46 protein-coding genes and 1 pseudogene (1 of these 47 running past the window's edge) are annotated in these 57671 nt (G+C 44.2%); 16 read left to right on the top strand and 31 right to left on the bottom strand.

Annotated features, from left to right (window positions below; genetic code table 11):
• Together BM607_RS00230 and BM607_RS00225 are read right to left on the bottom strand one after the other, a co-directional pair.
• On the bottom strand, positions 1 to 892 hold the 5' portion of the coding sequence (locus BM607_RS00230) for a tryptophan halogenase family protein (RefSeq protein ID WP_071939250.1). 632 nt of this gene lie to the left of the window's left edge; the window shows 892 of its 1524 coding nt (coding positions 1-892); the start codon lies at positions 890 to 892; its stop codon lies off the left edge, out of view.
• A gap of 138 nt (positions 893 to 1030) precedes the next feature.
• A complete protein-coding gene (locus tag BM607_RS00225) occupies positions 1031 to 3655 on the bottom strand; it encodes a TonB-dependent receptor (RefSeq protein ID WP_071939251.1) in 2625 nt (874 codons plus the stop codon).
• 429 nt (positions 3656 to 4084) lie between these two features.
• Between BM607_RS00225 and BM607_RS00220 the strand changes: the two genes are divergently transcribed.
• Positions 4085 to 5101 carry a LacI family DNA-binding transcriptional regulator gene (locus BM607_RS00220; protein ID WP_012588319.1) on the top strand — a complete coding sequence of 339 codons (1017 nt, stop codon included), beginning with the start codon at positions 4085 to 4087 and terminating at the stop codon, positions 5099 to 5101.
• Positions 5102 to 5148: 47 nt separating this feature from the next.
• On the opposite strand, the gene BM607_RS00215 is transcribed toward BM607_RS00220, so the two are convergent.
• Together BM607_RS00215 and glnB are read right to left on the bottom strand one after the other, a co-directional pair.
• Positions 5149 to 6438, bottom strand: coding sequence for an NAD(P)/FAD-dependent oxidoreductase (locus tag BM607_RS00215; RefSeq protein ID WP_071939252.1), 1290 nt, complete (start codon positions 6436 to 6438; stop codon positions 5149 to 5151).
• A gap of 186 nt (positions 6439 to 6624) precedes the next feature.
• Positions 6625 to 6963, bottom strand: a complete 339-nt coding sequence (glnB, locus tag BM607_RS00210; RefSeq protein ID WP_012088533.1) for a nitrogen regulatory protein P-II — start codon at positions 6961 to 6963, stop codon at positions 6625 to 6627.
• A gap of 241 nt (positions 6964 to 7204) precedes the next feature.
• Between glnB and BM607_RS00205 the strand changes: the two genes are divergently transcribed.
• Positions 7205 to 7717 (top strand): GspH/FimT family pseudopilin, encoded by a 513-nt coding sequence (locus tag BM607_RS00205; protein WP_012088532.1) that lies wholly within the window; start codon positions 7205 to 7207, stop codon positions 7715 to 7717.
• 148 nt (positions 7718 to 7865) lie between these two features.
• Positions 7866 to 8360 (top strand): GspH/FimT family pseudopilin, encoded by a 495-nt coding sequence (locus BM607_RS00200; RefSeq protein WP_011846088.1) that lies wholly within the window; start codon positions 7866 to 7868, stop codon positions 8358 to 8360.
• 91 nt (positions 8361 to 8451) lie between these two features.
• Here the strand turns inward: BM607_RS00200 and BM607_RS00195 are convergent, their stop codons facing one another.
• The 12 genes from BM607_RS00195 to murJ form a co-directional block, all read right to left on the bottom strand.
• The gene (locus BM607_RS00195) at positions 8452 to 8757 is read right to left on the bottom strand and encodes a TapY2 family type IVa secretion system protein (RefSeq protein WP_071939253.1); all 306 of its coding nucleotides are present in this window, start codon (positions 8755 to 8757) and stop codon (positions 8452 to 8454) included.
• Entirely contained in the window at positions 8754 to 9146 is a 393-nt protein-coding gene (locus BM607_RS00190; RefSeq protein ID WP_071939254.1) for a type IV pilin protein, read from the bottom strand. The genes BM607_RS00195 and BM607_RS00190 overlap by 4 nt, the downstream gene beginning before the upstream one ends.
• Before the next feature lie 11 nt (positions 9147 to 9157).
• The gene (locus BM607_RS00185) at positions 9158 to 12664 is read right to left on the bottom strand and encodes a PilC/PilY family type IV pilus protein (protein WP_071939255.1); all 3507 of its coding nucleotides are present in this window, start codon (positions 12662 to 12664) and stop codon (positions 9158 to 9160) included.
• A 2-nt stretch (positions 12665 to 12666) separates the two neighbouring features.
• Complete coding sequence (locus tag BM607_RS00180) at positions 12667 to 13128, bottom strand: pilus assembly PilX N-terminal domain-containing protein (protein ID WP_012588323.1); 462 nt, start codon at positions 13126 to 13128, stop codon at positions 12667 to 12669.
• A 12-nt stretch (positions 13129 to 13140) separates the two neighbouring features.
• Positions 13141 to 14109, bottom strand: a complete 969-nt coding sequence (locus tag BM607_RS00175) for a PilW family protein (RefSeq protein ID WP_071939256.1) — start codon at positions 14107 to 14109, stop codon at positions 13141 to 13143.
• A 14-nt stretch (positions 14110 to 14123) separates the two neighbouring features.
• A complete protein-coding gene (gene pilV / locus BM607_RS00170; RefSeq protein ID WP_071939257.1) occupies positions 14124 to 14711 on the bottom strand; it encodes a type IV pilus modification protein PilV in 588 nt (195 codons plus the stop codon).
• 185 nt (positions 14712 to 14896) lie between these two features.
• Positions 14897 to 15826 carry a 4-hydroxy-3-methylbut-2-enyl diphosphate reductase gene (gene ispH / locus BM607_RS00165; RefSeq protein WP_170927454.1) on the bottom strand — a complete coding sequence of 310 codons (930 nt, stop codon included), beginning with the start codon at positions 15824 to 15826 and terminating at the stop codon, positions 14897 to 14899.
• A 28-nt stretch (positions 15827 to 15854) separates the two neighbouring features.
• Positions 15855 to 16277 (bottom strand): FKBP-type peptidyl-prolyl cis-trans isomerase, encoded by a 423-nt coding sequence (gene fkpB / locus BM607_RS00160; RefSeq protein ID WP_006080638.1) that lies wholly within the window; start codon positions 16275 to 16277, stop codon positions 15855 to 15857.
• Positions 16274 to 16789, bottom strand: coding sequence for a signal peptidase II (gene lspA / locus BM607_RS00155; protein ID WP_071939258.1), 516 nt, complete (start codon positions 16787 to 16789; stop codon positions 16274 to 16276). Before lspA ends, fkpB begins: the two co-directional genes overlap by 4 nt.
• A 9-nt stretch (positions 16790 to 16798) precedes the next feature.
• The gene (ileS, locus tag BM607_RS00150; protein WP_071939259.1) at positions 16799 to 19621 is read right to left on the bottom strand and encodes an isoleucine--tRNA ligase; all 2823 of its coding nucleotides are present in this window, start codon (positions 19619 to 19621) and stop codon (positions 16799 to 16801) included.
• Positions 19622 to 19653: 32 nt separating this feature from the next.
• A complete protein-coding gene (gene ribF / locus BM607_RS00145; RefSeq protein WP_071939260.1) occupies positions 19654 to 20589 on the bottom strand; it encodes a bifunctional riboflavin kinase/FAD synthetase in 936 nt (311 codons plus the stop codon).
• A gap of 65 nt (positions 20590 to 20654) precedes the next feature.
• Positions 20655 to 22214, bottom strand: coding sequence for a murein biosynthesis integral membrane protein MurJ (gene murJ / locus BM607_RS00140; RefSeq protein WP_063883429.1), 1560 nt, complete (start codon positions 22212 to 22214; stop codon positions 20655 to 20657).
• A gap of 252 nt (positions 22215 to 22466) precedes the next feature.
• Between murJ and rpsT the strand changes: the two genes are divergently transcribed.
• Positions 22467 to 22733: a 30S ribosomal protein S20 gene (gene rpsT, locus BM607_RS00135; RefSeq protein WP_006080633.1), complete on the top strand. Its 267-nt coding sequence runs from the start codon at positions 22467 to 22469 to the stop codon at positions 22731 to 22733.
• A gap of 63 nt (positions 22734 to 22796) precedes the next feature.
• Here the strand turns inward: rpsT and BM607_RS00130 are convergent, their stop codons facing one another.
• Positions 22797 to 23093, bottom strand: coding sequence for a metalloregulator ArsR/SmtB family transcription factor (locus tag BM607_RS00130; protein ID WP_006084975.1), 297 nt, complete (start codon positions 23091 to 23093; stop codon positions 22797 to 22799).
• A 136-nt stretch (positions 23094 to 23229) separates the two neighbouring features.
• Here BM607_RS00130 and BM607_RS00125 point away from each other — a divergent pair, with 136 nt between their 5' ends.
• Positions 23230 to 24636 (top strand): M28 family metallopeptidase, encoded by a 1407-nt coding sequence (locus BM607_RS00125; RefSeq protein WP_071939261.1) that lies wholly within the window; start codon positions 23230 to 23232, stop codon positions 24634 to 24636.
• Between the two features lie 88 nt (positions 24637 to 24724).
• Here the strand turns inward: BM607_RS00125 and yaaA are convergent, their stop codons facing one another.
• A complete protein-coding gene (gene yaaA / locus BM607_RS00120; RefSeq protein ID WP_071939262.1) occupies positions 24725 to 25498 on the bottom strand; it encodes a peroxide stress protein YaaA in 774 nt (257 codons plus the stop codon).
• A 129-nt stretch (positions 25499 to 25627) separates the two neighbouring features.
• On the bottom strand, positions 25628 to 27070 hold the full coding sequence (locus BM607_RS00115) for an alanine/glycine:cation symporter family protein (protein WP_071939263.1): 1443 nt from the start codon (positions 27068 to 27070) through the stop codon (positions 25628 to 25630).
• Positions 27071 to 27503: 433 nt separating this feature from the next.
• Here BM607_RS00115 and BM607_RS00110 point away from each other — a divergent pair, with 433 nt between their 5' ends.
• The 5 genes from BM607_RS00110 to BM607_RS00090 all read left to right on the top strand — a co-directional run bounded on the left by BM607_RS00110 (position 27504) and on the right by BM607_RS00090 (position 34487).
• Positions 27504 to 29870: a phosphoketolase family protein gene (locus BM607_RS00110; RefSeq protein ID WP_071939264.1), complete on the top strand. Its 2367-nt coding sequence runs from the start codon at positions 27504 to 27506 to the stop codon at positions 29868 to 29870.
• A 241-nt stretch (positions 29871 to 30111) separates the two neighbouring features.
• The gene (locus BM607_RS00105) at positions 30112 to 31221 is read left to right on the top strand and encodes an OmpA family protein (RefSeq protein ID WP_071939265.1); all 1110 of its coding nucleotides are present in this window, start codon (positions 30112 to 30114) and stop codon (positions 31219 to 31221) included.
• A gap of 250 nt (positions 31222 to 31471) precedes the next feature.
• The gene (tal, locus tag BM607_RS00100) at positions 31472 to 32428 is read left to right on the top strand and encodes a transaldolase (RefSeq protein ID WP_071939266.1); all 957 of its coding nucleotides are present in this window, start codon (positions 31472 to 31474) and stop codon (positions 32426 to 32428) included.
• A gap of 19 nt (positions 32429 to 32447) precedes the next feature.
• Positions 32448 to 34085: a glucose-6-phosphate isomerase gene (gene pgi, locus BM607_RS00095; protein WP_071939267.1), complete on the top strand. Its 1638-nt coding sequence runs from the start codon at positions 32448 to 32450 to the stop codon at positions 34083 to 34085.
• 216 nt (positions 34086 to 34301) lie between these two features.
• Positions 34302 to 34487, top strand: a complete 186-nt coding sequence (locus BM607_RS00090; protein WP_006084967.1) for a DUF3545 family protein — start codon at positions 34302 to 34304, stop codon at positions 34485 to 34487.
• A 378-nt stretch (positions 34488 to 34865) separates the two neighbouring features.
• Here BM607_RS00090 and BM607_RS00085 read toward each other — a convergent pair whose 3' ends face one another.
• The 4 genes and pseudogenes from BM607_RS00085 to BM607_RS00070 all read right to left on the bottom strand — a co-directional run bounded on the left by BM607_RS00085 (position 34866) and on the right by BM607_RS00070 (position 38865).
• Positions 34866 to 35402: a hemerythrin domain-containing protein gene (locus tag BM607_RS00085; RefSeq protein ID WP_012088517.1), complete on the bottom strand. Its 537-nt coding sequence runs from the start codon at positions 35400 to 35402 to the stop codon at positions 34866 to 34868.
• Positions 35403 to 35637: 235 nt separating this feature from the next.
• Entirely contained in the window at positions 35638 to 36351 is a 714-nt protein-coding gene (locus BM607_RS00080; protein WP_071939268.1) for a hypothetical protein, read from the bottom strand.
• Complete coding sequence (locus BM607_RS00075) at positions 36344 to 36949, bottom strand: sigma-70 family RNA polymerase sigma factor (RefSeq protein WP_006080615.1); 606 nt, start codon at positions 36947 to 36949, stop codon at positions 36344 to 36346. Before BM607_RS00075 ends, BM607_RS00080 begins: the two co-directional genes overlap by 8 nt.
• A 45-nt stretch (positions 36950 to 36994) precedes the next feature.
• Positions 36995 to 38865 (bottom strand): annotated as a pseudogene (locus BM607_RS00070) (VWA domain-containing protein).
• 232 nt (positions 38866 to 39097) lie between these two features.
• On the opposite strand from BM607_RS00070, the gene dauA reads away from it, so the two are divergent.
• From dauA to BM607_RS00050, 4 genes are all read left to right on the top strand, one after another.
• Positions 39098 to 40861, top strand: coding sequence for a C4-dicarboxylic acid transporter DauA (gene dauA / locus BM607_RS00065; protein WP_087486461.1), 1764 nt, complete (start codon positions 39098 to 39100; stop codon positions 40859 to 40861).
• Between the two features lie 269 nt (positions 40862 to 41130).
• On the top strand, positions 41131 to 41622 hold the full coding sequence (gene purE / locus BM607_RS00060; RefSeq protein ID WP_006084961.1) for a 5-(carboxyamino)imidazole ribonucleotide mutase: 492 nt from the start codon (positions 41131 to 41133) through the stop codon (positions 41620 to 41622).
• Positions 41622 to 42725 (top strand): 5-(carboxyamino)imidazole ribonucleotide synthase, encoded by a 1104-nt coding sequence (purK, locus tag BM607_RS00055; RefSeq protein WP_071939269.1) that lies wholly within the window; start codon positions 41622 to 41624, stop codon positions 42723 to 42725. The genes purE and purK overlap by 1 nt, the downstream gene beginning before the upstream one ends.
• A gap of 163 nt (positions 42726 to 42888) precedes the next feature.
• Positions 42889 to 44142, top strand: coding sequence for a sensor domain-containing diguanylate cyclase (locus BM607_RS00050; RefSeq protein ID WP_071939270.1), 1254 nt, complete (start codon positions 42889 to 42891; stop codon positions 44140 to 44142).
• A 268-nt stretch (positions 44143 to 44410) separates the two neighbouring features.
• Here the strand turns inward: BM607_RS00050 and BM607_RS00045 are convergent, their stop codons facing one another.
• The 5 genes from BM607_RS00045 to BM607_RS00025 form a co-directional block, all read right to left on the bottom strand.
• Entirely contained in the window at positions 44411 to 45028 is a 618-nt protein-coding gene (locus BM607_RS00045) for a hypothetical protein (RefSeq protein WP_272942047.1), read from the bottom strand.
• 165 nt (positions 45029 to 45193) lie between these two features.
• Positions 45194 to 45658: a hypothetical protein gene (locus BM607_RS00040; RefSeq protein ID WP_006080606.1), complete on the bottom strand. Its 465-nt coding sequence runs from the start codon at positions 45656 to 45658 to the stop codon at positions 45194 to 45196.
• Positions 45655 to 47304: a glutamate--cysteine ligase gene (gene gshA / locus BM607_RS00035; RefSeq protein ID WP_071939271.1), complete on the bottom strand. Its 1650-nt coding sequence runs from the start codon at positions 47302 to 47304 to the stop codon at positions 45655 to 45657. The genes BM607_RS00040 and gshA overlap by 4 nt, the downstream gene beginning before the upstream one ends.
• Before the next feature lie 184 nt (positions 47305 to 47488).
• The gene (locus tag BM607_RS00030) at positions 47489 to 50341 is read right to left on the bottom strand and encodes a pitrilysin family protein (protein WP_071939272.1); all 2853 of its coding nucleotides are present in this window, start codon (positions 50339 to 50341) and stop codon (positions 47489 to 47491) included.
• 241 nt (positions 50342 to 50582) lie between these two features.
• Positions 50583 to 51008: a YqaA family protein gene (locus BM607_RS00025; RefSeq protein ID WP_071939273.1), complete on the bottom strand. Its 426-nt coding sequence runs from the start codon at positions 51006 to 51008 to the stop codon at positions 50583 to 50585.
• A 292-nt stretch (positions 51009 to 51300) separates the two neighbouring features.
• Between BM607_RS00025 and BM607_RS00020 the strand changes: the two genes are divergently transcribed.
• Both BM607_RS00020 and BM607_RS21870 read left to right on the top strand, forming a co-directional pair.
• Positions 51301 to 52560, top strand: a complete 1260-nt coding sequence (locus tag BM607_RS00020; RefSeq protein ID WP_071939274.1) for a dicarboxylate/amino acid:cation symporter — start codon at positions 51301 to 51303, stop codon at positions 52558 to 52560.
• Between the two features lie 243 nt (positions 52561 to 52803).
• The gene (locus BM607_RS21870; protein WP_006080601.1) at positions 52804 to 52971 is read left to right on the top strand and encodes a hypothetical protein; all 168 of its coding nucleotides are present in this window, start codon (positions 52804 to 52806) and stop codon (positions 52969 to 52971) included.
• A gap of 128 nt (positions 52972 to 53099) precedes the next feature.
• Here BM607_RS21870 and BM607_RS00015 read toward each other — a convergent pair whose 3' ends face one another.
• Genes BM607_RS00015 through BM607_RS00005 form a run of 3 tightly spaced genes read right to left on the bottom strand, consistent with a single transcriptional unit; the run spans position 53100 to position 56346 of the window.
• Positions 53100 to 54230, bottom strand: a complete 1131-nt coding sequence (locus BM607_RS00015) for a sodium ion-translocating decarboxylase subunit beta (protein ID WP_012088510.1) — start codon at positions 54228 to 54230, stop codon at positions 53100 to 53102.
• An 8-nt stretch (positions 54231 to 54238) separates the two neighbouring features.
• Positions 54239 to 56068, bottom strand: coding sequence for a sodium-extruding oxaloacetate decarboxylase subunit alpha (oadA, locus tag BM607_RS00010; protein ID WP_071939296.1), 1830 nt, complete (start codon positions 56066 to 56068; stop codon positions 54239 to 54241).
• Positions 56069 to 56079: 11 nt separating this feature from the next.
• Positions 56080 to 56346 (bottom strand): OadG family transporter subunit, encoded by a 267-nt coding sequence (locus tag BM607_RS00005; protein ID WP_071939275.1) that lies wholly within the window; start codon positions 56344 to 56346, stop codon positions 56080 to 56082.
• Positions 56347 to 57671 lie beyond the last annotated feature (1325 nt).

Raw genomic sequence — 57671 nt, 5'->3', positions numbered from 1 at the left:
ATTTATCTTCAGCTTCAGCATTACTCATATGATCATTTGAGTAGACGAATCCAGTTCCGCGCCTTTGTGTAAGGGCGATATCCCAAATCCATCCCGCCTTATGGGCAGTTGCAATAGTAAATGGAGGAATTTTTTCGAAATCCTGTGTGGGCACTTGAGTAACTAACGCTGTATTAACGAAGAGTTGTTGTGACTTATCGATAAATGGTACATCAAACCTTTTTGATAACAAAATAGATTCGAAACCACTGCAATCAATGTAAAAGTCAAAAATTAGCTCGCCTTTGTCAGTCAACAGTGAGCGAATTGAACCATCTATACCAAATGAAACATCATTCACAGTTGCGTGAACATGTTCAACGTTAAAGCGTTCAGTCGCATTCTTAGCTAATAGCATGGCAAACTTAGCGGCATTAAGGTGGTAAGCATAACCCGTAACTCCACTATACTCCGGAGTTGTTATGAATTTTGGAGCCTTATTCTCTTCACAAACGGCATGTTGTGACGAGACTAAATCTGCAAAGTGCTCCCTAGGATTAATTAACCAATATGGTGTTAAATCCTCACCAAATGGACTCGGCATATCAAAAAGGTGATGATAAAAATTATTGTTACCGTGTTTAGTTCTATCTAACCAATTTACAAATTTTATTGACTGTTTAAAAGTTACATCACAAGAATTTATAAATTCTGATTCACTTATTCCAAAACTAGATAATGTTTTACGAATCGAGGGGACAGTCCCCTCACCTACACCAATAATAGGGATATCAGGTGATTCGATGAGTGTAATAGATAACTCTGGATTATCCTTTAAAACTCGCCCTATGTGATTAGCGGCTAACCAACCAGATGTCCCACCACCAACAATCGCTATCGTTTTTATTGTCATACCATGATTCCAAAATTAAGCATGGATATATAATTTGATCTCTTACATCACGAAAATTAACACATTTAATTTAATATTTTATAGAAAATAATAAAAAGCCTAGCAAATGCTAGGCTCTTATCAATCACAACATCTACATTAGAAGCGTAATGCTACACCCAGTTTATAACGGGCTTCACCATCGAAGCTCCATACTGGATAGTTATCTTTAAATTCACTGATAACACCTTCAGCATCTACAGGTGATACACCTTTTTGTACGCTATCTTCTTCAAGCAAGTTAACCACTTCAAAAGTTAACGACAGATAATCTGTTAGATTATAGCTCGCACTTAAATCTAAGGTACCATACGCTTGATGTTCACGGTTACCATAGAACCCTGGTAATTCACGCATCATGTATTCAGAACGCCAGTTATAAGCTACGCGAGCAGAAAAATCATCCATTTCGTAGTAACCAACTAAGTTTACAGTATGTTTGGATGAGTCAGAGAATACTCCAACACGATCTGCATAATTTTCAGCTGGTGATGAAGCGTCTGCAAATGTGTAGTTAACAGAGTAACCTGAACCACTATCGAATGAATCTTGTAACTGAAGCTCGATACCGTCAATTGAACCACCGTTAGCGTTATAATTCTCACTCACTGTCCAACAATCGTAAATACCTGCACCACATGTACTACCGCCGGCAGCAATTAAGTTAGGATCTTCAATACCGATTTGTTGATTCAGTTTTTCTCTTGTAGAGATGAATGAACTCACATCTTTAATAAAATATGTTGCAGCAAATAAACCTTCACCACTGAAGTACCACTCCAAGCTTACATCTGCTTGTGAAGCTTTAAAAGGCTGTAAATTCACGCTACCTGTGACTTTCTTCTCATTGCCAGGAGTACCGTCATTGAAACCTGGTAACTTAGACGTAGCGAATAAATCAGCATAATTTGGACGTGAAATAACTTGAGCGGCAGAGGCTCTTAAAATTAAATCACTGGCAAGGTCAAATGCAATGTTCACGCTTGGTAACACATCGTTATAACTGGCTTTATCAGTACTTAAGCCATCTGCGTAAGTACCTGTTTTACTAAATGCATAATAATCAGACTCAACATCAGTAGAAACATATCTTAAGCCAAAGTTACCGCGCACACCTTCACCAGCAAATGTAGCCATAGTATAGAGTGCTAAGTTCTTTTCTTGCAGAGTGCCATATCCAGACTTATCAAGAGTAAAACCATCAATAGCTGCATAAGCATCATTAATCATGTTATCAAAAATTGGTTTTGGTAACGTGAAGCCAGCACCTGATGACATAGTGCCAGAATAATAAGCCGAAGCATCTTTTGCCACTATATTGGATGATTGGGCAGCTTCTGTCGTCTGTGTAACATCATGATCAGCATAGCTAATCCCTGACTTAAATGATGTGATAGCGCCTAGTTCAACAGGAATAGTAATGTCAAATGTCGCAAATGACTCTTCATCTGTATTAGGTTGTTTTTTGAGCGCCCAGCCCGCTGTTTCTAATTGCCCATTGAAATCTGAAGCATCAAATGAGTTATTAGCAATGTTGATTCCAATTACATCACCAGTAGCATCATAAGTACCCGCGAAATCTTCAGGCTTACCAATAGACTGACCATAGTTTGAAGTTATATCGGTACCGCCTTCAGCTTTAGTTTTACCGATACGCCCTTCTAATTTATAAGCATCTGCTTGATATGCAAAATCTAAATCAATAGTGTCAGATGACATGCTAGCTTTACGTGCCCAAGTTTGAGCCCAAGCAAAACCGCCTTTACCTGTGTGTTCAACTAATGTACAAACACCTGCAGCATTTTTCTTAAGGCAAGTATTTTCACCTTGTTGAGTAGGGAATAAGAAAATTGAAGTGTTAGCATTGTTTGCATCAAGTTGAAGGCTCATCAAATTCAAACCAAACTCAAGATTGTCAGTTGGTCTGTATTGGAATGCAGCATTTACAGCTGTTCGTTCACGATCTTGCTGGAATGTGGTCGGAACGATCTCTCCCCAACCAAGCAAAGACTCAATACCATTACGTTGATATTGAGTTTTATCCAAAGAACCTGCAACTAAGAAACCAAATTTTTCATCTTCCGTTTTCCAGCTATAAAGTCCTGAGGTTTGCGGGTCTATCTCTTCAGATACAGTGCCATAATCTCCCTTAGCACTTAAGAATACTGAATTAGCATCTAAGTCTAATGGTTTGCGGGTTTTAACAATTACAGTACCGCCAATACCACCTTCAGCAATATCTGCTTGAGATGATTTAAACACTTGAATACCACCAACCATTTCTGGTGGTAATAAGCTGTAATTGAAACTACGGTCAATTGCTTGTTGGTCGAACCAACCCGTTGAAGCCACAGAATGACCATTTAACAGAGTACTGGTTAATTGGCTAGAAGCACCACGGATCGATACTTGCTGACCTTGACCAAACTGACGGTTCACTGCGACACCAGGAATACGACCTAATGACTCCCCCACGTCTCCATCAGGAAACTTACCAATATCTTCAGCAGTAACAGCATCTACTACAGCATCAGAAAAACGTTTATCGTTAACTGATGCCTTCATTGATGCTCTCATACCGCGAACTTCAATTTTTTCAATATTTTCAGGCGCTGCGGTGGTTGCCGCGGCATCTGCAGCGACAGCGCTGATGGATACAGCACTGCCGAGTAGGATAGCAATATTTGTTGCTAGTACAGTTTTCTTAAAGATTGATGGTCGCATCTCGTTTCCCTTCCATAACTTTATTATCGTTTTTAGTATTCATAACCATTCCTTGCGGAATGACAACGCTGTCATGTCTAGTGCAAACATTACACAATAATTAACAGCCTTGCCACAACAAAATAACGATGGAAGCAAAAAAATGTCATAAAGCAGAATTTTGAATCAGTGATTTTATTAAAAATCATTATAAAACATGAGCTTTAATATTATGACGTAAATTTACAACTCCAAGCATAATTGTAACAACGATAAATTAACGCCAATTTGTAACAATTCAGGATTGCTAAGCACATCAAAAGCTCGCACTATAAGACGCATAAGTAAGAAAATACTGATAAAAATGTAAGCTTGTAAATTGCTGGTAAAGAATTTACGTTCATAGAACAGTTAACCCTTCGCGACCTTAGACAAAGAGTTTTTACATCAATGAAAGTCACTATCAACGACGTAGCTAAATATGCTGGAGTGTCTATCAAGACAGTATCACGTGTCACCAATAACGAACCTTCAGTGAAGCAGGCCACAGTTGACAAAGTGAACGAGGCGATAAAAGCACTTAACTACCAACCGAATTTAGCGGCGAGAAACCTCGCGGGTACTAAATCCTATGCTATTGGTTTTATTTACGATAATCCAAACGCTTACTACATTATTGATATGCAAAATGGGATCTTGGCAGCCTGTAAAGACAAGGGCTATGAACTTGTCATCCACCCTTGCAATGCCAAATCAGAGACCATTTGTGATGAGCTTACAGCACTAGTCAAATATTCTAGGCTAGCGGGACTAGTACTGACGCCTCCCTTGTCAGAAGATCCGAAAGTACTCAAAGCGCTTACTGAGATTGATGCTAACTATGTGCGCATTATTGCAGGTGAAAAGGACAACGATCAGAATGGATTGACTATTTTAGTCAACGATAAATTTGGTGCAGTTGAAATCACCCAGCATCTGATTGACTTAGGCCACAAGCATATTGCGTTTTTAAGTGGGGATTTACACCATGAATCCACCAAAGAACGGTTACTTGGTTTTAAACAAGCATTAACAATAAATGGTCTAAAACTGAATGAAAACTACATAATTGAAGGGAAGTACTCATTTGAGTCTGGTGTTGACGGTGCGAATAAGCTTATTAAACTAAAACATCGTCCGACTGCGATTGTGGCTTGTAATGATGAAATTGCCGCTGGAGCACTTTTTGCGGCTCGTTTAGCGGGTTTAGATATCCCTGCAGACTTATCGATTGTCGGTTTCGAAGATAGCCCATTCTCACGTCAAACCTGGCCTAAACTCACCACAGTACATCAGCCAAACGCAGAAATAGCGCAAGTCGCAACGGAATTATTAATCGCAAAACGTCGCGAGCAAGATGCGATATATTCTAAGACCTTTACACCTGAACCTATCATTCGTGACTCGTCGGCAATTCCTAAACAATAAAAAAGAGAGCATATTTGCTCTCTTTTTTGCCCTACATTACATAGAAATCAATGTAATTTGAGCTTTGGACGCTGCCACCTCAATAACTTTTGTGCCACTCGATACACTATTGCCGAAAACCAACCATAAAGGCTGGCTAAATGCCTCTGATACAAAGAGATATACATCAATCTTGCTATATGCCCTTCAACAAAGAAAGTGCCAGAGCGTAGGTTCCCCATCAAATTGCCTACCGCAGAGAAGCGGCTTAAAGACACTAATGAGCCGTAATCTTTATAAATAAAGGCCTTTTCAGGCTTACCTTGTAATCGATTAACGATATTATCAAACAAGGTATCAGCCATCTGTGCCGCAGCTTGCGCCCTTGGTGGAACAGGCTGACCAGAACTTTGGATCAATAGAGCGCAATCGCCAAGGGCGTAAATATCTTGATGGCCCTTAACTCGCATGCAGTCATCAACTTCAACTTGATTTCGCGGCGTAATGGGCAATTTTGTAAAGTTCTGAAACGCTTTTGGCCCTTTTACACCTGCCGCCCAGACTTTTAAGCCCGCTTTAATCACATCCCCATCTTGGGTAATAAAACCATCACGAGTCACTTCTTTAACTTGAACACCGATATGTAAACGTATACCTATCTTATCAAGAACTGCCTGCGCCCTAGCGCTCACACGCTCAGGTAATTGGGGGAGAATTTTGGGTGATGCTTCAATCAAATGCACATCAAGATGATGTTTAGCAATATTCAGATAGCCATACTCTTTAACGGATTCAATCACATGATGAAGTTCTGCCGCTAATTCAACACCGGTCGCACCAGCACCAACAATGCCAATACTGACTCTTTCTTGTGTTTCGTTTAATTGGAGTAATGCGTCGAGTAATTTATGATGGAATAGATTGGCATTTTCGAGGCTATCTAAGAAGATGCAGTGTTCATCAGCGCCTAATGTATTGAAACTATTAGAAACACCACCAAGAGCAAGGACTAAAAAATCATAATCGATTTGTCGCTGCTCTAAGAGTAACTCGCCTTCGTCATTATAGACGGCGGCTAACTGAATCGATTTAGCGTCAGGGTCGCACTGCTCTATATCACCGCGAATATAGCGGTAACCATTTTTAAGCCCATGATCGCGGTAGAGTAAACCTTCAATAGATTGATCGATCACGCCGACAGCAACTTCGTGTAATTTAGGCTTCCAAATATGAATAGGACTTCGGTCAATTAAGCAGACATCGACGACATCGCTACCGCCCCATTTACGACCCAACTTAGATGCAAGTGCTAAACCAGCTGCACCACCACCCACGATCACTATTCTTTTTGTAGCCAAAATGACAACCTCATAAAACTCATTTGCGAGGCTCAGTTATACCATGTTACAGATAAGAGATAACTACATTAGTTCAGTAAAACTGACGATTTTGCATTAAAGATATTTCAGAAACTCAGCCGTACTTCCATCAGCTTAGCCAACAAAAAAGGGCCACTAGGCCCTTTAGAATCGTTCTTAAGCAGCTTATACCGCTTCTTCGTTTTCTTCACCAGTTCGAATACGGATAACACGTTCAACATCAGTGACAAAAATTTTGCCATCACCAATTTTGCCTGTGCGAGCAGTTTCAACGATCACATCAATAGCTTGGTCGAGCAGATCATCCTGGATCACTAATTCTATTTTCACTTTTGGCAGAAAATCCACCATGTATTCAGCACCACGATAGAGCTCTGTATGCCCTTTCTGGCGACCAAAGCCCTTGACTTCAGAAACCGTCATACCTGTAATGCCAATCTCAGCAAGGGATTCTCTTACGTCGTCTAATTTAAATGGCTTAATAATGGCTTCAACTTTTTTCATTAAAAATTCCTCATCCCTTGCAATAACATAAACAAACAGAATAACACTAGCTTACACGGGGTTAGGTCAACATTGAAGTGAATGTAGTGCTTTACTCATAAAACACAGTTTCTACAAAATCGCTTTTAGCACATAAAAGTCTAAAAAAAGCACTATAACTATAGCGCCAGACTTTATACTTACATTCTAGCCAAAACTAACTCGCTCGCGGGATGCAAGCGCAAAATAACAGGGATTTGTTATGAACACTCATCAAAAAGGCTTTAGCCTAATAGAACTTATCACTACGCTATCGATTTCAACCATCTTGTTTACTGTGGGTACGCCATCCTTTACGGATCTCAGCGATCAAATAAGAGCGGATTCCAATATCAGGACTATCCAACAAACACTCATGCTGGCTCGAAATACGGCGATTAATTATGGATATAGAGTTACTGTTTGCCCACTCGTGGATGGAAAATGTACTCAAAATTGGCAAAAAGGATTAACTGTATTCATTGATTCTGATACGGTAGAAACCTTAGATGTTAACGATAAAGTCATTCGTATTATTGATGAATTTGATACAAAAGACTTTTTAAAATACAACAAAAGCTCGATAAAGTTTCAACCCGATGGATTGGCTTCAGGAAGTAATGGTACTTTCAAATACTGCCCAAGGACCGTAGATAGCAAAAACTCCCGTGCAATTGTTGTTAATCAGGCAGGTAGAATTCGATTTTCTACAGCTAAAAATATCAGTTGTAATTAGATCAATATGTGTATTTCCGTATTAAAAAAATTCAATTATATAAAACCTTGAACAACAACTTATTGGTTATACTAAAAATATAGAATAGGTACTGACCATTAGTACTCTCCTCGCATATACTTAGTTAAGTTTTAACGAGGATATTTATATGTTAGTAATCTCAAAAGGGTTCACATTAGTAGAACTGATGGTAACGATCGCTGTCGCGGCAATTTTGTTAGCAATAGGCGTTCCATCACTTACGTCACTATACGAAGGGACACGCAGCACTAATGAAATACGAAAAATTAGCGATGTGTTTGCCTTTGCAAGAAATCAAGCCGTCAACTATGGTGCCACGGTTACTGTTTGCCCATACGCAGCATCTCCATGCGGTACTGACTGGAATAAAGGATTCAGTGTTTATATTGATAATGGAGGAGCAAAAAATGTACTCAAAGTAATTGATAGTTTTAATGAGCATGATGTCATTTCACTATCGGGGCCAGCTGATAAAAAAGTGGACTTCACACCAGATGGCTTAGTATCAGTCGAAACATCAATAATTTATTGTTCAAACGGGAAAAGTGACGGTTCTAAAAGCCTTAAGATTAGTACTTCAGGTTTGATAAGAGAAGGCGCAGATGGGCAAAGCTGCACATAGACTAAGGGAGACTAAATCTACCGTTCACTACCCTAAAGTAATATTATCCTTAAATCGTTCGTTGTTAACATTTAAAAATACATGCCCATGTTTATCTAGGTGTTAACTTATCCAACACTTGCGCCTTAGTATTAGTAAATTCAGCGTTTAATGTGACACACTCTTCCGCACTATAGATGTAATATTTAGAGCCATCATTTGATTGATGAATCGTGCCAACAAGGCTCGCCATTCTTAAATTCATTTCACTACTCTTCCAACGATAAAAGGCGATCTCAGCACTTTTTTTCGAAGTAATATAGCATTTAAAGTCCTGTTCGCTGGCAGTAATGCTAGAGTCCGCCCAAACTAAGTTAGGCAATAAAACGACTGCGATAACGAGGTTAATTAATTTCATTTCCAACACTCCGCACTCGGACCTTTTGCCCCAGTATCTGATATTGTTAAAGGAGAGCAAGCAGCATCACGGCTAGCCTGAACGCCCTGAGCAACAGCCTTAATCGTAAAGCTTGACGTCCCGCTTGATGACACAGAGTAGTACTGATGCTCTGTTACATAGGGGTTAGCACCAACTAACTTACTTAAATCAGTTGCATACATACGATTATCTAAGTAATACTGCTCTTGTAAATTTGCAATACGCATTAATGCAGCCAATCCTTCCGACCTAGCACTCAATGCTATGTATTGAGTATAGGACGGGTAAGCAATAGCAGCTAAGATTCCGATAATAACAACCGTTATCATAACTTCAATTAGTGTAAAACCTTTACATTGAACCTTCATAAATTAATAACTCATTCATTTATATGATAATAAATTTTATTCACACCTAAACCAGAGGCTACATTTATCGTTCCACTATATTCACCATCTTTGTTTTTCTCACCCTTACCCACTCCAATAATATAAATGTAAGGATCCTTCCCCGTTTCAGGTGCAGGGATAACAATTTGAGGCGTATCGGGTACTCGCTCACCAAGCTCAAAATACAACTGGGAGAAGGTTCTTGTTCCCTTATGAAGATCAAATACATAGAGCTTCCCAGACCCAGAAACTACACAGACGTTTTCGGCAACAGAATCTGCAGGTGGTGAGTAAGATGTGAAATATACCTTCCCTTGCACAATTAAGGCGGCAGTTAAGCTCTTCTCTCCTAATCCAGAAAAATCATAAAACCAGCCTAGTTTTTTACCAAAGCTAATATTATCAGTCTCCGAAACTGGTGCGCTAGAAGACACATCATAGAGATCATTGATGGTAATCACGCTTGGAATATCACTGCCAGTAAAACTCTTAGTCACCACATTCCTATCCTGCAACGTGAAAAACATGTCATTCACTGCAGTACTAGAAGGATGAGGTCTGGCACCACTGCCTATCACGACGGCATCATAGGGAACATTTTGGTAGGTTTTGGTAGTTGTCGTTCCAGTACCACTAGTAACCTTGACCTCAGCGAGGTTAGTAAACATCGTTTGTGCAACCACGGGCTCGGCATAAAAGCGTCTATTGTCGTTATTGCTTCCTCCTAGCGCTGCAAATTTAAATGCGGTCCAACTACTCTGACTAGCACTGGGCAAATCCATACGCCAAACATTACCACCAACATCAGTTGCATAAATTCGATCTGTGTAACCATCATTATTACTATCAAGTACCGCGACTGAGTTTGGAATGCTATCCTGAATGCCAGAAAGTACTGTTGCACCCGAGGCCGAACCGCCAAAAGAATGAATCAAAGTCCCCTTCTCTGCATCGACAATATACACTGCACGACCAGCCGGCGAAGAAGAAGGAGTGGCATCAAAGCTTGTATCATAGCCACCACCAAAAATGAGTACAGGCTTTTCATAACCGACGATTTTTGTCACTATTGGTTCAGACCATGTTTGTCCGAGATCTGAAAAACCTTCGGTTGAAGGATTAATCGACCACATTAAAGTAGGACTGTCAGGATTTGTCACATTAAGGGCATAATAAGACGAACCTCCTCGACGCATGCCTACATAAACCCATGCTTTAATTACTTTGCCTGTAGCATCCGTCTCAGTGTAAGCGACTGGTGATGAGTCTATTCCATATACTGTATGCACACCTGAAGGATCATTACTCCTTAGTTCTGTTAAATTAGGCAATAATTCATAGGGAATAAATCCCCAAGTTTCTGATACAGACTCTCCCGCATCTTTAAACATATGCAAAACACCTTGATTAGTGCCTAACATAATACGAATATCAGTTGCTGTAGCTGAACCAAAATTAAGAGCTAGCGGCTTAGAGTGAAGTGGATCACCCATAACATCATTACGTTTATCAGTCGTACTACCATCTTTGTTATCGTCATCGACATCTATCCCTTTGAGCCAATCGAATGTATTTGTAAGCTCATCTACACTAGTTCTCATGTAACTAGCTAACGCTGTATCACCACCTGCTGCACTTTGTGCATTAGCAAGCGTTAATGGCGTTAAACTTGATCCCGCCCCTAAATCACTTACAATTTTTCTAACCGATTGTGTCCTTATTTGCGCTGCAACGCCTCCTACCTCAACTTTATTGCCGTCCTTTTGCGCATCACAGTTTGACCATATAGTACAGGCGCCGTCTTTAATATTCCCGTTATCGGCGATAGCGGCATTACCTTTGCTATCAACCAGTGTTCCATCTGCAGTCACTTTTAATTTCTTTAAATTACCACTCCAACGAGGCCCTTTGCCAGGTAAAAACATCGCGTAATAAGCTGCGTCAAATGTTTGAGTTCTATCAAAATTGTTGCTGGCGATACTGGGGGAGGTAAAACTTGAATCAATATTCAAAATATTCGATAAAGCATCATTCAGTGCATTCTGTAGTTCAAGACTGTTCTGAGCCGCAAAATATAAACCGCCACCTCTTTTTGCAGTTTCAGCAAGTAAAGGGGCGGCATCTTCAGCACCTTTACTAAAGCCAATAGTATAAGTACGAACATTTTGCACCTGCTCAGTATTCGAGCTGTCCAGTTTATTGATTAAATCATTATTAAACATATAACTAGCTAAGGCGGGTAAATAACTTGCCGTATCTAAATTTTTAGAAAATGAGGAATAATTACCTTCTTTACTTCCTGAAGCCGTTAAACTAATAACATCATTATTTGCATTTTTATCAACAGTAGGTGTGCCATCAGTGACATAAATAACATAAGCAATATCCGTACATACTTTAAATGGACTTTCGTAGCTACCCCCCTTCTCCACTAAACTATCATAAGGGGGTTTATTTCCTACATACGAGCCATAATCAGTATCACCATGACCATATTTAACTCCCTTTCCCGCAAAGTAACGGTAAGCTTCATACATAGTCTCACATAGTGGTGTATTTGTTTTTGCCAACAAATTATCAATAGTAGTTAGTAAACTCGCACGCGTAGTATCCGTCATCTGAGTAATGCCAGAGACAATTCGCCCACCGTCTCGGTTACCTTCATTTGGATAATTATAGTTAAATACAGCAAGTCCAAAATCCACTGTTGGAGTTGAACTAATAATATTAGAAATCGCTTTCTTCGCAATTTCTAGTCTTGAAACTTTTACTGTTGGTAATTTCCCTGCTTTAGATAATCCGTACCATCTTAGATAATTATCAGTGTACAAGGTAACAGGTTGACCAACGCCAAAATCAGTATTATTTGCAGCGGCTAAAGCATCAGCCCAACTCGTCCCTGGAGATGAAGAAGTAAAATAGGGATAGGCTTTCTTTTTTTTACCAGACCCAGTTGTTAGGCCATTGGCAGGAAATCCATTAGAGTATGATGATGAATTGTTAGGATCTGTTTTTGAAATATCCTGCCAACAATCAACTACACTTATTGCAGTACCGTTAGTTTCAGGCAGTTCTTTCCAAATACCTGTAGTACCACTCACTGTAAACTCTCGAATATAGCCAGTAAAACGTCCAAGCTCTGCTAATGCTACTTTGCTTTGACTACATCCATTTAAACTTGCTTTAAAATAACGCTTGTCCGAACTGGTATCAGGAGTTGGTAATCCCCCACCGCCAACAGTATAGTAAATCAAGGTATCGCTATATCCTGAACCACTAACTGCAGGGTAATCATAGTTAGGATCATAGTCTACAACCTGGGTGATTTCTTCTGTCGACATACTTCCCGAGTTATCAAATATGACAAGTACTTTCGGTCTTGCGCCTGTTCGAGTTGTCGACTCTTTTACATACAATTCAGTATCATCACCAAAGGAGTAAGCCGACACAAAAGTCAGCACAAGTAGTGTAGAACAAGCCAGCTTTTTAATAATCATATCTAACTCCCAGTTAAAACTTCTTGTTCCACACCTGCGACTACAGTGAGCTGACCTAAATCATCCCGACCAAAGGCGGCAGTACTACTAATTTCAATCCGCCGACAACTGATTAAATTACCACTATTCGGCCTTGCACTTCGTTGACAACCGACATCTTTAGCACTAGTGACAACATTACCGGCTCCATCAACTTCGTAAGGAATTGGCGTTAATGTTTGGTTAGAACCAAATTCAGCCACAGATGAAATCTCAGATAATTTGGCCAAGCTAGCGCCTTTATTTGCCTCAATTGCAGCTTCTAAACCGCCATCAGCAATAGATTTAGCTTCTATCCGTTCTGAGCCAGCTCCAGACATACGCATGGACTGGGTTGAATTAACAGCTAAAGCAACACCGATGATCGTCATAAGTAACAATACAATCAGAGCAAAAAATAACACTATTCCCTTTTGCTTTTTCATGTCACCAGCCTTCTAGTTTCTAATTAGTACAGGGTTAGCAAGTACCATAGTCGTCGAGACAATCTTGCGGCGATAATGATCATTCAAATTCTTAATTTCTTTATCGCCTAAAGTGTAAGTTGTTTCATTGCTATAACTTTTATCTTCATCGATAGCACGAACCAATAAAAAAACCCTCAATGCAACAAGCCGTTGAAATAATTCGTTATCCCACATTAATGTTGTTACATTTTCTGCTGGCATAAAACTATCGGCCGTATCATCTCCGTTACTATCAAAACCATAGAGAATACGCATATTCTCAATGCCTTCAACTAACTGCTCTTCGTTGTTCATGCCATTATTTTTAGTTAACGTTTTTCGACGTAAAACAGGTACGGAACCATCATTTTTAATAAAATAGACATGATGTTGATATTCCCAAAAACGAGCATTTTCGAGCACAGGATTAGGCGGATTACCACCTTTAAACAGCACTGCTTCACTCGAGGTTGCTGCCATGTAAAAACGTTCACCATCTGGATTAGTGACCGGTGGCCCTACTAACCTTTTGATTTGAATTACGTCAGTATTCTGATTTACACCAGATAAGCAACTTAACGTATCTCCACTCTTACCTTCTTCGTATCCCCACAGACGTCTAAAATGTGCAGGTTCTGCATTAGGTAAAGTACCGTTATTTACGCCTGCACCAATGCAATCATTTGCAATACCATCCCTCAAGGTCATATTGGTCCCAAGTACAAAATCGGTTCCCGTTATGTCCCCCATGAAACCTAATTGGCTGATATCTCTTTCCATTAGTGATAAAGCAATTCGGCCATTTTCTTGTAATTGATTAAATTGGCTCGTCGTAATGACATTAGAAGAGGACATGCTAAACATGGCAAAAAGCCCAAGAGTGAGAAATAGGCCAATGACCATAGAGACCATTAACTCGACTAATGACATCCCTTTCTGACAGTTTTTTGAATTGGCCATAATAATTAATTAACCTAAATAATCACTGTCGAAAGAATAAAAAGCCGTCTACGTGTACCAATATCTTTTCCGCATTCACTGCCTGAATAACTTGTACCCGCGCCCTCTCTGATCCCTCTCCACGCAACAGCAACTGTCACAGTTGAACCATTTACGCTAATACAAGCCGTTGGCGAATCTAATCCCCCAACATTCTGACTACCCACAACTTCAGCTGCCCCCATAAAACTCTGCTCCCACTGATATAGGTCCCAAGCTTCTGTCTCTTCTGGAGTACATATATTCACGGCTCCAACTGCAACATCACAAACATTACCGGGTTTACCCAGAGAACCTGTGTACTCTCCATCGTAATTGCCCAGTTGTGTTCTATTCAGCTTCATTCGATTAATAATATCGTTTGCATAATAGGAGGCTTGGGTTTGCTGAAATGACTCGAAGCTGCCACGCTTTGCAACGATATGTAGATTAAAAATACCGATTAAGCCAATGACTAAGATCACCAATGCAACAAGCACCTCAATTAATGAGAAACCTCGTTGAAAGTCCTTTTGTGTCAATCGTTCGAATTTAGCCATATTTTTGACAAGCTTTTCAGCCATTTACCCTTTAAAAATCTTAGTCTTACGACAAAAAATTACCAACAGTTAATAATAGATGAGTAAAATGTAAGTAGCCAGTAACAATAGCATATAAGCATTGACATCATTATGCCTTGAATGAATTTGAAGCAATAAAAAAGAGGCTTATCGCCTCTTTTTTATAAATAACTTAACATCACATAGATTTAACGCAGTTCGGCAGGCACTGCAAAGACAGTGTCTTCCTTACGGCCTTCGACTTCAGTCACCACACTAGGGGCGAGTTTCGCAATCGCTTGGACAACTTGTTGAACTAAGACCTCGGGTGCAGAAGCGCCTGCGGTAACAGCAACACGCGAAACATTATCGAACCAGCTTGATTCAACATCGTCAGCAGTGTCCACCAGATAAGACTGGGTTCCGGTCTTCAATGCGAGCTCGCGTAACCGATTAGAGTTAGAGCTGTTTTTTGAACCAACAACAATCAACAAATCCACATCTGCAGACAGATTACGTACCGCATCTTGACGATTCTGTGTTGCATAACAGATATCGTCCTTGCGAGGTCCTTCAATTGAAGGAAACCTTTTTTGCAACGCTGCAATAATGTCTAACGTATCATCGACAGATAAAGTTGTTTGGGTCACGAAGCAGAGATTGTTAGGGTCGCGCACTTCTAGCGCATCCACATCAGCAGGCGATTCAATCAGATATACGCCGCCGTTAGGATTATCGTATTGACCCATAGTCCCCTCGACTTCAGGGTGCCCTTCATGGCCAATCAAGATACATTCAATACCTTTACGGCTTGCACGCGTCACTTGAAGGTGCACTTTAGTGACTAAGGGACAGGTCGCATCAAAAACTCTCAAGCCTCGCGCCTTAGCTTCTTGTCTCACCGCTTGAGAGACACCATGGGCACTGAAGATAACAATGTTGTTATCCGGCACTTGATCTAACTCTTCGACAAAAACCGCACCGCGATCCTTCAGATTCTGCACGACATAGCGATTATGTACGACTTCATGTCGAACATAGATAGGCGGTGAAAACAATTCCAACGCCCGTTCAACAATACTGATAGCACGATCAACACCCGCACAAAAACCACGCGGGTTCGCGAGCATAATATTCAAACTTGGGCTGGTAGGATCGAGTTTCATCTTAAAGTACCTTTACAACGTCCAGTTCAAAAGTGATCTTGTGCCCTGCCAGAGGATGATTCAGATCGACTGTGATGGAATCACCCGCGACATCACGGACAATACCCGGGATTTCACTGCCACCTGGGCCGGCAAAACTGACAATCACGCCGGCTTCTAAACTCATGTCTGCCGGAAAACGGCTTCTGTCTAGATAGTGAATAGCATCAGGATTTGACTCACCAAAGGCATCAATCGCTTCAAGGGTAAAGCTGTGTTTATCACCTTCAGCAAGCGTCGCCAATTGCGCCTCAAATGCAGGACTTAACGTACCGTCGCCCACATTTAATCGAGCTGGTTTACCCGAAGCTTTAGTGCTGTCTGCGGTTGAACCATCAGAAAGCACAATATTCATATGGCATAGTAAAGATCGCGTCACAGTCACTTTTTAACCCCTTCGGCGCTATCTGTTTCAGATTTACCGCTTAAAAATGCATCCCAAATGATCAACACAGCACCAATACAAATCGCCGAATCGGCGATATTGAAAGCTGGATAGTGGCTCTTAGCCCAAAAGAAATCGATAAAATCAACCACAAAACCGTGCATTAATCTGTCGATCAAATTGCCTAGGGCACCACCAATCACTAAGGTGTAAGCCAGATTCAGTTTCAACAACGAAGCGGATTGCTTACGCAACCACACTGTGAGTAGAGTACTGAATCCAACCGCAACAATCGTAAATAACCAACGCTGCCAACCACCGGCGTCACTTAAAAAACTAAAGGCGGCCCCGTAGTTACGTACATAAGTGAAATTAAAGAAAGGCAATAAATTCAGCGATTCATGCAAATCAAAATTGGCTAAGACCCATTGTTTAGATAGCTGATCGGCGAAAAACACCAATATAGCTACCCAATACCAACGTAAGCCACTGTCTTTCCAAGTTAATGGCATACAGATCCTTTACGCAAACAGACGAACTTCGCCGTCACCTTCAATGTTTGTTACGCAGCGAGTACAGAGTGTTGGGTGGGCCTCAATGGTGCCAACCTCTTCTCTGTGATGCCAACAACGCTCACACTTCTCAGCAGTGCTTGAAGCAACCACTAATTTCAGTGACGCCAGCTCAGTTTCAACCGCTTCTGATGTCGCATCCGCTAAAGGCAAGACTTTGGCTTCAGAGGTCAACAACACAAATCTTAGCTCATCGCCGATATGGGTTAATTGTTCAGTCAACGCTGCATCAGCAAACAAGGTCACTTCCGCTTCTAATGAACCACCAATACGTTTATCACGGCGAGCTTGTTCAATCACTTTATTGACTTCGTTACGCACAGTTAACAGTTGCTGCCAATAGTCGTCGCTCAAATCCGTCGCTAAAGTGACTGATTTTAAGCCTTGATACCATTCTTGAGTAAAGACATAAGCATCACGCTCGCCAGGCAATAATTGCCATACTTCGTCAGCAGTGAAGCTTAGAATTGGCGCAATCCAAAGCACCATGGCCTCAGAAATCAAATACAACGCAGATTGACAGCTACGACGCGCATGACCTTCTTGCTTAGCCGTGTATTGGCGATCTTTGATGATGTCCAAATAGAAACTGCCTAACTCAACCGAGCAGAACTGCATCAGTTTTTGAGTCACGATATGGAAGTTATATTGCTCATAGGCTTCAATAATTTCCTGTTGCAACGCAGCAGCGCGGCGCACAACCCAACGGTCTAACGCGACCATATCTTCAACAGCGACTAAATCCTTTGCAGGCTCGAAACCGTTTAAGTTGGCTAATAGGAAACGGGCAGTGTTACGAATACGACGATAGGCATCGGCGCTACGATTTAAGATTTCGTCAGAAACCGTCATCTCACCGCTGTAATCTGTTGCCGCAACCCATAAACGCAGAATGTCGGCGCCTAATTTGTTGGTTACCGTTTGCGGCGCAATCACGTTACCGATAGATTTTGACATCTTGCGGCCTTTACCATCGACGGTAAAACCGTGAGTCAGTACTTGCTTATACGGAGCTTTGCCATTCATTGCGGTTGAAATCATCAAAGATGACATAAACCAGCCGCGATGTTGGTCGCTACCTTCAAGATACAAGTCAACGCCGTGTCCGTGGAATTCAGGACGAGCCGCGACCACTGACGAGAAGGTTGAACCTGAGTCAAACCAAACGTCTAAGGTATCGGTTACTTTGCGGTATTGCTCAGCTTCGTCACCCAATAATTCAGCGGCATCGAGATCCCACCAAGCTTGAATGCCTTGCTGTTCAATACGGCTGGCTACACGTTCCATTAGCGACACGCTATCAGGGTGCAACTCTTCAGTTTCACGATTCACAAACAGCGTGATAGGCACACCCCAAGTACGTTGGCGTGAGATACACCAGTCAGGGCGGTTTTCAACCATTTTTTCGATACGACTTTGGCCCCAATCAGGGATCCATTGAGTCTGTTCGATTTCTTTTAATGCTTGCGTACGCAGGCCATGGTTATCCATAGAGATAAACCACTGCGGCGTCGCACGGAAGATGATCGGTGTTTTGTGGCGCCAGCAATGTGGATAGCTATGACGGTAAGCCACGTGATTCAGCAAGGCGCTCTTTTCTCTCAGTAAAGCAACCACGTTATCGTTGGCTTTAAAGACATGTTGTCCAGCAAAATACTCAGTATCAGGCTTGTATACACCGTTGTCGCCAACAGGATTTGCCACTTCTAAACCATATTTTTGCCCAACCACAAAGTCGTCTTGACCGTGACCAGGGGCAGTATGAACGATACCAGTACCCGCATCCGTCGTAACGTGATCGCCTAAAATTGCCGGAACATCAAAATCTAAGAATGGGTGATTAAAGCGGACAAGCTCAAACGCTGCGCCTTTGGCAGAGCCAAGCACTGTATGGCTTTCCACGTTATAGCGAGTCAGGCAAGATTCAACTAATACTTCAGCTAAAATAAGCGCTTGCGTAACGCCGTCTTTTTCGAATTCAACTAAGCTGTAATCCAGCTCAGGACTCAAAGACAAGGCGCGGTTCGCAGGCAGAGTCCATGGCGTGGTAGTCCAAATCACCATAGAAACAGGATGTGAGTAATCGCTTACCCCAAACTTAGCCGCAACGGCTTTACTATCGGCGGCCACAAATGCTACATCAATAGCAGGTGATGTTTTGTCTTCGTATTCCACTTCAGCTTCAGCTAAGGCAGAACCGCAATCAGTACACCAATGCACTGGCTTAACGCCTTTATGTAAGTGACCACTCTCAATCACTTTCGATAAAGAGCGCACGATATTAGCTTCGGTTGAAAAATCCATCGTCAGGTACGGATTTTGCCAGTCACCCAATACGCCTAAACGGATAAAGTCTTCACGTTGACCGTTAACTTGCTCGGCGGCGTATTTACGGCATTCTTCGCGGAATTCTGCCGCAGAAATTTTTTGACCTGGCTTACCCACTTTTTGCTCAACTTTCAGCTCGATAGGTAAACCGTGGCAATCCCAACCTGGCACATACGGTGCGTCAAAACCAGACATGGTTTTTGACTTAATAATAATGTCCTTGAGGATTTTATTAACTGAGTGACCAATATGAATACTGCCATTCGCATACGGTGGGCCGTCATGCAAAATGAAGGGAGTACGGCCAATTCGGCTATCACGGATCTGCTGATACAAACCGTCTTTTGTCCAGCGCTCTAACATCTCTGGCTCGCGATTTGCCAAATTACCACGCATCGGAAACTCTGTTTCCGGCAAATTCAAAGTAAATTTATAGTCGCTCATTGATCCTATACCGTTAATTAAACTGATAAATTTCAGCCTGCATCATTACCAAATAAAGCTCTGGCTTCATTTGCATCATTTAAAATCTGTTGCTTAAGCGTATCCAATGAGTCAAAAGGTTGCTCATCACGGAGTTTAGCCACCAACTCGACCTCAACATGTTTGCCGTAAATGTCACCTTCAAAATCAAAAAGATGCACCTCAAGCTGACACACTTGACCGTTCACTGTCGGACGGAACCCAATATTGGCTACGCCCTCATAAATATCGCTGTTATCCCAATAACATTTGACCGCAAACACACCGCGTACAGGCACAACATTGCGCTTTAAAGCGATATTGGCTGTGGGAAAACCAATGGTGCGGCCAATTTTTTGCCCATGCGCGACACGACCACTCAAGGTAAAAGGATGACCGAGCAAGCGTCTTGCTTGCTCAAGATTACCCTTAGCCAATTGTTCACGCACGGCGGTTGAGCTCACTCTTTGCGAGCCCAGCATAAAACTTTGGGTGCTGACCACAGTAAAGCCATATTGAATACCTGCCTGCACAAGCATCTCAAAATTGCCTTTACGGCCCTGACCAAAACAAAAATCATCGCCGACCACTAGGTATTTAACACCGAGTTTGCGGACCAACAATTCTTCAATAAAATGCTCAGCAGGTTGATTGGCAAAAGTGCGATTAAAGTTAACACACACTAACCGTTCAACCCCAAGTTCATCGAGCAACATGACTTTATCACGTAATAAACTTAAACGAGCTGGCGCATTGTCGCCGCTAAATAATTCCTGCGGCTGAGGTTCAAACGTCATCAACGTAGATGGCAGCGATAACTGCTTCGCCTTCTGCACTAAGTTCGCAATCACTTGTGCATGACCACGATGGACGCCGTCAAAATTACCTATAGTCAATACACACCCGTGGTGGGATGACAAAATGTTATGTATACCGCGGATTAATTCCATAACTTTAGACAACTGCCAAGCGCAAATCGGCTGATTATATAACAGCTAGCGATGAGAATCAGCAATCAAACTCCCCGTTTAATGGACCAAGGACGAATTCCGAGCAAAAGCAGTCCCAACAAGTAACTGACTGCCCCCGCTAAAATCAAGCCTATCAAGGCTTTTGCACGCTCGAACAAATGCCAATCTAACCAAATTTGTTGCGAAGGTAAAAAGTAATACAAGACTACCACCATCAAGGCGGTAGAGACCACGGCTTTAGCAAAAAACACCATAGTCGGCCTAGAAACGCGATAAACGCCGGCTAAATGCAATCCTCGATAAAGTAAAGTGGCGTTGAGCAATGCTGACATTGAAGTCGCAATCGCCAATCCAACATATCCAAAAGGAATAGCAAACAATAAGTTAAAGCCCATATTGGTGATCATGGCGATAATGCCATAACGCACGGGGGTTTTGGTATCTTGGCGGGAGTAATAACCTGGAGCGAGTACTTTAATCAGCATAAAACTGAGTAAACCGCTACCGTAAGCCATCAAACTATAAGAAGCCATTTCAACATCATGCATCGAAAAAGCACCACGCATGAATAACACCATCAGCATAGGTTTTGCGAGGATTATCAACCCCATCATGGCAGGAAGACCTAGCAGCAAAATAGCTTTAACTCCCCAATCCATCGTCAATCCAAAGCCCGCACCTTCAGCATTGACATGGTTTCGTGACAGCGCAGGCAAAATAACAGTACCAATCGCGATCCCAAACAATCCTAGGGGAAACTCCAATAAACGGTCGGCATAGTAGAGCCAGCTTATCGAGCCCGTCATCAAAAAACTGGCGATAAAGGTATCAAATAACAGGTTAATCTGTGAAACCGATACGCCAAATAGCGCCGGGATCATCAAGGTTCTGATTTTCACCACTCCAGGGTGATGCCAACCCCACGAGGGTTTAACCAGCGCTTTTTCACGCAATAAAAAAGGAATTTGAAATAAGAACTGGATTAATCCGCCACAAAAAACGCCCCAAGCAAGGGTGATTTCGGGTTGAGTCGATGTTGGCGCATAAAATATGGCCGCGGTAATGATCGCCACATTGAGGAATACAGGGGTAAACGCCGAAACCGCAAATCGGCCTCGGGTGTTTAAAATCGATCCAGCCAGTGCGGTAAAGGTGATAAACCACAAATAGGGGAAAGTAATTTTAAGCACAACGGTGGCGAGTTCAAATTTAGCGCCGTCGGGCTCATTGTTAAGCCAAGCGATAAACCAACCACCGCCGAATAAGGCTGATAACACGGGCGAAGCTACCACGCCCACAAGCGTCACAATCGTCACCAACAAACCTAATGTGCCTGCGACTTTACTCAGCAGGTCACGGGTTTCTTCCGCAGTGTGTTTTTCTTGGTACTCAGTTAAAACAGGCACAAAGGCTTGTGCAAATGCTCCTTCTGCAAACAAACGACGTAAAAAGTTAGGAATTTTATTGGCGAAGAAAAACACATCGGCACTTGTCCCGGCCCCCATCAAGTTAGCAACGACGACGTCCCGAACAAGACCTAACACACGGGATATCAATGTCATAGCACTAACAATCAGACCAGATTTTAATAATTTTCTACTCAAACGTCCCCCAGACCCATATCGAATTGATTAGGTGATACATCTCAAAAAATCGATTCAGGCTCTGTCACACTGCGGTAATAGCTGCTAGAATTGCGCCACATATTACACGAGTTGGGTCGAAGATAGCCAAGGCAGGTTGGATTAATTTATCTTTATGATGAATATTCAATCATAGTCATTGACAAAGTGACTAAATGCAGGCATATTCCTCGGCCTTTAAAAGTATCAAATCCAGTTTTTAGGAGTTGCACCTTGGCTAATAGCAAGTCTGCAAAGAAGCGCGCGCTTCAATCTGAAAAGCGTCGTCAGCATAACGCCAGCCGTCGCTCAATGTTACGTACATACGTTAAAAAAGTAATCGCTGCAATTAAAGCAGGCGATCACAAAACAGCAGCAGAAGCTTTTGCTGTTGCACAACCAATCGTTGACCGTATGGCGACTAAAGGTCTTATTCACAAGAATAAAGCCGCTCGTCAAAAGGCACGTTTGAACGCTAAGATCAAAGCAATCGCTGCTTAATCTATAAAATAGCAAATGAAAAAAACCGGCAATTGCCGGTTTTTTTATATCTGAAAAACACTATTAATGACAATAAATGTTGTTCAATAAGTGGATCATCTCCCGAACTTCATCACTCTTGAGTGAATAAAATACCGTTTGCGCTTCTTTGCGTGTGGTTACTAAATTATCTTTGCGTAACCAAGCAAGATGTTGTGATAGTGCCGATTGACTTAAGCCTAATTTTTTATTCATTTCGCCAACGCACATTTCTCCTTCATTCAATAAATAACAAAGAATAAATAAACGGCGTTCGTTCGCAAGTGCCTTTAATAGCACTACGGCATGATCGGCTCGCTCCTGCATTAATTCAATATTCATTACGCACTTTTTCTCCTAAAACTAACCCCTGCGCTAATATAGCGTCGCCTTACGGATATAGTCGGGACATAAAGCACACTTTTTGCTAGATTGTTTTTAAAAATGGGACATGCTTAATAAAAATAAAGGAAATCTAATGAAGCCCTATCAAACTACACTTCTCTCGAGTCTTTTAATCGGGAGTTTAAGTGCGTGCCAAACTCAAGTAGAAACAGCCCCGACAAGTGACGTCATTAAATTACAACAGACAGCATTAGCTTCACAATTAGGTTATGACATAGTCGAATCTCTCACGGTTGAAGTAGGTCCAAGACTAGCTGGAAGCCCAAAAGATATCATCGCCGTTAATTGGGCGATAAATAAACTGACCAGCCTTGGATTTGACCGCGTTTATAAAGAACCAGTACAAGTACCCATTTGGGAACGCGGTGAAGCCAAAGCCAAAATAACCTTCCCTGTCGAGCAGCCGCTGGTCATTACTGCGCTTGGTGGCAGCGTTGCGACACCAGCTAGCGGTTTACAGGCTAAAATCGCACGTTTTGATAGCCTAGAGGCACTACAACAAGCCAAGCCTGAAGACGTACAAGGTAAGATTGCGTTCATTGACCAAAAAACCGAGCGCCACATTACTGGTGAAGGCTATGGCAAAAGTGTTGGCGGCCGCTCAAAAGGTGCCGTCGCAGCAGCGCAAAAAGGCGCAGTTGCTATCGTGATCCGCTCTATTGGCACAGATCATGACCGCATGGCCCATACAGGTGTTATGCGCTACCAAGATGACGTGCCTAAGATCCCTGCGGCAGCCATGTCAAACCCTGATGCCGATTTGGTCGATGCATTACTAAAACGCAATCCTGATGCTCTACTTGAGTTGCAGATGTCACCAAAAAACGCAGGCTTTAATACGTCTTACAATGTCATTGCCGAAGTAACGGGCAGCAGTAAGCCCAATGAAATCGTGCTCATTGGCGCTCATTTAGATTCTTGGGATGAAGGTACGGGGGCGATTGATGATGGGGCGGGTGTCGCGATAGTGACGGCTGCAGCTAAGCACATTCAAGATCTTCCAGTAAAACCCGCTCGTACTGTCAGAGTGGTGCTATATGCCGCTGAAGAAATAGGGCTTGTGGGCGGTAAAGCCTATGCTGAAGCTCATAAATCGGAATTACCACTGCACTACATAGCCGCAGAGTCCGATTTTGGGGCGGGCCGAATTTATCAAATCGATACTAAGGTCAATGAGAGCGCATTTGCAAAGGCAAAGCATGCACTCAGCCCGATGTCATTCAATGGTGTCGCACTCGGCAACAACCAAGCTTCTGGCGGGCCTGACGTGTCTATGCTGCCAGCCCTAGGCGTACCAGTTGCATCATTAAGGCAAGATGGTCACGATTACTTCGATTACCACCACACACCGAATGATACCTTAGATAAGATTGACCCCGCCGCATTGGCTCAAAACGTCGCCGCCTACGCACAATTTGCTTATATCATGGCAAATTCAACCGCGACATTAACACCTTTAGCCACTCAGGCTGAAAAATAGATCGCTGAAAAATAGATAGTTGATAAAAATAATAGAGAGAACAACATAAGCTGTTCTCTCTATCAATTAACATCTTATCGATATTTCGCTATTGCTCTGCACGTAAAAATGTTGGATTTGTCGGTGAACTTTGCTCTTCACTATAGTAATAACCCGCGAGATTAAATGCTTTTAACTCAGCTAACGTATTCACTTTATTGGTGATGATATATCTCGCCATCATGCCCCTAGCACGCTTAGCAAAAAAACTGATCACTTTATATTGACCATTTTTACAATCTTTAAATACGGGTGAAATTAATTGCCCTTGCAGTTTTTTAGGCTTTATCGCTTTGAAATACTCATTAGAAGCAAGATTGACAATAATATCGCTACCACTTTCTGCAAGCGCTTCATTTACCGCTTGCGTTAAGGTATCACCCCAAAATTCATATAGATTTTTACCTTTGGGATTCGAAAGCGCCGTTCCCATTTCTAAACGGTAAGGCATGATTAAATCCAGCGGCCTGAGTAAACCATAAAGACCCGATAGAATGCGCAGCTGCGACTGAGTTTGGGCGATTTCATCCTCAGATAAGGTGTCAGCATCAAAACCTGTGTACACATCCCCTCTAAAGGCAAAAATGGCCTGTTTAGCATTATCTAAACTGAAGTCTGGCTGCCACTGTCCGAAACGCGCCGCATTTAAACCCGCAATTTTATCGCTCACCTTCATCAAAGTCGCGATATCTGAAGGAGTTAATTGCCGACAAACTTGGATCAACTCCTGACTATGAGTTAAGAAATCAGGCTGTGAATACACCTGAATCAGTGGCGGCTGTTCAAAATCTAAGGTCTTCGCCGGCGAAACCAATATCAACATCAAAAACTCCCAACAGAAACAAAAAGACATGTCTATGATACTGAACGAACATAAAAAAACCACGCTTTAACGGCGTGGTCTTTTCGATTACGACAATCAGTAATACTTGTCGTCGATAATTTGGGTTAACTAAGGCTTTTTAACTGGCTTGAGACTGGCATCTTGCCAAATGTCATCATCAAGTTGATCCAACAATTCTGGAAACTTACTGCGGTCAAACTCTGGTGTCTTACCCGCTTTAACCTGCTCGCGATAATCATTGATGACGCGAATGGCCAAACCTGACAACAGTAAGAGCGCAATAATGTTCACTGTCGCCATCAATCCCATAGAAACGTCGGCTAAGTTCCACACTAGACTTATCTTCGCCACGGCACCAAACATTACCATGCCCAATACACACAAACGGAACAAAGGAAGAAATTTGGTACTGTTACCCATTAAAAACATTACGTTTGTTTCAGCGTAAGAGTAATTGGCTATGATGGATGTAAAGCAGAATAAGAAAATCGCCACCGCAATAAACGCACCGCCCCAGTCACCAACATGGGATGACATGGCATTGATGGTTAAACGAATACCATCGTCACTCGAACCCACATCCCCTGATAGCAGGATAATTGCAGCCGTTGCAGTACAGATAACGATAGTATCCGCAAATACCCCCATCATCTGTACAAAACCTTGGGATGCCGGATGGTTCGGATTAGGCGATGCACTAGCCGCGACATTCGCCGCGCTGCCCATACCCGCTTCATTTGAGAAAAGTCCGCGTGCAATACCCGCTTGCATAGCCTGCGCGACGGTATAAGCCACGCCGCCAGCAGCCGCCTCTTGCCAACCAAAAGCACTCTTCACAATTAAGCTAATAATTGCAGGCAGTTGATCTAGATTGAAAATAACGATAATGAAGGCAACGAGAATGTAGGCTAATGCCATGATAGGGACGATAAATTCAGAGACTCGTGCGACTTTACGCAGGCCACCGACAATCACAAATCCACTGGCAATCACCAGTCCAATCCCGACATAAGTAGGATTAAACCCAAATACTCGCTCCATCGCTCCGGTAATGGTATTCGCTTGTACCGCGTTGAATACCAGACCAAAGGCAATGATCAGAAAGACGGCAAACAAAATGCCCATCCAGCGCTGACCCAAGCCTTTTTCCATATAATAGGAAGGACCGCCGCGGAACTGACCGTTATGATCTCGCACTTTGTAAACCTGCGCTAAGGTTGATTCAACCATAGCGGTAGCCATACCTAAGATAGCGATAAGCCACATCCAAAATACCGCACCAGGACCTGCAGCACCAATAGCGACTGCAACACCGGCCATATTACCGGCACCGACACGGGCCGCCATACTGGTACAAAAGACTTGAAATGATGAAAGACCGCTATCGCAACCTTGGCGACTCATAGTCATGACTTTAATGGAATGTTTAAAGTAGGTTAACTGGATAAAGGCAAGTCTTATGGTGAAATAAAGACCAGCTCCTACCAGTCCATATACTAACAACTTACCCCAAAGTAGCGCATTCAAAAAATTAACTATGGTTTCTAACATATTATTTTACTTCTTCCCGTAGCAAATGCTCCTCTAATTGAATGGCAATTAGAGGTACAACATCTGTGGTGAATGAATCCTTCCAAGTTAAAGGTAAGAATTTCGGTAGATTTATTTTTTCAAATTATCCTTCCGTGAATTTACAACATCACGGCTACCGAATTCAACGCAGCAAAATAGCACAGTATTCGAAATTGCTCATGTGATCAAGCTCACGTTTGCACAGTTAAACGCCATCAACATCACACCTCACAACATAAGCTAAGCCACTGTTAAAGCTACATTAACAAAATAGCGAAGTTGCTCCATTATTTTTAACAGTAAAAACAACTTTTAAAATTTGGATGTAGGGCACATTTTTGTAATAAAACTACAAATATAGTATCCACATAGAAACTTCAATCATCTCTTGTTTGTCTTAGTGAGGCTTTATATGACACAAATACATGAAATCAATGCTCTGAAAAAATATGTCAGAGCGACTAACTTTCTTACGACCTCGCAGATTTATCTCAAACAAAACGTCTTACATAAACGTCCACTTGCCCATACTGATATCAAACCACGTTTACTTGGCCACTGGGGTACCTGCCCCGGCATTAACTTTGTTTATGCCAACATTAACCGATTGATAGTGAAACATAATCGCTCGTTCATCTATTTAGTTGGTCCAGGCCATGGTTTCCCAGCAGTACAAGCTAACTTATTCATGGAAGGTTCATTAAGTCATTTCTATCCAGAAACGATCCCCTACAATGAAACCGGTATCGAAGATATTTGTAAGAAGTTTTCCGCCGCTTATGGCTATCCTTCACATGCAAACCCAGAAGCCCCTGGACAAATTCTTGAAGGTGGCGAACTAGGCTACTCACTTTCTGTTGGCTGGGGTGCAGTACTCGATAATCCAGATCTGATCGCCACAGTCTTAATTGGTGACGGTGAAGCAGAAACCGGACCATTAGCCGCATCTTGGTACGCAAACCGTCTAGTCTCTCCTGCGACAAGTGGTGCAGTATTACCGATTGTGCATATCAATGGCTATAAAATTTCAGGCCCTACCCGTATGGGACGCATGAGTCATGAAGAACTGGATCTTGAATTCCGTGGTCTTGGCTACTTCCCAATTATCGTTGATAACGAATTAGAAGAAGATATCTATGTGCAGATGACGAATGCCATGGATACCGCTTATGCCATGATCAATGATATCCAACGTCGTGCCCGTAGCGGCGAAGATGTAGTTAAGCCTAAATGGCCAGTGATTTTAATGCGCACTGCCAAAGGTTGGACCGGTGTAAGTGAGTATAAAGGTAAGAAATTAGAAGGTAACTGCGAATCACACCAAGTGATCGTCAATAAATGTGCCACAGATAAAGGTCATCTGGATGCACTCGACAATTGGCTTGCCAGTTACAACTTCCAAGAACTTTACCAAATGAATGATAAAGGCGAGCTGATTTTTGATGCAGACATTTGCTCATTAATTCCACCTAAGCAACTTGCCTGTGGTCGTCAACATCTCACCTATGGTGGTGAAGTGGTTAGAGCGTTAACGAACCCTGATCTCGAAAAACTCAGCTACGGCCCAGAAGTACCGCGTGGTCACCGTGGTTATTCCATGCTGAAAATGGGTGAATGGATGCGTGATGCATTCAAGTTAAACCGCGATCAACGCAATCTACGTATTTTTAGCCCTGACGAAACCTATTCAAATCAACTACAAGCCGTATTTGAAGAAACCGATCGTGCATGGCAATGGCCAATTGAGAGCTGGGATGAAGACATGTCCCGCGAAGGACGAGTGATTGAGCTCCTTTCTGAAAACTTGCTCTTTGGTATGTTGCACGGCTACACAGTAACAGGCCGCCACGGCATGTTCCCTACGTATGAATCATTCTCACAAGTGATCTCATCGATGGCCGACCAATACTGTAAATACGTCTATGCAAGCCAAGGTGTGCATTTCCGTAAGCCACTGCCTTCATGTAACGTCGTATTATCTTCGCTGCTTGAACGCCAAGACCATAATGGCTACTCGCATCAAAACCCGTCTTTCCTTGGGGCTATGCTAGAGAAGCATCCAAAAATTATCTCTGCTTATTTACCAGCAGATGCTAACAGCACCTTGGTTTATACCGAACGGGCTTACGCCGACCGCGACAAACTCAATATTCTTGTTGCAGGTAAGAAAGAGTTACCACAATGGTTGAGCTTGGAAGAAGCGCGTAAACAAGCAAAAGATGGCGTGATGGTGTGGGATTTCGCCTCTGATGAGAATCCAGATATTGTACTGGCAGGTTGTGGTGATTACGTCACTCAAGAGTGTATGGCTTCATTAGTATTGATCAGAGAACTCCTTCCAAGAGTCAAAATTCGCTTCGTTAGTGTCACCGAATTAAGCAGTGATGGCCTAGGAAGCCGCAAATTTAAAGAAAAACCTTGGTTAATGGACGAAATATTTACCCAAGATAAAGGCGTGGTGTTCAACTACCATGGTTACCCAAATACGATTAAAAAGTTAATATTTGATTACAAAGGCAGCCGTCGCTTCAGAATTAAAGGCTATGAAGAAGAAGGTTCAACAACCACTCCATTCGATATGGGCGTTCGTAACGGCACATCACGTTATCACCTAGTGATTGATATGGCTTACAAACTGTTCCAACAGGGCGTTATTGATGAAACTATGCACGTTTCCATCACCACTGACATGCTGCAAAGACTAGTTGACCACCGCAACTATATTAAAGCGAACGGCGTAGACCCAATAGAAATTGAAAATTGGATATGGACACGTTAATAGTCACACAAAATTAACATAACAGTTCATTTTAAGGGCATTCCTCGGAATGCCTTTTTTACGTTAAAAAGCAAGTTACAGAATGCATGCTCATAAAAAGGAAATTCTTAGCACTAGTAAAATTTAACAAACCAAGTGATAATTAATCGCTGGCTACAATACCAAAGGATCCCCACATTAAGTGCTAGCAATGTTTTGCACACACATAAGCGCAGAACATATTGGTGGAGAATCATAAATAATGGAATTGGAGAACATGATGAATCATAAATTAAAATTTGTACTGCTTGCATCGCTATTACCTTTCACTGTATCAGCGGCTCAAGAGCTGACTCCTTGGTATGTTGGCGCAGGTTTAGGCGTTAACAACTATGAACATATCGCGACCCAGAATGGTCAAGATGACCCATATGCATGGGATGTATTCGCAGGCTATATGTTCAATGATTACTTTGGCGCTGAAATCGGCTTCCGTGATTTAGGTAATGCTGATTGGACTAGTGCAGGTATCAGCAATGATGCAGGCGTTAAAGGTTCAACTTTAGGCTTAGTAGGTATTTGGCCTCTAGCTAATCGTTGGAGCTTATCAGCCGAAGCGGGGGCAATGTATTATTCACTTGAGAACAGCCAAAATAATGGCATTACATCAAGCAAATACAGTACAAACGACTTTGCTCCATACTTAGGTGCAGGTGTTGGTTACAACTTCACTGATAACCTGAAGTTACAAGCTAAATATCGTCGTTATGAAAACCTAAATGACGATTACAACATCGTTGAAGCTGATAGCAACTACTGGGGTCTTGAACTGAGCTACCGTTTCGGTTCTCCAGCAGCTGCAGCACCTGTTGTAGCAGCGGTTATCGCAGCAGCACCTGTTGACTCAGACAACGATGGTGTTTATGACGATAAAGATCAATGTCCAGCTACACCAGTAACGCATAAAGTTGATTCTGTTGGCTGTACAATTTACGAAAACGTAAAAAATAAAGAAGACGTGGGTTCAATCCAGTTTGCTAACGATTCTGCTGTAGTTAAAAAAGTTTTCTACAAAGATATCGAAAGACTCGCTAACTACCTGAACAAAAACCCAGAGTTCACAGTTGAAATCGCTGGCCACGCCTCAAACGTAGGTAAACCAGATTACAACATGGTACTGTCTGACAAACGTGCTGACGCAGTTGCTCAAATTCTTGTTGAGAAATACGGTATCAGCAAAAACCGCGTAACTTCTAACGGTTACGGTGTTACTCAGCCATTGGTTGCTGGTGACTCGAAAGAAGCTTACGCTGCTAACCGTCGTATCGAAGCCATTGTAACGACTACAACTAAACAACCTGTTCTTAAGTAAGATTACTTACTGACGTAAAAAAGTCGCTGCTTGCAGCGACTTTTTGTTTTTATGGGGTATACACTAGGACAAGCGATGCCCTCTACCGCAGCCAAGATGAGAACCTGTATCTCAAGCCAAACCTAAATAGACATAAAATTGTCATTTTTGTAATTTTTTTACATTCAAGGTTGGAAAAGTTGGCAAAATCGCTTCTAATAGTCATCAGTGAATTCCGAGTTAAGACTGCTACCTGAGAAGGATGTTTTTCATGGCCAATACATTAGAGCAACTCAAGTTATATACCACTATCGTCGCTGACACAGGCGACATCGAAGCGATTAAACGCTACCAACCTGAAGATGCGACAACCAATCCATCGCTCATCTTGAAAGCGGCTCAAATTCCTGAATACGAATCCCTCATTGATAACGCTATCGACTGGGCAAAATCACAAAGTGCCAATCTCGCGCAGCAACTTGATGATGCCAGCGACAAGCTCGCCGTTAATATCGGTGTAGAAATACTGAAACTCGTTCCAGGTCGTATCTCTACTGAAGTGGATGCCCGTTTATCATTCGATAAAGAACAATCCATCGCTAAAGCCCATAAGCTGGTTCGCCTCTACAAAGAAGCGGGCGTTGATAAGTCACGCATTCTGATCAAACTCGCTTCAACTTGGGAAGGCATTTGTGCCGCTAAAGAGCTGGAGAAAGAAGGCATCAACTGTAACTTAACCCTACTATTTAGCTTTGCCCAAGCACGTGCTTGTGCCGAAGCGGGTGCTTATCTGATTTCGCCTTTTGTTGGCCGCATTCTTGATTGGTACAAAAAAGATACAGGTAAAGACTACGATGCCGTAAATGACCCAGGTGTTGTTTCTGTTACCGAAATCTATAATTATTACAAACAGCATGGTTTTAATACTGTCGTTATGGGTGCAAGTTTCCGTAATATCGGTGAAATCATCGAGCTAGCAGGCTGCGATCGTCTCACAATTGGCCCTTCTTTGTTAGAAGAACTGGCTAATTCACAAATAGACATTACCCCTAAACTGGTTGCGGCAACCAGCACTGTTGCGGCCGAAGCCCCATTGACAGAAGCGCAATTCCGTTGGGACTTTAACCAAGATCCAATGGCTGTAGATAAGCTTGCGGAAGGTATTCGAAACTTTGCCATAGACCAAGGCAAACTCGAAGTGATGCTCACGGCTAAGCTCGCAAACTAAGCATTCTGGAGACAGTGAGATGACACTCTTGACCCAAAGCTCAACATGGCAAGCTTTATCAGCACACAGTAAAAATGTGCCGCATATGCGGGAATTGTTTGCCACTGACGCGGCACGTTTCAATAAAATGTCGCTATCTGCCTGTGGTTTATTACTGGATTACTCTAAAAACAGAGTAACGGCGGAAACGCTTGATCTGTTATTTGCGTTGGCAAGCAATAGTCAACTTGAAGCAAAAATCAAAGCGATGTTTGCTGGTGAAATCATTAACACCACCGAGAAGCGCGCCGTTCTGCACACAGCGCTGCGAAGCACTGCGGAACAGTCGATTATTGCCGAGGGTCAAGACATCGTTCCTGAAGTTCAACAAACGCTGAATAAAATGCAAGGGTTTGTGAGCTCAGTGACGTCGGGGCAATGGAAAGGTTACACAGGTAAAGCGATAACCGATATCGTCAGTATCGGTATCGGTGGCTCTTTCCTTGGTCCCAAAATTGTCTCTCAGGCGCTGCGCCCGTATTGGAACCCAGAGTTAAAATGTCACTTTGTGGCAAACGTCGACGGTACTTCAATCAGTGAGAAGCTGAAATTACTGGATCCTGAAACGACTCTGTTCATCATGTCGTCCAAGTCTTTTGGAACACAGGAAACCTTAACCAATACCCTCACTGCTAGAGAATGGTTCTTAGCAAAAGGCGGTTTGCAGTCGGATGTAGCAAAACACTTTGTCGCAGTGACGTCAAACGTCGCTAAAGCGACGGATTTTGGTATTGATGCAGACAACATTTTCCCAATGTGGGATTGGGTTGGCGGTCGTTACTCACTCTGGTCAGCGATTGGTTTACCGATAGCACTCTTGATTGGCATGGATAACTTCAGAGCCTTGCTCTCAGGTGCGCACCAAATGGATGAGCATTTCGCCAATGCGCCGCTGACAGAAAATATGCCAGTGATCATGGGCTTATTATCCCTATGGTACGGTAACTTCTTCAATGCTCAGTCCCATGTTGTACTGACATACGATCATTATCTGCGTGGTCTACCCGCTTACTTCCAGCAGCTCGATATGGAAAGTAACGGTAAGTCTGTCACCTTAAACGGGACAGATGTTGACTACAGTACAGGTCCGGTTATTTGGGGCGGCGAAGGTACTAATGGCCAACATGCCTACCACCAGCTGTTGCATCAAGGTACTGCACTGATCCCTGCCGATTTTATTATGCCACTGCAAAGTCATAATCCTATCGGTGAGCACCACGACCAATTAGCGTCAAACTGCTTTGGCCAGACTCAAGCCTTAATGCAAGGCCGTACTTTTGATGAAGCCTTAGCCGAACTCGCTAATAGCGCATTACCTGCGGCTGAAAAGCAGCTGATCGCAAAACATAAAGTGATGCCAGGTAACAAGCCGAGCAACACCTTACTCATGGATAAGCTCACGCCGAGTACCTTAGGTGCTTTGATTGCCCTGTATGAACACAGAACCTTCGTTCAAGGTGCAATTTGGGACATTAACTCCTTCGATCAATGGGGTGTAGAACTCGGTAAGGATCTGGGTAACGATGTGTTAGCACGCATCGGCGCTGGGCAGGATTGTGATGCCTTAGATGCCTCAAGTAACGCATTGATTAACCTTTATCGACAAGGCAAAATCTAATCGAACAAAAAGCCAGCAATTGCTGGCTTTTTAATTTTATCCTTTTATTTTTATTAAACTTTTCGACTCTTCCCCGCTCTCACCCCACACTTAATATCAACGACATATCACTCAAAGTTCATTTCAACTTAACACAATTGAAACATAATTCTTGCACCCTGTTTTAAAAATATGTTATTTAATCGCTGACAAAACATACAACAACAGGAGGTTGCCATGGATCGTTTAGATTATGGTTGTGCGCTAGATGAAGTCGTTGAAAGACCCGATCGTTCGCGAGGCTCCAATAAAAAGCGTAAATGGCGTGAGATCGAAGCGTTGAAAGATAAGCATCGTTTAATCAAAGAACTCCAAGAAATCGATAATAACTTTAACTACGACATTGATGCCATCCAGTTGTAATCACATGTTGAGATGATCTAAACCATCATCTTAAACATGAACAAGAAAGCGCCTTAGGCGCTTTTTTTATTTGTGATATTGAATGTAGCGGGAAATAAGAGGGAATGATATTAAGCGTGTTAAATGAGAAACTCGTTGATTACGGCTGCAAGCGCGAGAACCCTAAACTTCCCATTACGACAATATGGCTAGCGCTAAATGGCTATCGCTAAATGACTAGCGCTATATGACTAATGCTAACCTCCGCTCTCATCAGCTAAGCTCTCACAAATCGTGAGTGACTCGCTAGCAACAACAGCTAGCGCAAAAAACACGTCACTCTGTAGTATTGAATCCTCAGCTCAAGCCCGCAAAGTGAGCCCAATGAGTGAATCAATGCTAGTCAGCCATTGTTAGATAAGCCCGCAAATCCTCAAATTCTTTCTGCTCGCGATCTAAGAATAAAGGATCATCAATCAAGGATTTCTGGCACTCAGACTCAATCAACTGCCAATCTTGTTCAGTCAAGGTTTTGGCCAATAACGGGAATATTTCCCGCTCCTCCATTTGCATATGCCGCTCTTGTAATGCGACATAATCTGCAAAATCAACAATCAGTTTCTCACGGGCAACCACAATATCACTGAGGATCAGATTCAACGTCGTCATCAAAGCCGCCGATGCTTGGATCACTAACTCGTGTTCGGCACTCAACTTATCGATACTGTCATTGGCTTTATGCGCAAGATAGTAGGCATAAATAATGTCTTCAACCGGATGATGGCAACGCTCAGCATATCCTTGCATATATTCAACGATATCGCGTACCACGATGAAGTTGATTGACTCACCTTCTGACAGCTTCATCTGCTTGTTTTTTAAAACATTTAGCAATACAGCTATATGTTTATGATCATGCATGAGTCTTTTAAGCATAATGCCTCCTGGATATGGATCTGACTATTGATACTAGTCAAGTCGTAGACTAACACCAATATAGCAGGCTAAATCCTGTTCACTTTATGACGTTGATCAAGTAAATCACATACCAAACAGTAAACAGACCACAAACACTAACACGTCTATCCAAATCTCAGGGGCATTTAGCGGTTTTTCTCACCACGTTATGATTGATCATCACGCTTTTATTACTAAAACCACAACAACACACTTATTTAGCAAGCTGATGTAGCTGCTGTTGTAACTTTTTAAATTCCAGATGTTGTTCGCTTAGCAGCGCTTTATCTGCAGCCTCAACGGCGAGCAGTGGATAATCCTTAAGCAGTTGTTGCTCAAGCACCAATGCTTGCTCAGTCTCCTTCGCTTCGATGAAGGCATGTAACTGATGTAAAGACTCTGCGAGTGGCACTTTATCGATTTCTGAAGACTCAGCCGAGCTGGGTGCATTCATAGACCTTGCAGCGATAGCTGGGCTGCTTGCATCATGTTGTCGCTCAAGCGCACCCGCTGCGGCCTTCGCTTGCTGTATTTCATGTTTAGCCACGGCTTCTGCATGCATATTTGAGGATTGCAGTGCTTGCGTATCTGTCATTCTCGTCATGGCTTGTGGCGCCGGAGCACTCATCGCCATTGGACTTGGAGCCATGACATCTTCGATTTGCGGCCGATTAAGTACAAGTAAACCCACAACAAGCACCAAAGATGCCGCGCTCGATAACGCCCAAGGGTGACGTCGCCAAACAGAAGTTGGAGCTTCAACAGCAGTTATTTTGCTTTGATGCATTTCAGCTAAGTGAGTTTGCGCCAGCTGTAAGATATCTTGATCAAGTTGCTGCGGTGGAACTTCTAAAGCCTGTTGGCGATACCAAGCCAGCACTTCCTGTTGTAATGCGCGCTCATCGGCATTTGAAGATGAATTACTCATGACCCGCCTCCTGCCATTTCGCGCTAACGCAATCCTTTAGACTTTGGTAAGCGTAGCGAATACGGCTCTTAGTCGCTTCTAAAGTCACGCCCGCAATGTCGCTAATAATGGCAGCCGTAAAACCCATTTCAATGTTCAGGATAAATGCCTCTTTCTGGACTTGGGGTAACAGTGCGATACAGGTCTTTAGCAATAAACTCTTTTGCGCTTCTTGCCACTGCACGTCGGGCTTATCTTGCTCACCCGCCACAAAAGTATCGAGCCCAGTTTCGTCCTCATCAGTGGCGACTAAATCGACGGGCTTAACCGCTCGCACATGATCAATCAATAAGTTATGGGCGATACGATATAGCCAAGTAGTAAACTTAGCACTGGCCTCGTAGTTAGCCGCTGCGCGGATCACCCGTCCCCAAGTTTCTTGATATAAATCCTCAGCTAACTGCTTATCACCTAACTGGCGCACAAAGTAGCGATAAAGCGCGCCTTTGTGCTTCAGGTATAACTGCTCAAATGCTTTTGAATCGCCCTTGGCATAGCACAACATCAATTGCTCATCTGAGTGCTCATGGGTTGGTAATTGCGGTATTGCTAATGCCACGGGAAATTCCTCGTCATTTGGGTTAACCCCCTGTATTCACTTTTACTATTGTAATCTCTCATTACGCGGATTGCTCTTATCTCTCACTGGCTCGCCATGGAGTTTATCTTGGGGAGGAAAGGTTTATCCGAGCCATCGAATGTGTCCTTAATTGGCATCTGATTAGATTGCTCTATCGCCGCTGCGGTTTCCATTAACTGCACAAACTCATGACGATAACCAAAGGGATCATCCCCTAATGCTGAACGTGCGAGTAAGCTTAACTTAGTATAATCAAATTGATGTAGATAGTGACTGCCATTCAGTAATTGCCCTAGCCCTGCAACCGCGGCGGCAAATCTAAAATCATCACTTGCTTGCTCGAGCTGTTTAACGCTTTGATCTAACCTGATGGGATAACTCAGTAATTGGCTCTGCGTTTGCGCCGGCAACTTGTATCTCAATTTAAGGAAAGCAATTTCTTCACGGCTGTATTTCTCTTGCCCCATTTGAGCATCAACGCCATATCTAAGTTTATCATTCATCCTATTCCCGGCTTCAACGTACCTTAATTCATACAAGGCTGTTACTGTATGACCCGCGCCAATCTCGCCCGCATCCACCTTATCGTTATTAAAATCTTCCCGTGCTAAGGCGCGATTCTCATAGCCAATCAAACGGTATTCCGAGACTAAGGCCGGATTAAACTCCACCTGCACTTTCACATCTTTGGCGATAGTAAATAAGGTCGAACTCAACTCGTCCACCAGCACTTTTCGCGCTTCATTCAGCGTATCAATATAGGCATAGTTGCCATTGCCCTTGTCCGCCAATTGCTCCATCAGTTGATCGTTGTAATTGCCCAAACCAAACCCTAAGGTCGTTAGGCCAATACCATGATCTTTTTCCTTTGCAATCAAGGCAATCAAATCATCAAAATCTGTCACGCCAACATTGAAATCGCCATCGGTCGCGAGGATAACTCGATTTATGCCATTGGGGATAAAATGCTTTTTAGCCAATTGATAGGCTTGCGTGATCCCTTGCCCACCATTGGTTGAACCACCGGCACTTAATTGTTCTAACGCATAGGTCAAGGTTTGAGTGTCGTTCCCCGACGCGCCATCGAGCACCACACCAGCGGCCCCAGCATAAACCACAATAGAGACTCTATCCTGCGCGCTTAACTGCGCTGTTAGCAGCTTTAACGCCGTTTGCAGTAAAGGCAATTTATCCACTGACGCCATAGAGCCTGACACGTCGAGTAAAAAGACTAAGTTGCTGGCGCCTAACTGAGATTTAGGTAAGTCATAACCTTTAAGGCCAATCCGCAGCAGCATCATGTCATCGTTATAGGGTGAGGGAGCAAGCTCTGTCGTCACGCTAAACGGCGCCGAGTTTTTAGCGGGTAAGGGATAATCGTAGGCAAAATAATTGAGCATTTCCTCAACTCTGACAGTGCCTTTCTCGGGTAATCGCCCTTCCCTCAACATCCGTCTTAAGGTGGCATAACTGCCAGTATCGACATCGATGGAAAACGTCGATACCGGGATCTCCCCTGCCACCATGATGCCATTTTGCACTTGCTGCTCGAATTTATTTTGCGCTAACGGAATCGCGGCATAATCACGCGGCATTGGCGCTATGCTCATCCCCATCACAGCCCTATTGCTAGACATTTGCATCGGCGCCGCCACTCTCGTCATCTCAACCTTAGCGGCATCACGCATTTCAGCTTGGCGCTGCGACGCTTCTTGATGACGTTGCTCGGCTTGTCGATGTTCAACTTCGGCGCCTTTACCACCACAGGCAGTTAAACTCACTGCGACCAGTAATAGAGCAGCCGTATTGCTCGCCGATGGGATACCGTTTCCCCGTTGCAGGTAGAGAGTTGGATCGGAAACTGAAACAGTTTTTGGGGAATATTTTGTTTTCATGTGGAATGCCTTTGATGTTGACCTAAAGCTGTAAACGGCCCGCATTAGCAAAAGGGTTAAAACATCTCGATATTTTGCAAAACATGCTTAAATGAGAATCAAACCGCCTCCAAGCACACTATTTATACAAAACAAAGTATTTTCAATCGCTTTTGCTGGCAAGATCACACTGCACATTCAATCTGGCCACTAAAATAGAAGCTTGTTGCTAGCCTCGCTATGGGACCCTCTCGTGTCACACTCAGCTCATTTATTTTCCCTAAGGATCGCCCACGCACTCACAGAAGCTTGCGTGAAGGATAAGTATTCGTTTAAACGTTTTGGGCAAGATCTTCTTGCCGGTCTCACTGTGGGTATTATTGCAATTCCATTAGCGATGGCATTAGCCATTGCCAGTGGTGTTGCGCCTCAATACGGCTTGTATACCGCCATTGTCGGTGGCTTTATTATCGCCATGTCTGGCGGCTCACGTTACAGCGTGTCCGGCCCGACAGCGGCATTTGTGGTATTGCTCTACCCCATAGCCCAACAGTTTGGTTTAGCAGGATTATTAATCGCGACTGTGATGTCGGGAATGATACTCGTCGGCATGGCGACGCTGCGCCTTGGCCGGTTGATTCTGTATATTCCCGAATCCGTCACCTTAGGTTTTACCGCAGGGATTGGCGTAGTGATTGCCACCTTGCAGCTAAAGGACTTTTTCGGGCTCGAAATTGCCCATATGCCGGAGCAATATCTAGCCAAGCTAATGGCATTAGCCCAAGCGCTTCCTTCAATCCATTTGCCTAGCTTACTGGTTGCAAGCGCCACCTTAGCGACTATGCTACTTTGGCCTAAACTCAAAACACCTGTGCCAGCGCACCTTCCGGCAATCATACTCGGCACTATCCTCGCTTTGGTGCTCAATGCCATGGGCGCTGATATAGAAACCATAGGAACCCGTTTCCACTACCAACTGAGCGATGGCACCACAGGCATGGGGATCCCTGCGGTATTACCGAGTTTCGAGTGGCCTTGGCTGCAGGCAGGCGCCCATGGCCAAGCTTTTCAATTTAATCTCGCGACCTTTCAAGCCTTGTTACCTGCCGCCTTTGCCATTGCCATGTTAGGGGCGATTGAATCGCTGCTGTGTGCTGTGGTGCTCGATGGCATGACAGGTAAACGCCACAGTGCCAACAGTGAGTTACTGGGCCAAGGCATAGGTAATATCATCACGCCGTTTTTTGGTGGGATTCCAGCGACAGCAGCAATCGCCCGTAGCGCGGCGAACGTCAAAGCGGGCGCTCAGAGTCCAATTGCGGCCATGATCCACGCCATAGTGGTATTGTTTGGTTTAGTCGCCTTAGCGGGCGTGCTCGCCTACTTGCCGATGTCGGCCATGGCTGCCCTGCTACTCGTCGTAGCTTGGAACATGAGTGAGGCCCACAAAGCGCTGCATTTAGTTAAAACCGCGCCCACCAGCGATATCATGGTCTTTGTTAGCTGTTTTTCATTAACGGTTATTTTCGACATGGTCATTGCCATCAGTGTGGGGATCATTCTCGCGGCCTTGCTGTTTATGAAGGAAATTGCTGAGATGACAAGGCTTTACGATATCAGCACCAACAAGCGTTATGTCGATCAAGAGTTACCCGCCGATTGGGCCGTTCTCAAAATTAACGGGCCACTCTTCTTCGCCGCTGCCGATCGGATTTTCTCCGAAATCGCCAGTCTCACCGAAGATAAACAAGTGATAGTGCTGTATCTCGATGGGGTCTCGATTTTGGATGCCGGTGGCTTAGCCGCGCTGACAAAACTGATTGAAAAATGCAAAGCGAATAAAACTAAGCTCATTATTGCCGATCTACAGTTCCAGCCCATTCGAACGCTAGCAAGAGCCAAGATCCAGCCGATTGAGGGCGTGTTGAAGTTTTACTCGACCCTACGAGAAGCCATGGCCGAAGCGCCAGTTATCACTCAGCAAACAGAAATCACTGCGGATAAGCAGACACAGTAAACCAGCAGCGCAATTTCAGCGGCTTAATGCTGCTGACTTAAATCAAAGGCCAATCTCAGGATTGGTCTTTTTTATGGCTCAATTACTCAAGCCATTCATCACAGCAAAAGACGTTTTTTCGCTCGCAAAAACGGGCAGAAATGACGAGGATCATGGTATTATTCAGCGCCATGATGCTTGCTACCGGTGACGGCTAGACAAGCATCAACTGTACCTAGACCTGAAACAAGGTCAAAATATAATTAAAATTAGTGAGTTAAGGAGTTATCATGCAAGCCCTTGTTGCTGTTGTTATGGGTTCTAAAAGTGATTGGCCCACGATGGAAGCCGCCGCTGAGATAATGGATAAACTGCAAGTGCCTTATCATGTTGAAGTGGTTTCCGCCCATAGAACGCCAGATAAACTCATGGAGTTTGCAGCCTCTGCCGCCGATCGAGGTTTTAAAATCATCATTGGTGGCGCCGGTGGTGCTGCGCACTTACCCGGTATGATTGCCTCTAAAACTCGCTTACCCGTATTAGGTGTCCCAGTCCAAAGTAAAGCTCTGTCAGGTATGGATAGCTTATTGTCTATCGTTCAAATGCCAAAAGGCATCGCCGTTGGCACTTTAGCCATAGGCACAGCGGGCGCATTCAATGCGGGATTATTGGCCTGCCAAATCCTTGCGAATAACGATGCAGAATTAGCGGCTCGTGTTGACGCTTTCAGAGAAGAACAGACCCGTGCGGTACTGGACAATCCAGATCCGAGGGAAGTTTAATGACCCAGACAAACACTAAACCTAAGGTTTGGGTACTAGGTAATGGTCAGCTCGGCGCCATGTTGACCCACGCTGGTGAGCCATTAGCGATTGAAGTTAACGCCGTTGATATCATGACGCCTACGGATGAAATCCTGCCACTTGCGCCGCACGACATCATCACCGCCGAGCGCGAACAGTGGCCTGAATCCGCCCTTAGCTTACAACTCAGCTCACACCCCCATTTTGTTAATGGTCCGGTATTTAGCCGTTTAGCCGACCGTTTTAGCCAAAAAAGTCTACTCGACCAGCTCAGTGTTCCCACAGCGCCTTGGACCTTAGTTGACGATAACACCCAAGTCGATACCCTGTATCAGCACTATGGCCCAAGAGTCTTGATGAAACGCCGTACCGGTGGTTATGACGGTAAGGGTCAACATTGGCTTAAACAAGCCGAAGCGGGGGATATTCCAAACGATTGGCGTAACCTTGCAATTGCTGAGCAAGCGATTAATTTTGATGAAGAAGTATCATTAGTTGGCGTACGTACTCGCGAAGGCGAATGCGTGTTTTATCCGCTGACGCTGAACTTACATCAAGATGGCATTTTAATGGCGTCGATTTCGCCACTGGCACGCTTAAGCACTTTGCAAGCCCAAGCCGAAGCTATGCTCAGCGCCATTATGCACGAGCTTGAATACGTTGGCGTGATGGCGATGGAATGCTTCCGTGTTGGTGATGAGTTATTGGTGAATGAACTGGCACCGCGAGTGCACAACTCAGGCCATTGGACTCAAGCCGGAACCCATATGGATCAATTCCAGCTGCATTTGCGTGCACTTTGCGGAATTGCGATCCCGCAGCCACAAGTGAATTTTCAGTGTGTTATGGTCAATCTTATCGGTATCGATAATGATCCACGCTGGTTAGGTTTGCCTAATGCTGAGTTGTACTGGTACAACAAAGAAGTGCGCCCTGGTCGTAAAGTTGGCCATTTGAACCTATCAGTGCCCAATCAAACTGTGCTCAACCAGAGCATAGCCGCACTGCAAACGTGGATGCCCATCCAATACCAAGCTCCTTTAGCCTGGATATTGGCCGAATACGCAGAAAATTCGCGTTAATTCAGTATTTAGTACCAAAATCGCTGATATGAAATTGTTCGCAGTTTCATATCAGTTTATATTTCAATTTTCGTTATATACTTAACAGAACTCAGTGTGGATACGTTAGTGATGTATAGCATTCAATTGTGGCTAGCAATGACACGGATAAAGGAATACTCGAGTGAAATTAAGGGATAATTTCAAACGTAAGACCATAGATCGCTTAGATTATCGCTATCATCTGCTATTGCTCATCGTGCCGATATGTCTATTCGTCCTGCTATTTATCTTTAATGCACCCACAGAAGGTTGGACTATCCTGCCATTACTGTTTGTTTGCATCATTTACATTTTTGCCTACAGCCTAATTTACTATTTGCATCAAGGTCGTTTAACTCGACTGTGGGAGCATTTAGAGCAAGTCGTCACCATCAATGATGCCATTTACGAGCTCGCGCACCTCTCAAGCCATTATAAAAATGAGCATGCTTTTCTCGACGCCTTGCTCAACAAAGCCGTATACGTGATTAATGGTGCCGAAATGGGCAGCATCATTAAAGTCAACGAGGCCAATAACAAACTGCATTTCGAATCTGTGGTGGGGCTCGATTTAGCAAAACTCAGACAACTGGATTTTACCTTAGAGCAAACCTTTGAATATCGGCTCACTAAGGGGAGATGCGATCAGGTAGTTGTCATCAATGATATGAAAAATATCAATGCGGCCAGCACCTTAACTGAGGATGATCAAAAAGTGTTACTCACAGTGTCGAAGCAGCCGATACGCTCAACACTGTCTAGCCCTATCCGTATCGATGGCAAGCTCTATGGCATGCTCAATCTCGACAGCAGTAGCCTAGGCGCCTTTAGCGATTACGACCGCAACCTTGTCTCTATCCTGACCCACGAAGCCAGTAATGCCATTGCGCTCTATCAGAAGTCACAGCAGATCACTAAACTCGCAAATTTCGATCCCCTCACAGGGCTTTATAATCGTAAGAATTTTGAAGATGAACTGCACCACTGGCAGCACAAACCTCACCTTGGCAGCTTTTTGATTATTATCGATATGGATAATCTCAAGGCCATTAATGATGCCTATGGACACCAGACAGGCGATGTTGCCATTAAACGCACGGCCACAGCCATACTGACCTATTGGCAAAATAAAGGCATTATTTCCCGTTTTGGTGGCGATGAGTTTGTCGCTTTATGCCATGGGCCGCTAACCCAAATCGAGCAGGACTTAGATGATATGCGCAAAACCTTGAATCAAGGTTCAGAGCTTAGCCTCGCTTTTAGCTTTGGGATTGCACCCTTCGAAACCGATTGGTATCAATCCTTTAAGACTGCAGATCATGCCATGTATGAGCAAAAGCGCGCGAAGAAGAAAGCCATTAAAGCATTAGAAACTTTCGCGGTGAAAGCACAATAAGTCGATTGAAGTCAGGTACTACAGCCGCTATTAACAGGCCAATATCAAAAGTCAGTAAGTATTGAAGTTGAATATCAGGCTTGAATAACAGAGTTGAAGATTTGAGTTGACTATCTCAACTGATAATCTCGATTAACTCTCTCAATTAAATATCTAAGTTAAACACCTAAAATCAGCCACAGACTCTCATTCAAATGGCTAACAATGGGATCAAACTAAGCTCTAGCTAAGCTCTAGCCAAACCCTAACCCTAACCCTAACCCTAACCCTAACCAAAGAATAAGCGCCACAGCCAAGATGAATCCAAATCTTTTTGGCAGGTTTTATATTGCGCCGCGTAACGTTTAGATCGCGCATCCACTTTGTTAGCTACTTTCACTAACCACGCCTTAGACTTGTAACTGCCACGGCGATAACCGCCCCAGCCTTCGTGATAATTAAGATACTGGGCCCGCGCATCCCATTTAGACACGCCATTAATCTTATGGGTTTTACTGATAAACCAGCCCATAAAATCCATAGCATCATCGAAATCACTGCGGCTCGACCAATTGTTGCCCGTCTCACGCACATAATCATCCCACGTCATGGTCTTAGCCTGCGCATAACCATAGGCATCGCTGGCACGGCCAATAGGGATAAATCCTAGAAAGTATTCCATCGGTGGCGCGGCATTGTGCTTGAATGAACTCTCTTGATACATCATCGCCAACGGCACATGCACTGGCACGCCCCATTTGTCACGGGCGTCTTTAGCGGCATCGTACCAATCTCGGTGTTCTTGAAATATCTCACACAAATTTTCAGGAGACTTAGGCGGAGACGTCGCGCAACCAGACAAGATGCCGAGACTTGCGCAGAGTAAGATAGCGGAGGGTTTATTCATTAATATCATATTCTTTGGAGAGTTAGCTGGCTCCATGATGTCATAGACTCAGTCTGAGGCAAGCATAAAAAGCTTTTTTGCGCTTAGAAGATCTAAGCGCAAGGGGTAAATCAATCTGACTTAAATCGGATGTTGCTGGCTTAGCACTTGAGCTTAACGCTTTGGCTATTTCGTTTCGGGACTCAGCTCAAATTGACACTCATGCTCTTCTTGCTGCCACACACCAGGTTCCCAATATCCCGTGTCTTTGCCCATATAACGCTTATCGGTGTGAAATAGCGCACCGATATGATAACGCTGATGGCTCTCAACATTGAGCTTAAATACCTTAGGCGTTCGGGCGGCAAGCGTGACCGACAAGCTAGGATCATCAATCAGTTCCGCGACGGTAAACTCATATTCGCCGGGCGCTAGCTGATAATTGGGTTTAGAGACCACTGCCTGACCGTTTAAATGGGTCACGACGACGCGATACCAGTGAGTGCTGGCATCGGGCTGCAAATAACCCGACACAGTGCCACAGCCCAGTGGATCTTCTGGTGAAGCGGCGCAGCCTGATAATAAGGCACTGGCCCCAATCAAAGCTGCGCTGATACGCAAGCGAGTGAAAGAGAATAAGCCCTCTTTCACGACTGAGCCCCAAAGTAATCTTCCAGATAATCATCAAACGAAACTGAACGCTGCGCCGCTTCTAGCTCGGCCTGCTTGTTAAGCGAGCTGGATGCTTCGGCTTGATACTGCGCTATTGTCTCGCTCGACAAAGGATAATCAACAAAGAATTGATAGTATTGCTGCGCCAACGTCATCACCCACTGACCATGATCTTGGCCTTTGTTGATCACGTTTTGCAGCACTTGTCCAGACAGGGTCAAGTTAGGATCTTCAACCGCTTTACGCCAATGGGCTAACGCCACTTGATAATCCGTGGCCTCACCATCGAGCAATACCGCCAAAGGTTGCAAAGCATCAAACAACTCTTCTAACCAAGATTTAAGCGAACGTGAACCGTCTGCGGTTAATAACTCAAGCCCAGGTTTACGGCCTTCAAGCACCACAGCTTTAAGATTCGCGCTTAATCTCGCCTCTTCGCTGGCTTCAGACTTAGGCGACTGCGTTAATAAACAATAGAGTAGGAATAAATCGAGGAAGCGCACTTGGGTCGCCTCAATGCCAATCGGGCTAAATGGATTAACATCTAAAGCACGTACTTCAATGTATTCCACCCCTGCACGGGCTAAGGCTTCTGACGGCTTCTCACCACTGCGCGTCACCCGTTTTGCACGAATTGGCGAGTAGAACTCGTTTTCAATCTGCAATACGTTGGCATTGAGCTGACGATACTCACCATCGACTTTAACGCCGATATTGGCAAAGTTTGCCGAAGGCATTTTAATGGCCGCATTCACGCCAGCCAGATACTCAGGCAAAGAGTTATAGCTGATATTCAGCTCTTCTTGCTCTTTGTTGGTGTAGCCTAAATCGCTCATACGCAACGAAGTCGCAAAGGGTAGATACAAAGTACCGTGGCCCGTTTTTTCAAACTTAAGGTCGGTTTTTTGATCTTTAATGAAAGAGCTACATAATGCCGGTGAGGCGCCAAATAAATAAGGTAGCACCCAGACTAAACGACGGTAGTTACGGATCAAGCCAAAATAGGATTCTGAAATAAAATCATCGTAGCTTAATTGCTTATCGCTCAATTCATACAGGCTTTGCCATAGTTCTTGCGATACAGAAAAGTTAAAGTGCACCCCAGAAATAATCTGCATCAAGGCGCCGTAACGATAGGTTAAGCCCTTACGATATAAGGTTTTCATCATGCCAGTATTTGATGAACCATAACGAGCAACAGGGATCTGTTTCTCGTCCTTCACATAACAAGGCATGCTCACAGGCCACAGGCGCTGACCATTTAAATGGCGCACGCTGAAGGCGTGAGTTTCAGTTAATCCGTTTAGCAATTGCTCAACATTGTTATGTACCGGAGTAATAAACTCGAGCAAGGCCTCACTGTAATCCGTCGTAATACGCGAATGCATTAACGCTGAGCCTAAGGCTTCAGGATGCGAATCGGTGGCGAGATAACCCGACTCATCAATCCGCAACGCCTCACGTTCTATGCCACGTAACATACCCAAGAGTGCGGTGCGCCCATGGACGTCCGAGAGATGTTGTACTAATTCATTGAATGACTTCAATTTGCGCTTCTCTAATTGGTGATTCGCTATCGCGACAAGGTTAACAGTCAGACCTTTATTTTGAGGCTTATCTTGCAAAATACGCCTCAAAATAAATCTAAACCTGTCTGTGGGGCAAGCCAAATTCACAACTTGTACTGTTAAAAGCAGACGGTGACAGCTAATGCTGTCACCGTCTTTCGATGTAAATCCGGTAAATATGTGACGAATAGTCGTTAATTAACGTACACGTCTCTCACCTATATAAGGGCGAAATACCAATTTACAATACTAAAGTTTCAATTGGATAGCCCAACGCCGCTAAATCTGCTTCGATTTTTGCTTTATCTCCCACCACTAGAATCACCATTTTATTGATATCTAGCTCGGAAGCCGCGAGGGCATTGAGTTCATCTTTTGTTACAGTATTAATGATCTTGTCCTGTTGAGTCGTAAAATCTTGGCTCAATTGGTAACGTTGGATCATGCGCATAAAGCCCGCTTTTTGATACGGCGTTTCATAATCAAGTGCTTGACCTTGCGAGACTGAATTTCGCATAAAGGCAAGTTCAGTATCCGTCATACCCTTTTGCTGGTACGCACTGATTTCTTTTACAAACTCAGTGAGTGCTTTCGCCGTCACGTCACTGCGAACGTTACTTGATGCGACAAAATCACCGACTTCAGCGCCGCCTGCAAAACTGGTACGAGCACCATAGGTATAACCTTTATTCTCACGTAAATTCAGGTTAATACGACTATTGAATGCGCCGCCTAGCGGGTAGTTCATCAGGTAAGATTTAAAGTAATCGCCAGTGGCATCATAGGACAATGCGCGCTTGGCGATATTGATCACCGATTGCGCCGCGCCGGGTTTATCAATCAGATAAATCGTACCGCCTTTTAATGCTGGGAATGGCTTAAGTGGCGGCACCACAACGGCAGCCCCTTGCCACTGACTCAATCCCGCTAACTTAGGCAATAATGCTGATTCAGGTAAATTGGCGACTGTGACGATTTTAGCGTTACCGCCTTGATACTGCTGGGCATAAAACGCTTTTACATCGGCTAACGTGAGCGCCGCGACTGAATCGAGTGTACCTATGTCATTCACGCCTAAGGCATTGTCTTTACCGTATAACAAAGACGACAACGCCGTATCAGCAAGGTAGCTAGGATCAGACTGCATATGCTGGATCTGCTGTAACTGCTGCTGTTTTACTCGGGTAAAGTCCGCTTCGTTGAAGGCTGGCTGGAAGAGCTTTTCTTCCATAATAGCCAGCGTCTCATCTAAATGCGCTGTCAGCGTCGATATTTTAATCGCACTTTGATATTCAGAGGCACTAAAGTCGACTGAACTGCCGAGCATTTCTAACGCTTGCGAAAGCGCTTCACTGCTGCGTTTCTGGCTCGACTCATTAAGCATTTCTGCGGTCAGCGTCGCTAAGCCCGCTTTTTCAACTGGTACCAGTCTATGGCCGCCATTAAGGTACACAATCAGCTCAACCGTAGGCGTTTCAGTGCTTTGTGTCCCCATGACTTCTATGCCATTGGCTAAGGTTTTTGTCCATATTGTCGGAACCTTTAACACAGGTGCAGCGCCTGATGCGGGCATCTTAGTCCGATCAAAACTTGAAACGAGTTCAGGCTTTGGTAAATCCCCTTCTACCGCCGTTTGCGCAATGGGCAAGGTCGCGGGCGTGAAGTTATCGGCATGGGCGATAAGTGACGTCATACCCTGCGGCACCACACTCATCACTACCATAGGCTTATTTTTAATGTATTGCTTGAACACGCGCATCACATCGTCTTTGGTCACATTGGCATAACGACTCAAATCTGAAGCTATCATGTTCGGATTGCCCGACAGCGTTTGATTCATTGCTAAGGCAGACACTTTGCCAGAAACACTTTGCAGGCTGTAAATGGTATCGGCCTCAAACTGCACTTTGACTTTTTGCAAATCGTCATCGGTAACGCCACGTTGCTCAAACTCCTTAATCGAGTCGAGGATACGTTGTTCCAGATCCGCCAGTTTGCCACCCTTTTCAGGATTAGCTAAAGCATAAATCGACATCTGACACGCCAGCTCTTGGCAAGGGTGGCTGACATTGGCCTGCACGGCATAGCCATCTTTCACCAAGTTTTTATATAACAAGGATGTTTTGCCGCCGCCTAAAATATTGGCTAACAGATCGAGCGCAGCTTCATCAGGATGCCTTGCGTATACGGTTGGAAAACCAATACGGATCAAAGGCAAGTGCACTTGATCTTCCATGGAGATGTAACGCGTTTTATCTAAGTTAACCAGCGCCTTTTGCTCTAATGAGACTTCAGGGCCACGGGGGATTTCACCAAAATATTTGTTCACCCAGGCTAAGGTCTGCATCTCATCGAAATCGCCACCTATGGTCAGGGTTGCATTGTTAGGCCCATACCAACGTTGGAAAAAGTGTTTAACATCATCAACTGTGGCGCGATTAAGATCGTCCGGCCAGCCAATCACAGGCCAAGAATAAGGATGACCGACAGGATACATGGCTTGGCTAAAACGCTCACTCATGCGGCCATAGGGCTGATTGTCGATACGTTGCGCACGTTCGTTTTTCACTGTCTCGCGCTGCACTTCAAATTTTTCACTGGTGAGCGCTGGCAATAAAAAGCCCATACGGTCCGACTCAAGCCACAGCATTTTCTCTAATTGATTGCTGGGTACGGTTTCAAAGTAGTTGGTTCTGTCGGTATTGGTCGTGCCGTTTAAGGTGCCGCCAGCTTCGGTAACCACTTCAAAATGTTGTTCATCGGCGACGTGCTGCGAGCCTTGGAACATCATGTGTTCAAATAAATGCGCAAAACCCGAACGGCCAGCCAATTCACGGGCAGAGCCCACATGATAAGTGACGTCGACATGCACTAAGGGATCGGAATCATCTTGATGCAAAATAACCGTTAACCCATTGGCTAATTGGTACTTTTTGTAGGGGATCCCTACATGCGAATCGGCCAGTTGCACATTTTCAATAAGTTTAACGCCTGCGGGCAAGTTCGCCGTAGTCGTTTCAGATGCACAGCCCGCGAGTGCGGCAGAAATTGCGACCGCTAATATCCATTTCTTCAAAACATTCCCCTCATACATCAATGGGTCAAAAATACAGCTTAATAATCATAGTGCTGCGTATAGTCATCGCTGTGTAGCGTCATAGTACGCTTATTCACAGTCCGCTGAGTCAAAGTCCGTAGAATAAAGTGCGCTTAAATGATTAAGCATTGGGATTTATGACTCGCAAAATTGACACTAAGTTCCTATCTATACAGTAAATTCAGTCTAAACGGAAAAACACTCCCCGCCCTTGACCATTAAATGCATCCTAACGCCATCATGCCATCCATTGCAGCACGGCAGCGGCAACAATTAAGTAACGAATTGTTTTACCAATTAAAATCATCAGCAAAGAGGACATTAGCGGCAACCTCACCCAGCCCGCCAATAAACAGAGAATATCGCCGATAACCGGTGCCCATGAGAGTAAAAGCGCCCACACGCCGTAGCGTTCAATCATGGCGAGCCCCTTTGCGTGTTTACCTGTCGCTAACGCTTCTGGTGATTTTGCGAGGCGACCTAAGCGGCCTAAATAAAAACTGGTCATCGCGCCCAACGTGTTGCCAATACTGGCCACCACGACCAGCGCAACCCAAGCCTCTGGGTTTTTGTTTAATAGCGCCACGAGTAAGACCTCAGATCCCCCCGGTAACAAAGTCGCCGCTAAAAAAGCGCCGGAGAACATAATGCCTAACTCAGTCATAATGGCTTACTCAATGATAAATCTCTCTTTTTGTATTCGATGCAATTAAGCTTGCTACGGGTTAATCGAATGTTTCACTTAATCTTTTTACAACAAACTCACTTATCACAATAAGTTATAAGAAAAACGGTTTGTTATAACCCTAGCTCTGTCGATACAATGGTTTAACTATGGCAATCAATGACCATGCGCATGACTGAGAGCGCGTTAACATCACGCTCAACTCGTTGAATACGAATCCTATCATCGCAGGTCTATTGGCTCACTCTTAATTTATTTTTCTGGAATATGCATGATCCTTCAAACCATTAGCCGCATTCCGTTTTGGCAAAAAGTCTTAGCAGGCTTTATCTTAGGTGCGCTCGTTGGCGTTATTTTAGGTGAAAGCGCGACAGTGCTAAAACCACTCGGTGATCTGTTCATTGGCGCCATTAAGATGTTGGTCGCGCCTTTGGTCTTTTGTGCCATTGTCGTCAGTATCACATCGCTCGGCTCGCAAACTAGCCTGAAACGCTTGAGCCTTAAAACCTTAGGCATGTTCATGTTGACAGGCACGATTGCCTCGCTGATCGGCTTAGCCGTAGGTTCGATGATCGACATGGGCGGCACTATGCAGCTCACGGCAACGGAAGTGCGCGAGCGTAATATTCCCGGTTTTGCACAAGTGTTGCTCGACATGATCCCTGTCAACCCTTTCGCCTCACTGGCTGAAGGCAAGGTACTGCAAATTATCGTGTTTGCCGCGTTAGTGGGTATCGCTATCAATAAAGTCGGCGAGAAGGCTGAGCCGCTAAAACGCACCATAGAAGCGGGCGCAGAAGTCATGTTCCAACTGACTCGCATGGTCCTAAAACTAACCCCTATCGGCGTGTTTGGTTTAATGGCTTGGGTTGTCGGTGAATACGGTTTATCGACCTTACTGCCGTTAGGTAAGTTTATTGGGGCTATCTACATTGCCGCCTTTATCCACATCATCTTTGTTTACGGTGGCTTAGTGAAATTTGTCGGTGGTTTAAGCCCACTGCAATTTTTCCGCAAAGCTATGCCGGCGCAGTTAGTCGCCTTTAGTACTTCTTCAAGTTTCGGAACTTTACCTGCGAGTACTCGCGCGGTCGAAACCATGGGCGTATCAAAGCGTTATAGCGCCTTTGTGATGCCATTAGGTGCGACGATGAACATGGACGGTTGTGGGGGGATTTACCCTGCGATTGCCGCTATCTTCATCGCCCAGATTTACAATATTCCGCTCGATACACTGGACTATGTGATGATTGCCGTGACTGCGACCGTCGCTTCTGTTGGTACCGCTGGCGTGCCAGGAAGTGCAATGGTGATGTTAACTGTGACCTTAGGTGTGATTGGTCTGCCACTTGAAGGCATTGCCTTTATCGCCGCGATTGACCGTATTATCGATATGATCCGCACGGCAACGAACGTGACGGGCGATATGATGACAGCAGTCGTGATTGGTAAATCAGAAAATGAACTCGATGAAGCGCAGTTTTATTCGAACGATAACCAAGACATTACACCTGTGAATTCGCAGCAATAACAATACTGGATCGAAGCCACTGCGCTAAACCACCAGTAACATTAGGTAAATTACGCAGATGATGTAAATCAAGAGACCGCTTAGGCGGTCTTTTTTATTATCCAGCAAACGGCCTTTAATCCGTCGGCTTTAAAGCCCTAATCAACTCCAACGGTCCTCATCAGCTGCAAAATAGGTTACCCAAATAAGATCAAGCTGTTAGACTCTGAAGCCACTCTAACTCACATTTTAGCAGAACAGACAATGACGAGACTCTTTCTTATCCCGCTGATCCTATGTTTGTTTTGGGCGTTATTTTTAAAAGCCAACAAACTCACGCTAAAACAAGGCAGACGAGGTTTTATCTACATTATCGGCATAGGCGAAGGGATGATTTTAATCCTCATCACGTTAATGTGGTTAACGGCTTAGCAAAAGGCCAACTCAATACTGAGTTGGCCTTAGTGATAAAACTAAGCTAACGATTGGAAGATGTTCAAAGCTCAGTTAACCCAAATCGGTTAACCCAAATCGGTTAACTCAGTGATTAACCCAATCAGTTACCCAAGAACAGCAAGTAAAATCCCCGCCGCCACAGCAGAGCCTAACACCCCCGCCACATTGGGCCCCATAGCATGCATCAGCAGGAAGTTATGTTGATTCGCTTCCAATCCCACTTTGTTGACGACTCGCGCCGCCATAGGCACAGCCGATACCCCTGCGGCGCCAATCAGCGGATTCACTTTACCGCCCGACAGCTTACACATCAGCTTTGCCATCAACACCCCCGCGGCAGTACCAACACCGAAAGCCAAGGCACCCAAAACCAGAATCCCTAAGGTTTCCAGCCGCAGGAATTGATCCGCGGATAACTTAGAACCCACAGCTAACCCTAAGAAAATCGTGACGATATTAATAAGCTCGTTCTGCGCCGTTTTCGATAATCTATCCACTACGCCCGATTCGCGCATCAAGTTACCAAGGCAAAACATGCCCACTAACGGCGTGGCCGCGGGTAAGAAGAGGATCGTTAATCCCAGCACCATCAAAGGGAAAATGATCTTTTCTTTTTTACTGACGTCGCGCAGCTGCTCCATTTTAATTTCGCGCTCAGCTTGGGTTGTCAGTAAGCGCATGATCGGCGGTTGAATAATAGGGACTAACGCCATATAGGAATAAGCCGCGACCGCAATCGCCCCCAATAACTCAGGCGCCAGTTTGGAGGCGAGGAAAATCGCCGTAGGTCCATCAGCACCGCCAATAATCGCAATGGCCGCCGCGTCCTTCATGGTGAACTCAAAGCCCGGCACTAAGTTCAGCGCTATCGCACCAATCAATGTCGCGAAAATCCCAAACTGCGCCGCCGCCCCTAACAACAGGGTTTTAGGATTGGCAATCAAGGCACTAAAGTCGGTCAGCGCGCCGACGCCCATAAAGATCAACAGTGGGAACACCCCAGTCTCAATCCCCACATGATAGGCGTAATACAGCATGCCACCTTCTTCGGTAAATCCCGCATGGGGAATGTTCGCCAGTACTGCACCAAAACCAATGGGCAGCAACAACAAAGGCTCAAATCCACGCACGATGGCGAGATACAAGAGCAAAGCGCCCACTGCCATCATCAACACTTGCCCGCCAGTAAAGTGAGCAATACCTGTCTCGGCCCAAAAAGCCATTAAACCTTCCATAATGACTCCTACGCCAAGGCCAAGGCCAGTAATTGAGAACCCACAGACACTGAGTCGCCTTCTTTCACCCAGAGCTTAGCAATAATGCCATCGCCCTGAGCACGAATTTCAGTTTCCATCTTCATCGCCTCAAGGATGATCACGACATCGCCTTCGCACACTCTATCGCCTGGAGAAACATGCACTTTGAAGATGTTGCCCGACAGAGGCGCGCTCATTTCGAGGCGGATCTCACCATGGTTCGCCGTTGGCGTAGTGCTCGCCGTAGCAGTTTGCACGGCATGAACACTTTGGCCCTGTGGTTGGATTTTCGAGATCTCACCGCCTGCGGCGACTTCAACTACGTACTCTTGCCCTTCGACAGTCACAGTGTAGGTTTCAGGTCCACGATCCGCAGCATTAGTAGCAAGTGCCGCAGTCAGCTCAGGTTTAGGCTCGAAGGCGCTTGGATCGTCACGATTCTTTAAGAACTGTAATCCTATTTGTGGGAAGAGTGCATAGGTCAGCACATCATCGTCATGCTCTGAAGATAGGCGAATGCCTTGTTCCTGTGCTTTATAAGCTAACTCAAGCCGTAACTTAGCCAGCTCTGGCGTTAATAAATCCGCAGGGCGACATGTAATAGCTTCAGCCCCTTGCAACACTCTGGCTTGCAATGCGGCATCTACTGGCGCAGGCGTCGCGCCATATTCCCCCTTAAGCACGCCCTCAGTCTCTTTGGTCAGTGACTTGTAACGCTCACCCATTAGCACATTAATGACCGCCTGCGAGCCGACAATCTGCGATGTGGGCGTCACTAACGGCAAGAAACCTAAGTCAGCACGAACGCGGGGGATTTCTTCCAATACCAAGTCCATCTTATCGGCCGCGCCCTGTTCCTTTAGTTGGCTCTCCATATTGGTCAGCATGCCACCAGGCACTTGTGCACGTAAAATCCGCGAATCGATGCCTTTCAGTGCGCCTTCAAACTTAGCGTACTTCTTACGCACTTCACGGAAATAAGCAGCAATCTCCTCAAGCAACACCATGTCGTAACCCGTTGCGCGATCAGTATCTTCCACCATAGCGATAACGGTTTCAGTTGCAGTATGTCCATAGGTTTGACTCATCGACGAAATTGCCGTATCGAGCACGTCAATACCCGCTTCAATGGCTTTCTGATAAGTGGCAGTACTCAACCCTGTCGTCGCATGACAATGCATAGATAACACGAGTTGTGTCTGAGATTTGAGTCGGCTAATAAGCTCAAACGCTTCCATCGGCTTAAGTAAGCCCGCCATATCTTTGATGCACAAAGAATCGCATCCCATATCTTCGAGACGTTTTGCCATATCAACCCACGTCTCTATGGTATGCACTGGACTCGTGGTATACGAAATCGTCCCCTGCGCATGGCCGCCAACTTGGCGCACTGCTTTCACCGCAGTCTCGAGGTTTCGAACATCGTTCATCGCATCGAAAATACGAAATACATCGACGCCATTGGTATGGGCGCGCTCAACAAAACGCGTGACTAAATCATCGGCATAATGGCGATAACCTAAGAGGTTTTGGCCACGCAGTAACATTTGCTGCGGCGTATTCGGCATGGCCTTTTTCAGCTCACGAATTCGATCCCAAGGATCTTCACCAAGATAACGAATGCAGGCATCAAAAGTTGCACCGCCCCAAGATTCCAGTGACCAGAAGCCGATCTTATCGAGTAGTGGCGCTATCGGTAACATGTCATCAATGCGTAAGCGCGTCGCTAAAATGGATTGATGCGCGTCCCGCAAAACGACATCAGTTAAAAATAATGGCTTAGCCACTGCCGTCGTAGAATTAGATACAAAAGTCATACTGCTCCCCATTACTTAATCTGTGAACGATACTGCTTTACCGCCAATGAAATCGCAGCGACCACATTGGGGTCTAAAGGCTTAGCATCAGATTGCACTACCCTCTGCTGACTTTTAGCATGATTTTTAGCAAAACCTGCAGAGGCAGCATCGACTGCACACCAGCGCGCAACCACATGGATCCCAAGGATTAGTACACTTAAAAATAAATACACTAAGCCCATCCCCAAAAACATAATGCCAACGGCATCCAATAAAGATTGCGTTACATCCTCCATAGCTCCCCTACCCCTTACTCTCTCAATCCCTATCAGCAGTACGATTGCCCCAAACCATCGCTATCGCATTACAAGTTCAACATTCAATCGGTTGAGCGGTTTACAAACTATGGGTCTCTCGTAGACAGACCCATAGCGACCACCAAACCAAAGAATCTTTGAATAAAAAATCACATTTAAAAACTAATAACTCACGCAACAAGAAAATCAGCTTGAACTTAACCCGCTACAAACATAACCAATTGATAACAAAAACACCATGCGAATGTAAATTGGTCTTACCAATATTAAATAAACCCAAAGGCGGCCAGTCAATAATCCTCATAAATCGGGCAATTAATTCAATATTCCATAATGAAATACCCACTATGCTGGATTTAAGTCGAAATGATGTCCTAGGCTAAAAAATGATTCCTAAATTGAAGACAACGGGCATAGGAATAATCCAAGTGAAAAAGTATGCAGATTTAACAATCCAAGTCACTGCTATTTGATTCTGAGAGAAGATAAAAATGAATTTCGTTCTGAAGGCATTAATTGAAGAAGAGGAATGGGATCAATCTAACAAATTAAATCATCCATTTTGACAACTTAGATATCCCCTTGATACCAACACGAAGCGTTGCTAGAGGCTCAATACGGTTTGTTGTGGAGCGGCTATCTTGAAAGATAAGCCACAGTGCTACCCGAGGTAGACCTTAGGCTCTTAGCTATTCGCAGGATTAATACCAATCGTATTTAATATCTGTTCATTCAGCGGGAATTCAACGCGCTTTAAACAAGGCGAAGGCTTGAAGGCATAGTGGTGCTCTGTCGAAAGCCTTAAACGCAGTATAAAGCGCGTTGTCATACCGTTAACAGTTAGCCGCCCTTCGGCATCCCACTCCGGTGTTGCATTAACTTAAAAGGGAATAACCATTTCTGCGTCAATGCGCCTTGGATTGAAATGCCTGTGAGGCTCTGAACTGATTAGATATTTAATCTGATTGGTATAAGCAATAGGACAAGAACGAAATAAGGAAGCCTAGGATCGACAAGGAACTCAGCAATTAAAAAATGAGCTGGTGAGCTGGTGAGCTGGTGAGCTGGTAAGCTGGTGAGCTGGTGAGCTGGTGAGCTGGTGAGCTGGTGAGCTGGTGAGCTGGTGAGCTGGTGAGCTGGTGAGTAAAAATAGTGGGGAAACATGCAAGTTGGAAGAAAAATATATCAATTTCTGCAAATTACAGACGCAAAAAAGCCAGCTTATTCAGCTGGCTTCGTTACATCTCAATGAGATAATTAGGCGCTTGGCGATGACCTACTCTCACATGGGGAGACCCCACACT

This window comes from Shewanella sp. SACH (genome assembly GCF_001887095.2).
GTDB classification, from domain to species: Bacteria; Pseudomonadota; Gammaproteobacteria; order Enterobacterales; family Shewanellaceae; genus Shewanella; species Shewanella baltica.
The sequence above is the reverse complement of the archived record's forward strand: the minus strand, read 5'-3'. Positions and strand labels throughout refer to the sequence as shown.

Bases quoted from the DNA above. Each gene is read 5' to 3' on its own strand.
- BM607_RS21870 (WP_006080601.1), top strand. From the start codon at position 52,804: ATGACGAGACTCTTTCTTATCCCGCTGATCCTATGTTTGTTTTGGGCG.
- pgi (WP_071939267.1), top strand. From the start codon at position 32,448: ATGACACTCTTGACCCAAAGCTCAACATGGCAAGCTTTATCAGCACAC.
- BM607_RS00200 (WP_011846088.1), top strand. From the start codon at position 7,866: ATGTTAGTAATCTCAAAAGGGTTCACATTAGTAGAACTGATGGTAACG.
- purE (WP_006084961.1), top strand. From the start codon at position 41,131: ATGCAAGCCCTTGTTGCTGTTGTTATGGGTTCTAAAAGTGATTGGCCC.
- BM607_RS00175 (WP_071939256.1), bottom strand. From the start codon at position 14,109: ATGGCCAATTCAAAAAACTGTCAGAAAGGGATGTCATTAGTCGAGTTA.
- BM607_RS00105 (WP_071939265.1), top strand. From the start codon at position 30,112: ATGGAATTGGAGAACATGATGAATCATAAATTAAAATTTGTACTGCTT.
- ribF (WP_071939260.1), bottom strand. From the start codon at position 20,589: ATGGAATTAATCCGCGGTATACATAACATTTTGTCATCCCACCACGGG.
- BM607_RS00205 (WP_012088532.1), top strand. From the start codon at position 7,205: ATGAACACTCATCAAAAAGGCTTTAGCCTAATAGAACTTATCACTACG.
- BM607_RS00110 (WP_071939264.1), top strand. From the start codon at position 27,504: ATGACACAAATACATGAAATCAATGCTCTGAAAAAATATGTCAGAGCG.
- lspA (WP_071939258.1), bottom strand. From the start codon at position 16,789: ATGCCATTAACTTGGAAAGACAGTGGCTTACGTTGGTATTGGGTAGCT.
- BM607_RS00220 (WP_012588319.1), top strand. From the start codon at position 4,085: ATGAAAGTCACTATCAACGACGTAGCTAAATATGCTGGAGTGTCTATC.
- BM607_RS00125 (WP_071939261.1), top strand. From the start codon at position 23,230: ATGAAGCCCTATCAAACTACACTTCTCTCGAGTCTTTTAATCGGGAGT.
- BM607_RS00015 (WP_012088510.1), bottom strand. From the start codon at position 54,230: ATGGAAGGTTTAATGGCTTTTTGGGCCGAGACAGGTATTGCTCACTTT.
- BM607_RS00090 (WP_006084967.1), top strand. From the start codon at position 34,302: ATGGATCGTTTAGATTATGGTTGTGCGCTAGATGAAGTCGTTGAAAGA.
- pilV (WP_071939257.1), bottom strand. From the start codon at position 14,711: ATGGCTGAAAAGCTTGTCAAAAATATGGCTAAATTCGAACGATTGACA.
- oadA (WP_071939296.1), bottom strand. From the start codon at position 56,068: ATGACTTTTGTATCTAATTCTACGACGGCAGTGGCTAAGCCATTATTT.
- BM607_RS00190 (WP_071939254.1), bottom strand. From the start codon at position 9,146: ATGAAGGTTCAATGTAAAGGTTTTACACTAATTGAAGTTATGATAACG.
- BM607_RS00195 (WP_071939253.1), bottom strand. From the start codon at position 8,757: ATGAAATTAATTAACCTCGTTATCGCAGTCGTTTTATTGCCTAACTTA.
- BM607_RS00085 (WP_012088517.1), bottom strand. From the start codon at position 35,402: ATGCTTAAAAGACTCATGCATGATCATAAACATATAGCTGTATTGCTA.
- yaaA (WP_071939262.1), bottom strand. From the start codon at position 25,498: ATGTTGATATTGGTTTCGCCGGCGAAGACCTTAGATTTTGAACAGCCG.
- BM607_RS00225 (WP_071939251.1), bottom strand. From the start codon at position 3,655: ATGCGACCATCAATCTTTAAGAAAACTGTACTAGCAACAAATATTGCT.
- BM607_RS00180 (WP_012588323.1), bottom strand. From the start codon at position 13,128: ATGAAAAAGCAAAAGGGAATAGTGTTATTTTTTGCTCTGATTGTATTG.
- BM607_RS00130 (WP_006084975.1), bottom strand. From the start codon at position 23,093: ATGAATATTGAATTAATGCAGGAGCGAGCCGATCATGCCGTAGTGCTA.
- BM607_RS00115 (WP_071939263.1), bottom strand. From the start codon at position 27,070: ATGTTAGAAACCATAGTTAATTTTTTGAATGCGCTACTTTGGGGTAAG.
- purK (WP_071939269.1), top strand. From the start codon at position 41,622: ATGACCCAGACAAACACTAAACCTAAGGTTTGGGTACTAGGTAATGGT.
- BM607_RS00020 (WP_071939274.1), top strand. From the start codon at position 51,301: ATGATCCTTCAAACCATTAGCCGCATTCCGTTTTGGCAAAAAGTCTTA.
- BM607_RS00005 (WP_071939275.1), bottom strand. From the start codon at position 56,346: ATGGAGGATGTAACGCAATCTTTATTGGATGCCGTTGGCATTATGTTT.
- BM607_RS00080 (WP_071939268.1), bottom strand. From the start codon at position 36,351: ATGAGTAATTCATCTTCAAATGCCGATGAGCGCGCATTACAACAGGAA.
- tal (WP_071939266.1), top strand. From the start codon at position 31,472: ATGGCCAATACATTAGAGCAACTCAAGTTATATACCACTATCGTCGCT.
- BM607_RS00030 (WP_071939272.1), bottom strand. From the start codon at position 50,341: ATGTATGAGGGGAATGTTTTGAAGAAATGGATATTAGCGGTCGCAATT.
- glnB (WP_012088533.1), bottom strand. From the start codon at position 6,963: ATGAAAAAAGTTGAAGCCATTATTAAGCCATTTAAATTAGACGACGTA.
- BM607_RS00185 (WP_071939255.1), bottom strand. From the start codon at position 12,664: ATGATTATTAAAAAGCTGGCTTGTTCTACACTACTTGTGCTGACTTTT.
- BM607_RS00025 (WP_071939273.1), bottom strand. From the start codon at position 51,008: ATGACTGAGTTAGGCATTATGTTCTCCGGCGCTTTTTTAGCGGCGACT.
- BM607_RS00045 (WP_272942047.1), bottom strand. From the start codon at position 45,028: ATGAATAAACCCTCCGCTATCTTACTCTGCGCAAGTCTCGGCATCTTG.
- ileS (WP_071939259.1), bottom strand. From the start codon at position 19,621: ATGAGCGACTATAAATTTACTTTGAATTTGCCGGAAACAGAGTTTCCG.